Here is a 56,528-nt window from a genome sequence, read left to right as displayed (position 1 = left end):
GGTCGGCGTATACATCGCGTTGGCGGCAGGGACCGACGATGTGACCCTGCAGGACTGGACCGCCCAGCATCCCACCGCGCCACCGCGGGTCGGCTACGCCATGGACGACGTGGTCGCCGTGGCGCCGACCGGCGGAACGACCGGTGCACCCAAGGGCGTCATGAATACGCACCGCAGTCTGTCGGCGATGGTGACCCACCAGATGATGGCGCTGGTCCATCCGGCGGGCGCACCCATCGTCAACCTGGCCGCGGCCCCGATGACGCACACGGCCGGGCTGTTCAGCCTGCAGGCCACCGCACGCGGGGGCGAAGTCGTCATCATCCCGCGCGCGACACCGGAGCGGGTCCTCGATGCCATCGAGCGGCACCGCGTCACGGATCTGTTCCTTCCGCCGACGGTGATCTACCGCTTGCTCGAGGTGCTGCGGCAGCGGACTGCCGACACCTCGTCCCTGCGCTACCTGACCTACGGCGCGGCGCCGATGTCGACCGAGAAACTCCGCGCCGGAATCGAGCGGCTCGGGCCGGTCTTTCTGGAAGGCTACGGGCAAATGGAAGCCCCCGCGGCGATCTCGTTCCTGCGGCCCGACGAGCACCTGATCGACGGACGGGTTGCGCCCGAGCACCGACTCGGTTCGTGCGGACGACCCTATCCGCTGGCCACGGTGGCGATTCTGGACGAGTCCGGGGCGGAGGTGGCCGCGGGTGTGACCGGCGAGATCTGTGTCCGGGGTGATCTCGTGATGAAGGGCTACTACAAGGATCCCGAACGCACCGCGGAGACCATTGTCGACGGATGGCTGCACACCGGCGACCTGGGGCATCGCGACGCGGAAGGCTACCTCCACATCACCGACCGGAAGAAGGACCTCATCATCTCTGGCGGTTTCAACGTCTTTCCCGGCGAGGTCGAGCAGGTGATCTGGAGCCACCCCGCCGTGCGGGATTGCGCGGTGGTCGGCGCCCCGCATCCCGACTGGGGTGAGGTCGTGACCGCTGTGGTCGAACTCGAGGCGGGGCAGACCGTTGGCGAGGCGGAGCTGATCGCCCGGTGCCGCGAGCGGCTCGGCCCGGTGCGGGCGCCCAAGGCGGTCGTCTTCGTCGACCAGCTCCCTCGCAGCGTCAATGGCAAGGTCTTGAAGAAGGAAGTGCGGGAGCGATTTTGGGCCGACCGCAGCACGAGGATCTGAGGGTCGTGCTCGTATTCCTCCAGGTTCCCAGCGCATGGAGCGTCGGTCGCTGTTGCCCGGGATCGCCGCCGGTCACCGATCCGTCGGTTCCACCGGCTTCCGCACCCCGTGCGCGTTGTCAGGGACGACCGTCTCGCGCCATCCCCCGATGAGCCGCATGGCGTGGTAGATCACCAGCGCGGCGACGGCGCCCAGCGTGATACCGCCGAAGTCGAGTTCGCCTACCACCCATGTGAAGTCGGCGATGCCGATGACCAGCGGGATGGCCGCGGTGAACTGGTTGATCGGCTTGCCGAAGTCCACCCGGTTGCTCACCCAGATGTGCACGCCGAGGATTCCGACCAAGCCGTAGAGTGCCGTCGTCACGCCACCGAGCACCCCGGCCGGGATGGCGGCGATCACGGCTCCCACCTTCGGTGAGAGGCTGAGCGCGATCGCCGCGGCGCCGGCCACCCAGTACGCGGCGGTGGAGTACACCTTCGTCGCGGCCATCACGCCGATGTTCTCCGCGTACGTGGTGGTCGCCGAACCGCCGCCGCTGCCTGCCAGTACGGTCGCCAGACCGTCGGCCGCCAGCGCGCGGCCCATGCGCCGGTCGTAGTCGATACCGGTCATCGTGGTGATCGACTTGACGTGCCCGATGTTCTCCACCACGAGTACCAGGACCACCGGCAGGAACATCGGGATCACCGAGAGGTGGAAGCTCGGTGCGTGGAAGTCTGGCAGCCCCACCCAGGAAGCCTTCCCGATCGCCGCGGTGTCGACCGCGCCGCGGGCGAGCGCGAGCAGATAGCCGAGCACGACACTGGTGACGATCGCCAGCCTGCCGAGCAACCCGCGAAAGAGCACCAGACACAGGATCAGCAGGACGAGCACGACCGTCGCGGTGATCGCGTCCTTCTCGAAATTCGTCTTGGCGGTCGGCGCCAGGTTCAGCCCGATCAGGGCGACGATGGTGCCGGTGACCACCGGCGGCATCAGCGCTTCGATCCAGTGGGTGCCTGCGAAGTGCACCACCGCGCCGATGACGATCAGCACGACGCCCACCACGACGATGCCGCCCAGCGCCGCACCCATTCCGGCGGAGGCGGTGGCCGCGAGGACCGGAGCGATGATCGCGAAACTCGAACCCAGATAGCTCGGCAGCCGGTTGCGGGTGATCACCAGGAACAGCAGGGTGCCGACCCCGGAGAACAGCAGCGTCGTCGACGGTGGGAACCCGGTGAGGACCGGCACCAGGAAGGTGGCGCCGAACATCGCCACCACATGCTGCAATCCGAAGCCGATCGTGCGCGGCCAGGTCAATCGCTCGCCGGGCGCGATCACCGCGCCGGTGGCTACCGGAGTCCACCGGAACATCGATCCGGTTCGCGATTCGGGCGTCGTCATGGGAGCAGTGTGCGGCATCGACGGCCGGCGCGCTGTGCCGGACTCCTCGGCCGAGATGTCGCGTGCTGTCGTGCCGTGTGTCGACCTCGTCCTGTGCCCCGTAGGCGTGGGCGCCGGACGGTGCCGAAGTCGCCCACGCCTTCGCGGTGTCGCCCGGCTGCACCAGCCAGGCGGGGTGCGGGCGTAACCGACGCCGGACGGCGTTCCGGTGGCCAGCAGATCGCCGGTGCCGAGACCGGCTTCGCGTACTCGACCTGGGCCCTGCACGAGCGTGTCTAAAAGGCCCGTCCGCCGTCGGAAGCGCCGGAGGTGCCGTTGCCCAGCACCGTGAATCCGGTGCGGGTCAGCAGGCGCTCGTCGAGAAGGTTTCTCGTGTCGACGATTACGGGTCGGTCGACATCGGTCGCGAGTTTCGCCCAGTCGAGCGAACGGAATTCGGGCCACTCGGTGAGGATCACCAGCGCGCCGGCGTCTTTCGCCACCAGGTAGGGGTCGTCCACCACGCGGATGCCGTCCAGACCCGGGGTGCCCGCCGGCACACACGGGTCGTAGGCGGTGACCACGGCGCTGTGCCGGGTCAGCTGCCGCGCGACCGCGACGGCGGGGGAGTCGCGCAGATCGCCGGTTCCGGCTTTGAACGCGAGGCCGAGCACGCCGATCCGGGTTCCGGCCAGCGAGCCGTCGACCGAATCGGTGACCGCGCGGCGGATCTTGCGCAGCACCATCGCCTGCTGACGGTCATTGGCTTGCAAGGCATTGCGAACCATGGCGAAGTCCACACCCCGAGCTTCCGCGGCACGCAGGAGCGCGCGCGTGTCCTTGGGCAGGCACGAGCCACCCCAGCCGGGGCCGGGAGCGAGAAAGGCGGGACCGATCCGGTCGTCCATCCCCATCGCGCCGGTGACCTTGGTGATGTCGGCGCCGACTCGTTCGCACAGTTCGGCCAGTGTGTTGACGAACGAGAGCTTCACCGCGAGAAACGCGTTGCTGGCGTACTTTGCCAGTTCGGCGCTGGCAGAGTCGGAACGCAGCACCGGTGCGCCCGTTCCGGCGTAGAGCGCCGCGACACGGTCGGCCGACTCCCGATCGTGCTCGGCCGCGCCGAGGAGAACCCGGTCGGGGCGCAGGAAATCCTCGACCGCGTGGCCCTCCCGGAGGAATTCGGGGTTGCTGACCACCGCCGTGCCCGCGAGACCGGACAGGGTGGGAATCCGCGCCGCCGTCCCCACCGGGACGGTGGATTTGGTGACGAGCACACAGTCCGGTGGCAGGACGGTGGCCAACGTCCTCAGCGCGTCCTCGAGCACGCCGAGGTCGGCCGTACCGCCGGTGCCCATGGGCGTGGGAAGGCACAACAGGACCACTTCGCATTCGTGCAGCGCCTGCGCGTCCGATGTGAAGACCAGCCGATTTTCCTCCAGTCCCTCTCGAACCAGTTCCGGCAACCCGGGCTCGACGATCGCGACCGCACCCGTACGCAGCGCCGCCACTTTGGCTTCGTCGTTGTCGACGCAGATCACGTGGTGTCCGAGGTGGGCGAGGCATGCGGCGCTGGTGAGCCCCACATAACCGGCGCCGACCACGCCGACGCGACTACCCATGGCGGACCCGCTGTCCGAGCAAGTCGGCCGCGACCGTGAGCACATGTTCGGGTCGCACCATGAGCAGGCCCGGATCCGGATAATCGGCGTGCGGGTCGCCGACCGTCCCGGCCCACAGCGCGATGTGGTGTTCCGCGTCCGGGGGCGGCCCCCACCGGTTCGGGGGCGTGGGCCCGAACAGCACTACCGACGGTGTGCCGAACGCGGTGGCGAGATGCCCGACGCCGGTGTCACCGCACACGACCAGAGCCGCGTCGGCAACCAGTGCGGCGAGTTCGGTCAGATCGGTGCGTCCCGCGTACACCGCCGAGGGCGGGAGCCCGGCCTTCTCGGCGACCGCGTTGGCCAAGCGCATTTCGTCTCTGCTCCCGGTGATCACCACTCGATGACCGTCGGCGACGAGTTCACGCGCCACTCGCGCGAAGCGTTCGGACGGCCAGCGCCGCGCGGGATACGCCGCGCCGGGATGGATCACGACCGCATTCGATTCGGGGGCGGGTCGCGGTGGGGCCGGCAGCAGCAGTTCGGTTGGATCTGCGTCGATCCCACCGTATTCCAGCAGGCGGCACCAGCGATCCACTTCGTGCACGTCGTCGCGCCACGCGGGGCCGGGCAGGTCGGGAAATTCCGGATTGTGGTGGGTCAGTAGCGCATCCGGGCCTGCCGTCAACAGATCGCGGATGCTCTCCGGTCCTTTGCCGTGCAGGTTGACCGCGAGCCTCGGTGGCGCCGTGGGCCATCGAAGCGCACCAAGTCCCGCCGTCGGCAGCAGTTCATCGACCGCGTCGATGAGGCCGACGAGGTCACGCAGCGCTGCCGGCGCCGCGAGCACCACCCGGTGGCCGGGGTGGGCGCTGCTGATCCCGCGCAAGGCGGGCACGATGGTCAGCAGGTCGCCGAGCCCGAGTGCCCGCAGCACCAGGATCGTGCGCGTCAGGGCCACGATCCCTCTTCCGAGGCGCACACGACCATCTCCCTGACCTCGCAGCCCGGCGGCTGCCGGAGCGCGAAGACCACCGCGTCGGCGACGTCCTGCGGTTGGTTGAGTTTCGCGTCGGGCGGCGGCTTGTACTGCTCGTCGCGGTCGTCGAAGAACGCCGTGTGCATCCCGCCCGGGATGAGCAGGGTCACCCCGACGCTGCCCGCCGTTTCGGCGGCGAGCGCCCTGGTGAAGCCCACGACGCCGAATTTCGAGGCGCAATAGGCGGTCGCGTGACCGACCGCCTTGATGCCCAGGGTGGAAGCACACGTCACGACCGTTCCCTTGCTCTCCCGCAGCGCCGGAAGGGCGGCACGAATCACGGCGGCGGTGCCGAACAGATTGACCTGGACCACGTATTCCCATTTCTTCGTTGGCACTTGGTCCAGTGGGCCGCAGGCGTCGGTCCCCGCCGCGGTGAACACGCCGTCGATCCGGCCCCCCGTGCGCTCGATGATCTCGTGCACGGCTTGTTCGGCGGCGACGGTGTCGGCGAGATCGGCACGCACGAAATCGACGGGTGCCTCGGGCTCCACCCGGTCGATCACATAGGGGCGGCCCCCGTTCGCGCGGACGGCGGCGGTGACCGCCGCGCCGAGCCCGGAAGCGCCACCGGTGATCAGGACATTGCCGAGGGTTCGCATCGCGCTCCTTACGTTCTCGGGTCAGCCGCCGACCTGGCTCGCGGTGACTAGTTGTGTAGTCGAGTAACCGGGAACAGTGGGGATCAGCGCGATCTCGCCGCCGTAACCGCGAACGACCGCGGCCTCGGGGAGATCCACGCCGGAGTAGTCGCCGCCCTTGACCCACACATCGGGGCGAAGGCGGTCCAGCAGTGCGCTCGGCGAGGATTCGTCGAACACGACGACGGCGTCGACCGAGGACAGTTCGACGAGCAGCCGGGCACGGTCACGTGCGGTGACGATCGGCCGGCGCGGCCCTTTCAGGCGCCGCACCGACGCATCGGAGTTGAGACAGACCACCAAGGCGTCACCCATGGCGCGAGCCTGGCGCAGCAGGCTCACATGGCCGGGATGCAGCAGATCGAAACAGCCACCGGTGGCGACGAGTCGGCCGCCACGCGCCCTGATTCGCGCCGCCACCTCGAACGCCGACTCATTCGTGTCGGTCGGCCCTGCCGTGGCCACGGCCGTGCTGTCGCACGTGGACAACGTGGCCGCGCCGCCCGCCGCGACGAACCTGGCCGCCGCGTCGACCGCGTGCGACACCGCGTCGGCGACCGTGGAGCCGCCGAACAGGGCGGCGGTCGCGGCCGAGGCGAATCGGTCACCCGCGCCGCAAGTGTCGGAACCGGAATGCCCGGCGAGACGGACGTCGGCAGGTACCGGAACCACAGTGAGCCGTTTCCCATTGGCCAGGACCGCTCCGCCCGGACCGGTGGTAACCGCGACGGAATCCGCTGCCCACTCGTCTCGCAGCACCTTCGCCAACTCGTCGGGTTCGACATATCCCGGCGCGAACTGGCGTGCCTCTTTCAGGTTCGGCGAGACCAGTTGTGCTCCCGGCGTCGGCGCGGGGCCGCGCGGGTGCGGATCCCACACCACCGGTACCGACCGAGCCAGGTCGGTGAGCAGGCTCCTGATCCGGGGATGCGCGGCGACACCCCGGCCGTAGTCCGCGACGAGGATCGCCCCGGCCGCCCGCAGTGTCCTGGTAACCGCGGCGCTCACCGAGCCGCCGTCCGCGGTGCCGTCGCCGGTGTCCATTCGCAACAGCGACTGTCCCGCGGCGCGGACGCGGGCCTTGCGAACCGTCTTGCCGCGCAGCGCGATCGGAACGACTCGAACGTGCTGGTCGAGGAGCCGGGTGAGGATGCGGCCGTCGTGGTCGTCGGCGGTCGCCGTGATGAGCGAGACCTCGGCGACCGACTGCGCGGCCAGCGCGGCGGCCAGCCCGGCACCGCCCGGGCGTATCCACTGGCGTTCCACGTCCACGACGGGCACGGGCGCTTCGGGCGACAACCGCTCCGCGACGCCTTCGATGTCGACGTCCAGAATGCTGTCGCCGACCACGACCAACGGCTTCATGTCGGTACCCCCAGTGCATCGTCGAGCGCCGAGCACAGAGCGTGCACCAAGACCAGATGCACTTCCTGCACAGTGGCCGTGGTGGGCGCGTCCACGGCGACGGCGTCATCGCACAGCGCCGCGAGCGGATTGGGCGCAGGCCCGGTCATGGCCCACGTGACGACGCCGATGTCGTGCGCCGCTTTCGCCGCGGCAACCACGTTGTGGCTGGTGCCGCTGGTGGACAACAAGACGAGGATGTCGTCGGGCCTGCCGTGCGCGCGGACCTGGCGGGCGAACAGTTCGGTCTCGCCGTAGTCGTTGATGATCGCGGTACCCGCCGAGGTGTCGGCGTGCAGCGCGATCGCCGAGAACGGACCGCGCTCGTTGCGGAAGCGGCCGACCAGCTCACCGGTCAGGTGCTGGGCTTCCGCGGCGCTGCCGCCGTTACCGCAGGCGAGCAACCGTCCACCGTTGGCGAGCACGACCGCGAGTTGCCTGCCCCATCTGCGGATATCGGGTGCGAAGCAACTGGTGCGGTCCAGCGCCGCGTGCAAAGCAGCGAAATGGTCTTCGATCACCCCGCACCTCCTGTCCGCAGGCGCGTGAGGCTGCCCGCACCGAGTTCTTCCGCCACCGTGACGACCTGCTCGGGGGTGATCGAGTCGAGGCACGGATGCCCCGCCACCGGGCAGACCCGGGCTCTGCTGCCGCGGCACGGCGCGCGTTGGTCACCGAGCATGGCCACCGGCACGCCGTAGGGGGCCCACCGCTCGGCGGGCACGACCGGTGCGAACAGCGAGACCACGGGTGTCCCGACGGCCGCGGCGAGATGCGCCGGGCCGGTGTTGGGCGCCACCACGACGCTCGCGTCGCGGAGCACGGCGGCGAGTTCGGGCAGGGTCGTGGCTCCACCGAGGTCGATGCCGTGTCTGCCCGCGACGGCGCCGGTGAGCGGCCGGTCGGCGGGAGCGCCGGTCACGATCACCCGGTGACCGGCGCTGGTCAGTGCGGCGACGATGGCCGCGGAACGGGACGACGACGGCTGCCGCGCCGGTACCGACGCGGCCGGATGCATGACCACGTAACCCGGTTCGCCGGTGAGCCCGCCGACCTTCGGCAACGGCTGCCGGACAGCGAGTTTGCCGTCGTCGCCGGGCGGCAGCCGGAAGCCGGCCGCCGCGGCGAGCGACAACGCCCGTTCGGCTTCGGGCGGATCGCCCTCGACGCGATGGCGCAGATCCAGCAACGAACCGGGGTAGTCCTCCGAGATCGCGCCGATCCAGGGAATACCGGCCATCCGAAGCAGCAGCGCCAGCGGCAGCGGCGACTGGTGGAAGGACGTGAGGATCAACGCGAGATCCACCTCGAGCGCGCGTATCCGCTCGACAAAGGCATCGATGCCCGCCGACGTGACCGCGGGTGGCTCCAGATCGATCCACGGCGCGCGCCACGTCACGACCTGCTCCACACCCGGCAGAAGATCCGCGGCGGCTCGGCCGCGCGGCCCGGCCAGCAGCGTCACCGAATCGACCTGCGCGGCCACCGCTCGGACGCACGGCCCCGCCAGCAGCACATCGCCGAAATTGTCCATGCGGGCCACCAGCGCCCGGCCGGTCACGGCACACCCGCCATCGCCAGCCGGACGGCCTCGGTCAGATCCCGCGCCACGGTCGCTTCGCGACGCGCGCGGTGCACCTCGCAGGGGAGGGTTCTCGCCGTCGGCACCAGGATCGCGCGTGCGCCCGCGGACTGCGCGGCGGCGACGTCGGCGCCGGTGTCGCCGATGACCACACACCTGCCGATGTCGATGCCGAGATCCGCGGCGGCCTGCCGGATCAGGCCCGGCTCCGGTTTGCGGCACCCGCAGCCGCCGCCTTCGCCGTGCACGCACACCTGCCAGGTCGCGAACGGTCCGAGCAGATCCTCGACTCGGGCGTTCACCGCGGCGAGCTGTTCGGGGCTGATCAATCCTCGCGCTACGCCGGACTGGTTGCTCACGATGCCGAGCTGGATGCCCGCCGCGCGCACTTTCCGCAGCGCGTCGGCGGCTCCTGGCACCGGCTGGACCTCGGTGGGGTCGGCGAGGTAGGGGACATCGATGATGAGGGTGTCGTCGCGGTCGAACAGCAACGCCAGCGGCGAGGCGTGGGTCGCGTTCCGGTGACGCAGCTCGCCGCGCAGTCGGTGCCAGCACGCGGCCGGTGGAATCAGCGCGCTGCTCAGCGTCATCCGGCCGATCTCGCCGGGTGTTCGGGGTCCGGGTGCGATCCGGCGCGCTGCGAATGCACCGGTCAGCGCCGTCCAGATGGCCGCGAAAACGAGGGCGGGCAGTTTGCGGCCCGCGACGCCGAGCGCCACGGCCACCGCGCCCGCGGCCGTAGTGAACGCGTGGCGGCGGAGAAGTCCGGCCTCTTCGCCGATCCGCTGCCGCCATCGAGCGCCGTATTTCCGCCGCAATAGGGCGTTGTCGGCGTTCCCGCGTTGTGCTCGGACACTGGCCATCGGTCCCGATTCGCGAAGCGGGTGGCGAGTGACGCGTTGTCCGGCCGCGATGACGTAACCCGCGAGGCAGACCCGGAGTGCCAGATCGGCGTCCTCGCGGAACGCCCGCGGGAACCGTTCGTCGAAGCCACCCACCGCGATCAGCGCGGACCGGCGATAGGCCATGTCCGCCGTGATCCACCGCGCCGTGGCCAGCCGTGCGATCCCGCGTTCGGCGTCGGTCGGCCTGCGGTGCTTCGGCAGTGGAACCTCGATGCGGGCCGTGGAAGCCGCCGCGTTGTCGTCGAGATCACGCAGGTCCTCGGCCAAGCGGGCGGGCCAATCCGGCGCGGTGAGGACATCGTCATCGAGGAAAGCGATCCAGGTTCCTTCGGCATGCCGCCACCCGGCGTTCCTGGCCGCGGCGGGTCCGCGTCCGCCCGAGCGGATGACCTGAACCGAAGACACCGTCGCGGGCAACGGTAGGTCCCCGGCTCGGGGCCGATCGTCCACCACGATGATCTCCCGTGGTTTCGGTCCCGACGCCGTGTCCAGCGACTCGAGCAGCGCGCGAAGACTTTCCCGGCCCATGGTCGGGATCACGATGCTGTAGTCCACGGTCGGGCCGTTCATGGGCGACGGACCACGAATGAGCCGATGGCGAGCAGATCGATGGGTGCCGAACCGAAGCATTCGAGGGCGTCGCGCGGTGAATCGACCATCGGCCTGCCCGCCGTGTTCAGGCTGGTGTTGATCACCACCGGCAGACCCGTGTGCCGCTCGAACTCCGCCAGCATGCGTGCCAAAACCGGCTTGTCGGCGGGATCTACGGTCTGCACCCGCGCGGTGCCGTCGACATGTGTCGCGGCGGGAATCCGCTCTCGCCACTCCGGCGCGACGTCGTGCACGAACAGCATGTACGGGCTCGGCAGCGGCCCGCGTCCGAAGATCTCGGACGCCCGGTCGGCGAGCACCATCGGTGCCAGCGGCCGGAACTGTTCGCGCCCCTTCACATCGTTGAGGCGTTCGAGATTCGCCGACCGGCCGGGGTGAGCGAGCAGCGAACGGTGGCCGAGTGCGCGCGGGCCGAATTCGGACCGGCCCTGGAACCAGGCCACCACCTGGTCTTCCGCGAGCGCTTGCGCCACGTCCGCCGCGATGTCGTTGGATTTCGTGTACCGGACCTTGGCCGTGCGGAGCACGGTTTCCAGCTCGGCGTCCGTCCATTCGCGGCCGAGGTCGGCGCCCCGCATCGGGGTGACCCGCTCCCCGAACTCGGCCGCCAATTGCAGCGCGGCGCCCAGTGCGGTGCCCGCGTCGCCCGCGGCAGGCTGGACCCAGATCCGCTCGTAGGGGCCTTCGGCGTGCAGACGGCTGTTGGCCACGCAGTTCAGCGCGATGCCGCCGGCCAGCGTGAGGGTTCGCTGCCGGGTCTGGCGATGCAGCCAAGAGGTCAACTCGAGCAACACGTCCTCGAGTCGTCGTTGGACGCTGGCGGCGAGGTCGGCGTGGTCTCGGCCGAACTCACCGCCGATGACCGTGGGGGCGAAGTCCGACCAGTTCACGGCCTCGGTACGGAAACCACCGTCCCGGGTGGAATACACGAGTTGGCGGAACCGATCGAGGAAGCGGGGGGTGCCGTAGGAGGCCAGTGCCATGACCTTGTACTCGTCGCTGGACCGGGTGAAGCCCAGATGCTCGGTGAGGTCCTCGTACATCAATCCGAGCGAGTGCGGCAGCCGCTGTGCCGCCAGCTCCACGAACTTGCCGTCTCGATATTCCCCGGCGAGATAGGACTGGCTCTCGCCGCGTCCGTCGGCCACCAGCACCGCCGAGTCGCCGGACGGGGCCGCGAGGGCCGCGGACGCGGCGTGCGCCAGGTGATGTCGCACGAAACGCACGATGGTGGGATCGAGGCCGGGCAACGCGGCCGCGAGGAAAGCGGGCGCTCGGAACGCGTAGTCCGTTCTGGTCGCCTCGCTTTTCCGATCGAGACCGCCGAGCGAATGATCGACCAGTGCCGGGTCGTAGGAGTAGCCCACCGCGTCGAGCTGGTCGGGGCGTAATCCCGCTCGCTCCAGACACCATGCGGCGGCTTGTTCGGGCAGTTCCCATGCGGAGAAGGGCACCGGGCGCTTGCCGTGCTTGCGGCGGGTGAACCGCTCTTCCTCGGCGGCCGCGACGATTTCGCCGTCCACGATCAGAGCCGCAGCAGGATCATGAAATACCGCGTTGATTCCGAGAATGCGCACGGGCCGCCTTTCTGTTCGAGACGCGGTTCGAGACGCGCGGGACCCGGTTCGCCCGCTGGCATACAAGGGGGGCGCTACCCGGTGAAGTCGCGACTAAACCGATCCGCCGTCGGGCGCCGCTCAGCGCACGGACTCTTCGGCCGACTCGGCCGTGCGCCCGGCGAACCAATCGATCGTGCGGCGCAGTCCTTCCTTCCTGCCGATCAACGGCCACCAGCCCAATTCGCGCCGGGCCAGCGAGATGTCCGGGCAGCGCCGTTTCGGATCATCGATCGCGCTGTCGACATACGTCACGATGGAACGGCTGCCGGTTGCCGCTCGGATCTCCTCGGCGAGGCCGCGGACGGATATCTCGTGCGGATTACCGATGTTGACCGGCCCCGGATGGTCGGTCGACGCCAACGCGAGCAGGCCGCGCACCGTGTCTTCGACATAACACAGCGAGCGGGTCTGCTCGCCGGTTCCCGCGATGGTGAGCGGTGCGTCCGCCAACGCCTGTGCGATGAAGGTGGGCACCATCCGGCCGTCGTCGGTACGCATGCGGGGACCGTAGGTGTTGAAGATCCGGGCGATCCCGGTGTTCGCGCCACGCTCCCGGCGAAATGCCATCGTGAAAGCCTCGGCATACCGCTTCGCCTCGTCATAGACGCTGCGCGGCCCGACCGGATTCACGTGACCCCAGTAATGCTCGGGTTGCGGGTGGACACCCGGGTCGCCGTAGACCTCGCTGGTCGATGCGAGCACGAAACGAGATCGATGCCGCTCGGCCGAATCGAGGGCGTTGGCGGTGCCGAGGGAGCCGGCTCGTAGTGTCTCGATCGGCAGTCGCAGGTAGTCCGGTGGCGACGCGGCCGACGCGAGGTGGAAGACGACATCGAAGAAGCCCATCGTCGGCAGCGGCTCGGTGACGTCGTGCTGGATGAGGTCGAATCCGGGACGGGCCAGCAGCCGGGCGACGTTGTCCGGTGTGGACGTGGCGAAGTTGTCGAGCGCGACCACGACGGTGCCCGCGTCGAGCAACTGCTCACAGAGGTGTGATCCGACGAAACCGCATCCGCCGGTGACCAACGCGCGTTCGCAGGGTTCGGACATGCTGTGGCCTACCCGCGGCCGCTCGCGCGAAGACCACGATCTGTCGACGGTGACTCGGGAGCAAGCTTGCCGCTGTCGCTGGTGCCGTCGAGCGAACGGCTGTCGGTGGGCCCATGTCCGTTGCGCGCGCCCGCGCGTGGGGTCACCCGGCGGTACGCGTGGAGGGTTTCGGTGGCGATCCGATCCCATGAATAGCGCGACTCGACACGCTCGCGCCCGGCGCGGCCGTAGCGCTCCCGGACCCCTGGTGTGGTCAGCAGCTCGCCGACCGCGTCGGCCAGTTCCGCGGGCTCCCGCGGTGGAACCAGCCTGCCGGTCACACCGTCGACGACGGTATCGATGAGGCCGCCGACCGCGGTGGCCACCACGGGAACGCCGCACGCCATCGCTTCGAGTGGCGTCATCCCGAAGGGCTCGTACCACGGCGTGCACACGGCCACGTCTGCCGATCTCAGGAGCGGAGCTATCCGGGTCCTCGGCACCCGGCCCAGCATGCGCAGCCGTTCTCGTACGCCGAGTTCGTCCGCCAGGGCCAGCAGCCGCCTGCCCTCCGGGTCGTCGGCGAGCTCGGCATCGTCCGGGCCGCCGACCAAGACCAACTCGGCGTTCCGCAGTCCGGTGAGCGCGGTGATCGCGGTGTCGAAACCTTTGCGGGGCACCAACCTGCCGACGCTGATCATCCGGTACTCGGCCGACTTCGGCTCTTTCGGTCCTTCGGGTGCGAACTGTTCGAGGTCCACGCCGCACGGGATCACCGAAGTCTTGGACCGGGGGACGCCAAGCCTGGCCAGTTCGAACACCTCGTCGGTGCAGGTGGCGATGATCCGGTCGGTTTGTCCGGCGATCAGCCGTTCGAGGCGTGTCCGGTCGGCCGGACTGGTGTCGTTCGCACCTTGGTGGCGGCGCTTCACCACGCCCAGCGCGTGAAAGGTCTGTACGACCGGAATGTCGGTGGGGCGTGCCCCCGACAGGGCGGCGAGTCCGGACATCCAGAAATGCGCGTGCACGACATCCGGCCGCAGGTCGCGCCAGTGCTCACGCAGGAAAATGCCGAATTCGACCATGTGCGGCAGCAATTCGTCCTTCGGCAGCGGACGAGCGGGACCGGCCGGGACGTGGACGACGCGGTAACCCTGTTCGGCGGTAACCATGTCGGGCGCGTCGGCCTCCTCGCGGCGCGTGTAGACGGTGACCTCGTGCCCCTGCCTGCACAGGGCAGCGGACAGCTCGGCGACATGAACGTTCTGCCCACCGGCATCGACGCCGCCCAGCACCGCGAGCGGACTGGCGTGTTCGGACACCATCGCGATCTTCATGATTCCGCCTTCTCTCTCCGGGACACTGCCTTCATTCGGCGACCTCGGCGAGCAGGGCATCCCACCGGCGCAGGAAGACCTCGAGGCCGTAGTGCTCGAGCGCGAACTGCCGTCCCGACTTGCCCGCCAGCGCCGCGAGATCGGGTTCGTGGAGAAACTCGTGGAACTTCGCGGTGAGCACCGCGACATCGGTGGAGACGGCGCCGGCTTCGGGGGGCACCGCCATGACGGCCTCGGTGGTGGCGAGGGCTACCACCGGCATGGCCAGGTGCATGGCTTCGAGAAGGGACAATCCGAGCGAGGTCCAGCGCGCGGTGTGCAGGTACACCCTTCTGCGCGCCATGTCCGGATGCAATGCCGACTGCCGCAAGTCGCCGATGCCGCGGATCGGGTGCCCGGTGGACCTGTTCGCCGTGTAGTCGCCGGCTCCGATCCCGTACACATCGATCGGTCCCGCCATCGCGAAGTCGGGCAGGAGATCACTCCCGGTGATCCTTCCGCGCCGCATCGGCTCGTTGATCAGCGCCACGCCATGAGACAGTTCACCGGTGTAGCGCGCGCCGGGGTCGACGATTCCGTGCGGCACCACCCGGGTGGGCGCGCGTCCGCTGTCCCACATCAAGTCGTTGAAATGCGTGACGTGCACGAGCGGGATGTCGGCGCGATCCGCCAGCGGATGCCTGCTGGTGGCAGCGCTGGGCCGCGGCGCGTTGTGCTCGACGAAGACCGCGGGAATATCGGCCCCGGGACGACGACCGAGCCATCGTTCGGTGAGCTCGATTTCCTCCGGGCGCTGGAGCACGACCACGTCCGGCTCGGTTTCGCGCAAGTGGTCAGCGGGCACCTCCGCGGCGGACGGCCAGTCGCGGCCGCACCGTCCACGGCCCCACGGCCCGCCGCCTTCCACCACGGGCAGCAGATAACGGTGCCGCCCTCGGACGAACGACGTCGTCCACGAGCCGTGCACGTGCCACAGCAGCACCGTGAGCCGCTCGATCTTTCCGGCCATGCCGGTAGCTCTTGCCTATTGCCGCCGGATCAAACCTGGTCGGCGCGGCCCGACAGCAAACTTGTGGCTATGTCGGTGTCCTGGGACTGCCGCGCGGCGGTACCGATGCGGCCGACGCGCGACCGGTTTGAACCATGGATGCCAGGCAATGGCCGCGATATGAGCGCACCCCATGCTGCCCCGTCGGCCACTGAACTACGCGCGACCGAAACAATCGAGATCTTCGATCCCGCCAGCGGCGCCACCGTCGGCAAGGTGCCCATGTCGGATACCGCCGAGATCGATCGGCAGGTTGATCTGGCGAATCGCGCGCAAACCAGCTGGGCGCGAACAACGGCGGCTGAGCGGGCCGTCGCGGTCCGCGCCGGTGCTGCTCTGCTCCGCGAGCATGCCGATGAACTGGCCGAACTCAATCGGCTCGAAACCGGACGTCCACGGTCGGAGAGCAAGGAGGGGGTGCTGGCCGGTGCCGCGACGCTCGAGCAATATGCCGAACTGGGACCGTTGCACCGAGGCCGAAGTCTGCAAGGAGCTTTCGAGGCGACCGACCTCATGGTCTGGGAGCCCCGCGGCGTCGTCGTCGCGCTGACGCCGTGGAACGATCCCGTCGCGGTGTCCTGCGGTTTGCTCGGCGCGGCGTTGGTCACGGGAAACACGGTCGTGTACAAGCCGAGCGAACGCGCACCGCACACCGGAGCTCTGCTCGGCGAGTTGCTCTCCCGAGCGCTTCCCGGCGGCGTTCTGCAGACGGTGCAAGGCGACGGCCGGGTCGGCGCGCTGCTCGCCGCACGTCTCGATGTGGACGTCATCGCGCATGTCGGCAGCACCGCCACGGGACGGTCGATCGCGCGCAGCGTCGCCGACACCGGTGCGAAGGCACTGCTGGAGAACGGTGGCAACGACGCGCTCGTCGTCGACGCCGGTGTGGATCCCGTCTGGGCGGCCGGGCAGGCGGCGCTCGGCGCGTTCGCGAACTCCGGCCAGATCTGCGTGTCCGTCGAGCGGATCTTCGTGCACGGGGACGTCGCGGAGGCCTTCCTGGCGGCGCTGGTGGCCGAAGCCGAGTCCTGGAACCCGGCGCCGCTGGTCGACCGTCATCATCGCGAGCAGGTCCACGCGCACGTCCGCGACGCGGTGGAGCGCGGCGCCGAACTGCTGACGGGCGGTGTGCTGCCGGACGGCGCCGGTGCGCACTATCCGGCCACCGTACTGGCACAGTGCGATCCGGCCATGCGGATCATGCGGGAGGAGACCTTCGGTCCGATCGCGCCGGTACGGGTGGTGGATACGTTCGAGCAGGGCATCGCCGAGGCCGCGACCGACGACTACGGGCTCGCGGCCACCGTGCTCACGCCGTCTATGGCCAACGCGCAGCACGCTTGGCGGGAACTGCCGGTGGGGACGGTGAAGATCAACTCGGTGTTCGGCGGGGCGCCCGGGGGAGCGGCGCACCCGCGGCGGGCCAGCGGGTCCGGTTTCGGTTACGGGCCGGAATTGCTGGACGAGATGACCCAGACGAAGGTCGTGCACGTGCGCCCGGCCCCGAGCTAGGACGCCGCACCCCGGTCTTCGCGGTCACCGAGCGGACAGGTCGCCGTCGCGGCTGATTGACCTGGAACGCAGCGGGTATGGGCAGAGACATGCGGGTACTTGTCACCGGGTGGCCCAGCTTCCTGCACGGGGAAGCGACGGCCGGGGACGTGTTGAGCATGAGCCGAGTGTGTGACGCGCTGGTCTCCGCCGCGATACCCCACGACACGGCGTGGAGCCCGGGGTTTCGTTCCGACGGGATGAATCTGGACGACGCGGACTCCGGGCGATATTCGCACCTGGTGTTCGTGTGCGGGCCCGCGCACGGTGAACAGGTCCGGTTCCTGCACGAACGGTACGCCAACTGCCGACGCATCGCGGTGGGCGTCTCCATCCTCGATCCGGCCGATGCCGCGGTCACCGGGTTCCACCGCATCTTGCCGCGCGACGGTCCGTCCATCGCGCGACCGGACATGGCGGTCGGGGCGTCCACGGTGAGCGTCCCCGTTGTGGGAGTCGTCTTCGCCCCTGGCCAGGCCGAGTACGGCGTGGCCAGGCGGCACCGGTCGGTGCATCGCGCGTTGCTGCGGTGGCTGCGCGAACTCGACTGCGCGCGACTACCGCTCGACACCAGATTGACGTCCGACGATTGGCGCCTGTGCCGCACACCCGACCAGCTCGCGTCGGTGTTCGCTCGCCTGGACGCGGTGATCACCACTCGACTGCACGGCTTGGTGCTGGGCCTGCGAGCCGGGATCCCGGTCCTCGCGGTGGATCCCATCGCGGGCGGAGGGAAGGTCACCGCGCAGGCGAGGGCGCTGGACTGGCCTGCGCTGGTGTCCGCCGAGCAGACCGCCGACGCGGGCGCGTTCGACCCGTGGTGGCGCTGGTGCCTGGCACCGGCGGGGCGCGAACGCGCGCGGCGGCGGGAGTTCCCCTCGGCCGACGCCTTGACCAGCGACCTGCTCGACGAACTGCTCGCGGGACGGCCTGCGTGAGCGCGCCGACGGTGGCGAAGACCACCGTCGTCATCGCCACCCGCAACCGCGCGGCCGAACTGGCCCGCACCTTGACCGAATTGCGCGCACTGCGCCCGGCTCCCGCGATCGTGGTACTGGACAACGCTTCGGTCGACGGCACGGTCGGCGCGGCGGAGGCATTCCCGGATGTGCGCGTCGTCCGGCTGCCCCGCAATCTCGGCGCGGCGGCGCGCAACCTCGGCGTCGCACTGGCCCGCACGCCCTACGTCGCGTTCAGCGACGACGACTCGTGGTGGGCCGAGGACGCGCTGCGCGAAGCCGAGCGGGTGCTTGATGCCCATCCGCGACTCGGCCTGATCGCCGGACGCACGCTTGTCGGCGCCGACAACCGTGACGATCCCGTCAACGAACTGATGGCGAGCAGCCCGCTCGGGCATCCCCCCGGTCTGCCGGGCCCGTTGGTTCTCGGCTTCCTCGCCTGCGCGGCGATCGTCCGGAGAGAGGCGTATCTGCAGGCCGCCGGGTTCAGCCCGCTGTTGCATTTCGGCGCCGAGGAACGCCTGCTGTCACTCGATATGGCGGCGTGCGGCTGGGATCTCTGTTACGTGGCGCGAGTGCGCGCCCATCACCACCCCTCGGCGCGGCGACCGCCGCACGCGTGGCGCAGACGGACCGAACAGCGCAACAACGCGTTGATCGCTTGGATGCGGCGGCCGTTGCGGCGGTCCGCTGCCGAGTCCGCGGGCCTGTTGCGCCGAGCGGCGCGGGACCCCCGAATGTTGCTGGCGTTCGCGGGGGTCGTTCGCCGCCTGCCGAGGGCGCTGGCGCAGCGGCGCACGCTGCCGCCGGAGGTCGAGCGCCGTGCCAGGACGCTGGAACTCGCCCATGGAAGGAAGTGACGGATGGTCACGGAACGAATGACGGTCGTCATCATGACCCGCAACCGGCGCGAACAATTGCTGCGCACCCTGGCGCACATGACCACGCTGCCCGATGCGGCGCCGATCATCCTCGTCGACAACGGGTCCACGGACGGCACCGCCGACGCGGTCGCCGCGGCGTTCCCCTCGGTAATACTCATCCGCTCGGCGGAGAACCTCGGCGCGATGGCCAGGAATATCGCGGTCGAGCGGACGGCAACGCCGTATGTCGCGTTCTGCGACGACGACACCCGATGGCAGCCGGGCGCCTTGACCCGCGCCGCCGATGTGCTCGACCGATACCCCGGCCTCGGCTCGGTGACCGGACGATGCCTGGTCGCACCCGATCTCCGAGAAGACCCGATCACGCCGGAACTGCGCGACTCACCGGTCGTCGGGCCCGACTGGCTGCCCGGCCCCGCTCTGCTCGGCGTGATGGCCGCGCTGTCCGCCTTCCGGGTCAGCGCGTTCCGGGAGGTCGGCGGCTTCTCCCGGCGTCTGTGGTTCGCGGGCGAAGAGGAACTGCTCGCCCTCGACCTCGCGGCGCACGGCTGGTGGATGTGCTGGATGGAGGACATCCTGATCCACCACGAGCCGTCCACCACCCGTGATCCGACGCACCGTCGCAGGCTCGGCATCCGGAACACGTTGTGGACGCTGTGGTTGCGCCGCCCGGCCCGCAGCGCCGCCCGGCGGACCGCCGTCGTACTCGGATCGGCTCCGGCCGACCTGACGACCGCCGCGGCCGTCCTGGACACACTGCGTGGGATGCCGTGGGTGCTGCGCGAACGAAAAGTCCTGCCTCCGCCAGTGGAGGCGGGCCTCGTGCTGCTGGAAGAATCGCAGCGCCGTTCCCCCGCGCGTCGCTATGTGGGCTGACGGTCGTCTCGGCGGGGAGGACCTACCCGGGCGTACTATCCCGCAGCGGCGCCGACACCCCGGCGTGCTTCCCGGGCGAAGGCACGGTCGCGTTGTTCCTCGAACCGGGGAATGCGCACTTCCGTGAGGTCGTCCAAGAAGGCGGCGAGTCGTTCGCGGGCTTGCTCGCCGCGTGGCCCGAAGTCGTCGCGGTCGAGGATGTTCCACTGCCGGATGACGGGTTGGAGCACTTCTTCCAGGTGCTGGCGCAGATCGTAGATGCCGTGTTTGGCCATGAGGACGCCGTTGCGCCGGAAGTTGGGCATGCCGGTGCCCGGCATCCGGAAGTTGCGCACGATCAGGTCGATCGCTTCGATGGCCTGATCGGGCACCAGATCCAAGGCGGCGCCGCACATGCCGCGGTAGAAGATCATGTGCAGGTTCTCGTCGGCGGCGATGCGTTGCAGCATGCGGTCGGCGACGGGGTCGTCACAGACCGCCGCCGTGTTGCGGTGGCTGATGCGGGTGGCCAACTCCTGGAAGGACACGTACGCCACCGAGTACAGGAACCCGCCGTCGAAGTCGGTGTCCGCTCGCTCCACCGGCGCGCCGAAGCCGGTGGACATGTGCGCCATACGGTCGTTCTCCAACGCGACCGGGTCGACGCCCCGTGTGACGACCAGGTAGTCACGCAGGGCGATGCTGTGGCGGGCCTCCTCGGCGGTCCATCGTCCCACCCACGACCCCCACGCGCCGTCTCGGGAAAAGCTGGCACTGATCTCGCGGTGATAGGACGGAAGGTTGTCCTCGGTGAGCAGATTCGTGATCAAGGCCGCCTTCGCCACCTCGGAGAGCCGTGATTGCCTTGGCTCCCAATCGATCCCGCCGAGCATCGCGAAGTTGCGTCCTTCGTCCCAGGGCACGTAGTCGTGGGGATGCCACTCCTTGACCATGGACAGGTGCCGGTTCAACGCGGCACCCGCGAAAGGTTCGAGCTCGGTGAGGATCTCCAGCTGTGTCAGATCACGCGCCAACGTCGTGTCCGCCTTTCTTTGCGCATTGCTACGGAAGGGAGAGATGATCGGTCGCGGCCCGGCCCGGTCGCGATCAGCGACGACCGAGGCCGGACGGATAACGCCGGGGAAGTGACGACTTTCAGGCGGTCGCCGTGTCGATGGCGCCGGTGCGGGGTGCGACGAGCGTCAGGCCGCCGTCGTAGCGGCGATACATCAGACGGCCGCGTCCCGACGGTGGGTCGGTGTAGAACAGGAACGGCAATCCGTATTCGCATACGCGTTCCACTGCTCGTGTTTCGGTGAGCGCCGGTGCCGGTCGGGGGTTGATGGTGAACAGTCCCGAACTGCCGACGATCGAGTGTGGCGTATGGACACTGTGCTGGCGCGCCATCCGCAGCCCGAACGGTCCGGCGCGGTAGATGACGGCGTCCTCCCCGGTCTCGGCATCGGTGAACAGATGCGCGTCGTAATCCATCGCGTCCAAGAGCGCCGTCGCCGCGGGCAGCGAGCCCGTTGTCAGCGCAACCGCCTTGCGGCGGACCAGTTCTCCCGGGCCGGGTGCGTCCAGCGGCCGACGGTCCGGATCCGGCCACGGCCGCGGCTCCCACGGCTTCTGCAACGCCTTGATCTGCCGTTGCAACCGGATCACCGTCGGCAACGCGTCACCACGACGATGTGCCAACGTCTGGATTCGCGCGCAGGTGTCACCGACGGACAGATTCACCTGGATGACCATCGGGCCGTCGTCGCTGTCCGGGGCCGTGATCCGCAGGCGGGCGGCGCCCGCGACAGGGAATCGCCGCAGCAGGCGGCCGACCGTACCGGCGAAGCGTTCCCGCTCGAGGGCCGGTACCCGGCCGGTGGCGAACACGGCGACTTCCGGGAACGACGTCGACGACCACACCTCCGACACCAGCGACATCCCATCCTCCACTGCTCTCGCCCCACCGACTCACCTGGCAAGACTGTGCCCGCAGCGTGGGTCGTGCCCGTAGGGCCGAAAGTCCGCTACGCCGATTACTTTCAGCATCGTGAAGTCCCTCGGCGCTCGGCCGTCCCGTCGCGTGGGATCGTGAAGGCCGCCGATGCGACGGCCGGCCACGCGTGCCGACCGGCGGCAGATCGAGGCGTCAGCGGAGCGTGAGGTGGCCCGCGGGCCTGCTCACTCGACGCGTCCGGCCGGTTCGCCGGAACGCGCACCGGCCGTACGGCGTGGCAGGCGCAGCGCCGTGGCCGGACGGTTGTAGGCCCATTGGGCGACGGCGATGACGGCCGAGCCCAGCGAAGTGATACCTGCGAGCAGAGCCCAGTGGGTGAGTCCCGCGGTGTTGTAGGAGACCTGTCGGACTCCCGGCGCGATCAGGCTGCCGTTGCCGAACGCCCAACTCGTCACCATGCCGACCTGCCCGCCGAAGTCCGTGGAGCGGGCGAGCATGGCGCGCAGCTCGGGAGCCTTGCTGTTGATGTAGAGCACGGTGAGCAGGACCAGCGCCGCGCTCGTCACCGCGCACACCGTCGCCGTGCGTGATAGGACCTCGGTGCGAAGCCGGAGATTCACCACCACCACGCAGACGGTGAAGACGATCGCGCCCGCGGACAGCAGTGCCAGGGCGCCGCTGATCCGCGCGGTGGGCGGCTGCGACGACGACCAGACGTTCAGGTAGGAAGTGGTCGCGGTGATCCGGCCGAAGGCATCGGCACTGGCTTTGCCGTCGGCGCCCACAGCCCTGAGCCACGGCTGGAACAGCAGGATCAGCGTGACGATACTGCCGGCCACGGCGCACAGGTAGCCCCAGTGGCCCCGCAACGCCGACAGGGATGCACGGAATTCGCCGTGCCGTCCCGGCGCCGCGCTCGGTTCTCGCTCGAGTCGAGTGTCCTTTGCTGACCACGGCGTTGGCTGCACTTCGCTCCGAACTCGAGGACAAGGGTTCGCCGTCGGGAACCCGGGTGGACAGGGCGGTCCCGACTGCGGTCGGCCTCACGCACGGTAGGCAGCAGGGTTATCCGGACGTTAAGAGCTGCCGAACGCTCGGAGAATGGTTGCGATCAGCGCGATTTTGAAATCTCGGTGGGGCGCCTGGGCGCAGGTGCGGAAATGGAGATCGGCTCACCCGGCCACCCCACCCTTCGCCCGGCACTTCGGCTTCCAGGTCTGTGTGAACATTCGAGCAGACGGACTACCGCGTTCGGGAAGAGTTCGGTGCATTCTGCCGACGTCGGACAGCGATCGGTGCGGCGCCGTTCGTCCGCATCGCAGGCGGCCGTCGAAAGATCTGTAGCACAGTCCGATTCGGTGCCGTTGCAATCTTTCCGGCAGCGGTTCCGGAATTGACCGGCGACTTACCTGGAGACCACGTGTCGCCCGAATCCGTTACTAAGTCGCAACTTTCGTCGATCCACGCATCGCAACGCCTCGGCGCGGTCGACGCGGAATCAGTCCACGATCTAGCCGCGAGCTGAAAAACCTTGCCGCACAAGATGAAACGGTGCATCCGGCGGTGCCGATCGGACGTGCCGAGTAGGGTTGCCGACGCCGCTCCGGCCGCCTGGCAAACGGCCGAAAGGTGATTCTGGAGCCGTAGGCGAGATACAGTACGGGCCGTGACAGAGCACCGATCGCCCATCGGCGGGGATCGCTCGCAGGATCTCGGAGTACCGCGTTCGCTGGACCTCCGCTCCGCCGACTGGTCGAGTTCCGATGAGACCCTTGCCCGGCTGTTCCAACGTGTCGAGGCGTACGCCATGGACGCGCGCGAGTGGTATTCGCGGGACGGTCTAACGAAGCGGCGGGCGAGCCTAGCCCTCACCGCGGCGATGATCGTGCTCGGCTTACTCGGAATCCTGGTGCCCCTGCTGACCACCGCCGGAGTCCACGCCATCGACCCGAGCTGGGGATACATCCTGCTCGCCTGCGCCGCCGGAAGCGCGGCATGCGACCGTTTCTTCGGTGTCTCGACGGCGTGGGCGCGCGACATCCGCAGCGCGCAGTCGATCAACGCGATGCTGTGCGACTTCCAACTCGAGTGGGCTTCGGTCTCCCGCGCGCCCGCCAATTCGAATGGGGAGATCGACCGCAGGATGGGACTGCTGCGGGATTTCTCCTACCGGGTCAACGAGGTGATCGCACACGAAACCGACAGCTGGACCGGGCAATTGCAGCTGTCGGCGCAACCGCGGATGAGCAGGCTGGATCGGAGGTAGCGCCGGCTGCCGGTGTCGTAGGCGCGTTCGTTACTGGTTCGTCGGCGCGACGGGCATCGACGAGCAGTCCAGCCGCTCCGATCGCGGCGCAGGCCACGGTGGTCGCGAGCAAGGCCGGGCTGGTGTGCCCGGTCAGAGCGTCGCCGAGCGCGACGACCGCGATCGTTCCTGGCAGCACGCCGACGACGGTGGCGACCAGGTAGGGCGCGAGCCGGACCGAGGACAGGCCGGCGCAATAGTTGATCAGCGCGAACGGCACCGGGCCGATCAGCCGCAGCGACCCCACCGCCAGCCAGCCGCGGCGGGCCAGGCGCCGGTCGACCGCGGCGACCGCAGGATGGGTCAGCAGCCGGGCCGCGACGGCTTCGCGGCCGACCACGCGCACGAGCTGGAACGCCACGACCGCGCTGACCGTGGTCGCGGCGATCGCGACGGCGACGCCGGTGACCGGACCGAACAGCAGTCCGGCGCTGAGAGTGAACGCGATCCGTGGCAGGACGATGGTCGCCGCGGCGTGCGCGGTGAAGAACGCCAGCGGCAGCCACGGACCGGTTTCTTGTGCCCAACTGCGGATCTGGTCGGCACCCAGGTGCGGAACGAGTACCGCGCCGGCCACGAACACGACCGGCGGCAGCACGACGGCGATCAGCCGCGGATCACGCCACCGCGGCCCGCGGTGACCATCGGTGGCCGCTACACCAGCGGCGAGCTTGTCGACCGGCATGAGTCGATGCTCTCAGCGTGCTGTCGGGCGGGGCGCGGGCTGAAACAGTTCGACAAAGTTGCCGGAGGGGTCCTCGAGGAGCACCTGTTGCCCGCCGGGGCCGTCGACGATGTCGTTGCGGAAGGTGACGCCCGCGGCTCGCAGCCGCGTGGCCTCGGCGGCGATATCGTCGACGACCAGCTGGAGACGATTCCAGCCGCCGGGTTCCGGGGTAGCGCCATCGGGCATCGGGCGTGCCGCCGAACTCTTCGGCCCCGCCAGCAGCAACTGCAGTGGGCCGCGCACCACTGCGGCGAAGGCCGGGGAGGCGTCGAAGTCGACGGTGAACCCGAGGTGGGTGGTGTAGAACTCGACCGCCGCGGCCACATCGTCGATGAGGTAGCGGACTCGGGCGAGTTCGATCGGTGCGGTCGTGGTCATGGCTGGATCTCCTAGTTGTTGTGTGCCGAGGACATGGCGGTGGGCATGGGTGGGAACCCGATGCGGGTGTCGAGTTCGGCGGCGAGACGACGGAACTCCGGATATGTGGCGCGGTCGGTGTCGCCGGTCGTGGCCGGATCGGGCAGGCTCCAATGCGTCGCGACGGCGCGGCCGTGGTCGCGGGGTACCTCGCGGATCTTGTCGCACAACGTGATCACGTAATCGAAGCGGCGGTCGGCGACCGCATCGAGCGCCTGCGGTCGCTGTGCACCCAGGTCGATCCCGTAGTCCTCCCGGAGCACCCGCGCCGCGTTCGGATGGATCCGCGGTTTGGGATGGCTGCCCGCGCTGGCGACCCGGACGCCGGTCACGCGGTGCCGCAGCAGTGCCTCGGCCATCGGCGACCGGGCACTGTTACCGGTGCACAGGAACAACACCGAACAGTCCTTCGGCCATGGGCGGCCGGACGGAGCCAGCGCCGGATGCAAAGCAACCGCGGCGTCACCGAATGCGGCCGCGCACCGGGACAGGTCCAGATGGTAGTAGCTGTCGCGGCCGTCGAAACTGCTGCGGCGCGCGTCGATCAACCCGGCCGACCGCAGCAGCCGTAGGTGATACGACACCAGATTCTGCGGCTCCCCGACCGCTTGCACCAGCTCCCGCACCCGGCGATCACTCGCCGCCAGCTCGGTCATCAACGCCCACCGCAGCGGATGTGCTGTCATGCGCATCAGCAGCGGAACCGGCGCTCGATCCGTGGTACCCACCTCGCCCACATTACATCAAACCAATTTGATGTATATACCGATCTCTGCTCGTTCCGTAATTCGGCTTCATTGAACCAAATAGTGTGATAAGCAGTACTGTCAAGATGACTTATTTGAACTAGTCAGTTAACTTTGTGTCATGAAATATGTTGTGGTCGTTGGTGGTACCGATGGGATCGGCCGGGCTGTCGCCCTGAAGCGGCTTGCCGTTGGAGACGCCGTCGTGGTCGTCGGGCGAGACGCCGAGAAAGGCAAGAGCCTTCTCGCGGCAGCCGAGGAACTCGGGGCGGGCGACCGTGCGCATTTCGTGCCCGCGGATCTCAGTTCGATCGGTGCGACCCGCACCGCCGTCGACGCCATCCGAACCCGTTTCACCACGGTGGATGCCCTGGTGCTCTGTGCCAGGCACTACCGGTCCGATCGGCTGGTGACCGCGGAAGGGTTCGAATACACCTTCGCGCTGTTCTACCTGAGCCGATTCGTGCTCAGCTACGAACTGATCGACCTGCTGAACACCGCCCCGAACCCGGTCATCGTCAATGTGGCCGGTCCGGGCAGCGGAACCGGCGAGATCCGCTGGGACGACCTGGGTCTCGAGCGCGATTACCACGGCCTGCACGCGCTCGCGCAGGGCGGTCAGCTCAACGATCTGCTCGGCATCGAGTTCGCGCGCAGGCCGGTGTCGGCGCGAGTGCGATACGTGCTGGTGCATCCGGGGGTGGTGAATACCGCCCTGTCCGGCGACTACGACGCCGAGATGGCGGCCAGGATCGAAACGATGCGCCGCACCGCACGACCGATCGACGAGGCCATCCGCCCGATCCTCGCGGTACTGGATGATCCGCCGGTCGAGGCGCTGACCGCGATCGCGCAGGGACAGCCGTTGGACGTGCACGGACCCGAGTTCGATGCCGCCGCGGCCGCGCGGCTGTACGGCGAGACGACGAAGCTGCTCGGACGGTTGCAGTCGGCGGCGTCGGGCATTTCCCCGGCCAGGTTGCGGCAGGTCCTCGACTCGCCCGTATTCGGTGTCGTTGCCACGATCCAGCCCGACGGCAGCACACATCAATCGGTGGTGTGGATACTGCGAGACGGGGACGATGTCCTCTTCGTCGTGGGGGAGGGCAGTCGCAAAGAGCGCAACCTGCGCCGTGACGCCCGAGTCGGCGTGCTGGTCAACCCACCCGAGCAGCCCTACACCTACGCCGCGATCCACGGTACCGCGACCCTGTCCACCGAAGGCGGTCTCGAAATACGGGATCGTTTGGCGCTGAAGTACACCGGCAAGACCTATCGCGAGCACAATCCGGAAGCCGCGGCCACCTACGGGGATACTCCGATGGTCGTCGTCCGGGTCACGCCCGAACGAATCGTCGGCCGACTCTGAGCCGCGATCATTTCTGAGCCCGGGGAGCAAGCACTGCCACGGCGCGCGCATGGCGTGGCCGGGTGTGTTTCCGAGCGGGTTGTGCGGAAAATATCAGCGGCACTGCGCAACTCGCTGTTACCGACGGCCCGCGCCCGCTCGAGTACGTAGACTTTCGGCGTGACCGATCTCGCGGACTTCGCCCGGCTGATCGCCGGTGACCACGGACTTTGCGTCGTCTCCACCCTTCGAGCCGACAACACGATCCAGTCGTCGCTGGTCAACGCCGGCGTATTGCGACACCCGGCGACCGGTGCCGACGTGGTCGGCATGGTGGTACGCGGCGGCGTGCGCAAACTGGACAACCTGCGGGCCCGGGCGCGTGCCACGATCGTGGTCCGTGTCGGTTGGCAATGGTGCGCCGCCGAGGGGCCGGTGTGGATCGCCGGTCCGGACGACCCGGCCCCCGGGGTCGATGCCGAGCGGTTGCGGTTGCTGCTGCGTGAGGTGTTCACCGCGGCCGGTGGCGTGCACGAGGATTGGGACGAGTACGACAGAGTGATGGCCGCCGAGCGCCGGGCGGTGGTGTTGATCTCGCCGGATCGCGTCTACGGCAACGGCTGAGCTTCGCCGCGCCCCGGAAGAACCGGAAATAGACGCGGGGCAGCGCGTAGTTCCGATCATGTCGAGCGGGATCGGTTACCGGGATCGACAGGCTTGTTAGCGTCAGCCTGGTGAATTTCGATCTGGATGGAAAACGCGCGATCGTGACCGGCGGCAGCCGAGGGATCGGATTGGCTGTCGCTCGCGGGCTCGCCAACGAAGGTGTGGATGTGGTGATCGCGGCGCGTGCGGCCGAACCGCTCGCGGCCGCTGCCCGGACATTGTCCGAGGAGACGGGCCGGCGAGTGGTCGCGATACCGACCGACACCGGCGACGACGGCCAGGTCGAGGCGCTGGTGGAGCGCACCGTCGCCGAATTGGGCGGCGTCGACATCCTGGTGAACTCCGCCGCCACGCCGTGGAGTGCGGGCGCGAGCGCCGACCTGGCGGCCACCAGCGACGATGTGGTGCGGCGTGAAGTGGAGATCAAGGTGCTCGGATATCTGCGCACCGCCCGCGCGGTCGCCCCTCATCTGGTCGAGCAGCGCTGGGGCCGGATCATCAACATCAGTGGACTCGGTGCGCGCCAGGCGAATTCCATCGCCCAGACGATTCGGAACATCAGCGTCTCGGCATTGACCAAGAATTTGGCGGACGAGCTCGGTCCGAAGGGCATCAATGTGACGGTCGTGCATCCGGGGCTGACCAGGACCGAACGCCTGACCCAGCGGTTGACCGCGCAAGCCGAGGAGTCGGGGAATACGGTCACCGAACTCGAAGCCGAGCTGGCGAAGAATACGCTGCGCCGGGTCATCGACGCCGCGGAAGTCGCCGACGTGGTGACCTTCCTCGCGTCACCCCGCAGTATCGCGATCACCGGCGACGCCATCGCGGTCGGCGGCGGCGTCCCGGGTCCGGTCTTCTACTGAGAGCGCCGCGCAGGGCGAACTTCGCCCGCGCGTAGCTCGCGCTCTGTCGCCTATCCGGCCGCCTGGAAGGGTTCCGCGACCATCCAGTGCTCGGCGATCCTGTCGTTGTGCACGCGGATCTCGAGGTGACCGAATTGATGACCCTCGTCCCCGCGACCGCAGACGCGGGCAACGGCGTGCCGACCATGCTCGCCGTCTGCTCACCCTGACCTTCGAGGGTCTGACGTCCGAGGGCTGAACGGGTCGCCGCCCAGGCCTCCTGATGCGGTGGGCGGCGATGGATAGTCGTCGACGGTCATAGCGTTGTAGACGCGTGTGCTTTTGGTGGCGAGGCGGAGGAAGGCGCGGCCGGGGCCTGCGGGCAGGGCGGATAACAGTCGGGTGGCCTGCACCAGTCCCGAGACACCGAGGCGGGATGTGGGGATCAGGGTCTTGGCTGCGCTGAGCGCGACGGCGTGGCCGCCGCGTATGTGTTCGGCCATCGCGTGTTCGTAGGCGGGGAAGGCGCGCTCGTGGTCGCCGCCCGCTCGTGCGAGTTCTCCGGCGAGGACGTACGCGCCGACGACGGCCAGCGTGGTGCTGCCGCCGACGGCCGGGCCGGGGCAGTAGCCCGCGTCGCCGACGAGCGTCACCCGGCCTCGGGACCAGGTGTCCATGCGGAGTTGGGTGATGGAGTCGAAGTAGAACGCCGGGGTGTGGTCGAGTTCGTCGAGCCAGCGGTCCACGTCGGTGTCGAAACCGTGGAATGCTTTACGCAGCAGCTCTTTCTGCCGTGACACGTCGTGGCGGTGGTAGTCGAGTTCGCGGTTGCTGCGGAACAGGAACAACGCACGCGCCTCGCCGAGGTGGCGTACACCGTAGATACCTGCGGTGCGGCCGACACCGACGTGGATGTGGAGTTCGCTGTCGCAGCCGTAGGCGCCGGGCAGGGTCATCACCCCGAGATAGGCCCCGGCGAAGGCGCTGAAGCGCGATTCCTCGCCGAAGACCAGGCGGCGCACAGTGGAGTGCAGCCCGTCCGCGCCGACGACGAGGTCGAAGCGGCGCTGCGCGGACTTCTCGAACCGTACCTCGCCCTCGGGTGAGATCGCGGTGATCGAGTCGCCGAAGAGATATTCGACGTCGTCGGAGGCGGCGTCATAGTAGATCTCGCTGAGGTCGTCGCGCATGATCTCGGCGTGTTGGTCGGAAGTGGCGCCGAAGATCTTGGCGAGATCCACGCTGGCGGGCCGCCGCGCGCCTTCGGGGTGGAGTGTCATCCGGTTCGTGCCGGTGGCCCGTTCCTGGATGCGCGCCAGCACGCCCATCTTCTGCGAGATGTCCATCGCGGGCCGGAACAGGTCGACCGCGTGGCCGCCGGTCTTGCGCAGGGTCGGCGCGCGTTCGACGACGGTGACGGAGAAGCCGTGCCTGGTGAGCCAGTACGCCAGCACCGGTCCGGCGATGCTTGCACCGGAGATGAGGATCCGCACGAGTATGCCTCCCTTTTTGCTGAAATCGCCGATCAGTTGGGCATCTTCGATCCGAAACTCCACTGCCACTTCGGATCTGGATCCGAACACCGACTCGACGCCGCAGCGGCGCTGGTCTCAGCCATTGGTTCTCCTTCGGACGGTCCGTACAGGGACTACCTTGCTGGGCGACCGAAGATTCGTCTTGAACAAATGTCAGCGTTCACGGTCGGCAGGAACCGCTCATACGATCGGCGTGCGGCCATGGGAAATCCGTGACGGCCCGGCGTGGCTACGTGCTGTTCCTATCCGGCCGTGACGGGTCGCCGTCGATCGGTTCCGCAGTTGGGCGCCTGCTTGAGCAGCGCGCGGCCTCCCGCCTCGGCCGACTCCAACAGGTGCCGCAGCCCGTCCCACGACCTGTCCAGGTAACCGCTCGGATCCGCACCGCTGTACAGATGGGCATGTCTCTGTTAGCAATAAGGGACGGGTCTGTCTTGAGGATGCAGGGTGGGCCGGTATCGAGCGCGCTAGGCGCGAAATGAATCGAGTGCCCTATGAGCACAGAATTGCACGGTCTCGGCGGCGCCGCCCACCCCTCGTCGGACGGGTGGAAAGACGCCCTCCTCGGACTGGACGCGACCATCGAACACCGCGGCAACGCGACCGTCGTCCACGTCCATGGTGAAGTCGATGCCTACACGCTGCCCGCGTGGCGGCGATTGCTATACGAGGCCGGAGCGACCACCGCGGCGCCGGGGTCGATCGTGATCGATGCGAGCGGTCTCGGCTTCATGTCCTGCCGTTCGCTGCTGATCTTGGCCGAAGAATCCGAGGCATGCCTGCGCCGGGGCATCCGGCTGCGAGTGGTCGGTGACCGGCTGGTAGTGGCCCGCGTCGTGGCCGTCCTCGACCTCGACGCCCTGCGGCCCGTTCACTCCTCTGTCGAGGACGCGCTGGCCGACTCGCTGCGGAGCGGGCGATTCCACGGCATCGGGCCACGTGCGGCGTGGCGCGGTCACGCCGGAACACCGGAGCCGCGACCTCTCTGACGCTGTCTTCTCGGCACCGGGGCTCCGCTCGAATGCCCTGGTGCCGGGGTCGGCGGATCGAGCCTTGACAGGCGACGTGTCAGCAATCACATCGAACGAATCCTCTTGTTCTACGACCGGCTGTTCGGCCCCGGCAAGGATCCCGCCGTCGATCACGGCACGATCCATGCCACACCCGGCGACTGGTGGACCGTGTTCGCTCAATCGCCGGACGTATTCCGGCACGCTGTGCGCGGTTTCGCCGTCTACCGCAACGCGATCCTCGATCCGGCCTCGCGCGAATTGGGTCAGAGCCGGGCCGGTCGTGGAAATCAGGGACCTGTCCGCGGATCTGTCCGGCGCCTGACCGAGTCGGCGCGGGGGTCTATGCCGGTTCGGCGGATCGGATCGCCGCCTCGAGTGTGCGCAGAGCCGCGGTGAGCACGGTGCGTTCGTCGGCGGCGAGTTGGTCGGTGAAGGCGGTTTCGTGCTCCAGTAGGGCGGGCACGACCTGTTCGATGTGGCGATGGCCGTCCGGCGTGAGCGAGACCAGGACGCCGCGCCGGGTGGTCGAGGTCGGTTCGCGGGTGATCAGCCCGGCCGCTTCCGCACGGGCGAGGCGCTGGGAGACGGCGCCCGCGGTGACGAGGCTGCGGGCGGCGATCTGGCGGGTGGTCAGCTGGTAGGGCGGACCGGATCGGCGCAGGGTGCTGAGCAGGTCGAGGGTCGATTCGTCGATGCCGAGCCGCTGGAGGGTGCGCTGTCGCTCGTCGGTGAGGAGTTTGGCGACTCGCCACAGCGGCGTGAGGATCTCGATCGACTCGACTCGCGCGCCGGGCAGTTCACGGCGCCATGCCGCGGCTATCCGGGCGGCCGACGGTATCTCGTCGTGTGCTTCGTGCGTCATTGCCGGAAGTCTCTCCCCTCGGTACATTTAGCGCTAAATATACCGAGAGGAGATGAGAATGCGCGGAACGGTCGTCGTCACCGGTGCGAGCGGGGGAATCGGACGCCGGGTGGCTCAGCGGTTCGCCGAAGGCGGGGCGGACGTGGTGATCACCGGGCGTTCGAAGGAACGGGTGGAGCGGGCGGCACAGGAACTCGGAGTGCGGGGAATCGTTTGTGATGCGGCGATTCCAACGGAAGTGGAGCGGTTCGCCGAATCGGTCGGGCCCGAAGTGGATGTGCTGGTGAACATGGCCGGGGGCAACACCGATCTCGTCGTCGGGAACGGCGCCGCGGTGTCGTTGGCGGAGTTGGCCGAGCAGTGGACGGCGAACCTGTCGACGAATCTCTTGAGTGCGGTCCTGACCACCTCGGCGCTGCGGGAGCGGCTGCGACCCGGTGGAGCGGTGATCAATGTCGGCTCGATCGGCGCGGAGTATGCCGCGGGGTCCTACGGCGCCGCGAAGGCGGCGCTGGCGGCGTGGTCGGCCGGCTTGTCGGCGCAACTGGCGCCGAAGGGTGTCACGGTGAACACGGTCGCGCCCGGTTACATCGAGAACACCGATTTCTTCCAAGGGCAATTGAGCGAGCAACGGCGTAGCTGGTTGATCGACTCCACGCACGACAAACGCGCGGGTGAGCCCGATGACGTCGCCGGGCTGATCGAGTTCCTGGCCTCCCCGCACGCCCGGCACATCACGGGCCAGACGATTCACGTCAACGGCGGTGCGCACACGACCAGATGAATGCTCCGTGAGCGGCGATTGGGTTCGGGCTGATCGCAATTCTGTTCGCGCACGGGCGCGTGCGGTTGAATCCGGTATCACCTCCGTTCGTCGTCCGGAGCGGTGTCGCACGTCTCGGCTCGAATCGTGGGGACTGCATGCACCGAACCGGGGCGGACACGGCTTCAGACGAGGAGCACCACATGACAGCGCAGGCCGCCGCGGCAACTCCGACCGACGCCTTCGTCGCCGACTGGCAGGACTGGCACCGCGGACAAGAGGCGCGACTGGCCGACCCGCACGGATTCCTGGCCATCACCGATCTGCACTGGCTGGCCGAGACGCCGCAGCGATTCTCCGACGCGCCGGGTGCCTGGTCCACCGGCGCCGACGGGGTGACGGTGGTGCTCGACGACGGTGAGGAGCTGGTGGTCGACGGGACACCCGTGCGCGGCAGGCATGTGTTCGGGGTCATCCCCGAACGCGGCGGCGTGAACGCTGTCTGGGGTGACGCGGTGATCGAGGTCGCCAAGCGCGGCGGGCACGACATCGTTCGGCCACGGCACCCGGACAACCCGCTGCGCACGGCATTTCGCGGCACGCCCGCCTACGCGCCGCACCCGAAGTGGGTGGTCGCCGGGCGATATGTCGCCTTCCCGGAGCCGCAGCCGACCACGGTCGGCGCCGCTGTCGAAGGACTGGAACACGTCTACGACGCGCCGGGGCAGGTCGAGTTCGAGTTGGACGGACGGCCGCTGCGCCTGACCGCTTTCCCCGGCAAGGACCCCGGCGCCCTGACCGTGCTCTTCACCGACGAAACCTCCGGGGTCACCACATACGCCGCCAACCGGGTGCTGCAGCTGTCGCCGCCGGATGCCGACGGTTCGGTGGAGCTGGACTTCAATCGGGCCGCGAATCTGCCATGCGCCTACACCGACCTGGCGACCTGCCCGTTGCCGCCCGCGGAGAACCGGCTCCCGGTCGCGATCGAAGCCGGTGAGAAGCTGCCGTACGAGCGCGGCTGAACCGATGAGCGACACGACACCTCGGACCAGGACGTTGTCGTTCCTGACGCCGGGCAACTATCCCGACGACGATCCGTACTCCGGGCTCGAGGACACGCTACGGCTGTTCGAGTACGGCGAAAGCCTCGGTTTCGACGGTGCGTGGATCCGGCAGCGTCATCTCGAGCACGGCGTCGGGTCGGCAGCGGTGTTCCTGGCCGCCGCCGGTCAGCGCACCAGTCGAATCCAATTGGGCACGGCCGTGATTCCCATCGGCTACGAAAGCCCGTTCCGGCTGGCCGAGGATCTGTCGCTGGCGGATGTGCTGTCGCGGGGCCGGTTGCAAGCCGGTTTCAGTGCGGGCACGCCGCCGCATGCCGACTTGCTCGGCGGCCTGGTCTTCGACGGGGACTGGCGCACCTACGACCTTTCCTACGGACGGATCGCCCGGCTGATCGAGAACCTGCGGGGCGACTATCTCGGTGACGCCGACACGGTGATCCACTCCCCGGGCAACACCCAGCGGCCGCGGTTACAGCCGCACAATCCCGGTTTGATCGACCGGCTGTGGTACGGCGGGGCCAGCACCCGTTCGGTGCGCTGGGCAGGGGAGAACGGGCTGAACCTCCTGACGGGGAACATCGTGTTCGGCGAGCACAGCGACGATTTCACCACCACCCAGTCGAGCCTGATCGGCGAGTACCGCGGACTGGTGGATCCGGCTCGGCCAGCCCGGGTCGCGGTGGGACGGGTGATCGTTCCGTTCGACAGCGCCGACCGCGCGACTCGCGAGCGGTACTGGCAGTACGCGGAGAGCAGGCGCGAGCGCCCCCTCGGGCCGCAGGGGCCGCGGCGCGTCCTGTTCGCCCCGGACCTGGTCGGGCCCGCCGAGGAGATCATCGATCGGCTGCGGGCCGATCCGGTGCTCGCGCAGACTTCGGAACTGCGACTGGAGCTTCCGTACGAGTTCCACCGCGCCGACTACGAGCAGATCCTGCACGACACCGTGGAGTTGATCGCGCCGGCGCTGGGTCGTCGGACCGCGACCGGTACAGAGCACCAGACCGGTGAGGTGGCCGCCCCCGCGTGATCCTTGATGCCCGATCGACTGCCCGATCGATTCCGGGTGCCGGTCGACGTGTCAGTGGTTCGTGATCCAGGTATCGGTGAATTCCGCTTCCGCGGCGAGCATGTCGACCAGCCGTGCGACGACGGCCGCTTCGATCTTCTTGCCGAACAACGGGATCCCCACCTCGGCCGCGCCGTCCACGACCGCCACCGCGGCGGCATCCTGCTCGGTGAGCCGGACGGTGCCGCTCACCCGCGCGGGCACACCCTCGACGTCGGCGTCGAAACTGCCGCCCTCCTGGGTGTAGGTCTCGGTGCGGGTGACGACCAGACCCTCGGGGCGCACCGCGGTGACGGCGCCGGGCAACTCGGCCGCCGCTATGGTCTGCACCATTCGCACGTGCAAACGGTCCTCGGCGGCATCGAACTCCACGAGAACTCCGCCGACTTCCTCGACGCGGTCTTTCCAGTACCGCTCGTCGGCCAGCGCCGCGCGAAGCGCGTCGGCCGGATGGGAGTAGGTGGCCGTGTACGCCAAGGGGGTCGCCATATCGGCACACGCTACCTGCCGCGCCGCCTGCCCGAGCCGGTGAATCGCCGAGCCGTGCCGCCGGATCCGCTGAATCACCTTGGCAAGCACCAGCTTCGACACCTGCATACCCAGTCCGGTATGCCTTCCGGTGCGGTGCGGCGTGCCTTGCCCCCGGCGGGGAGTGGCCGTCTCAGACCGGGCAACCGCCCGTCGAGCCCGGGGGCGGCGCGAAGGAGTCCAGCGCGTACTTGCGGTGATAGCGGACGAGCTTCTCGTATCGCAGGCGGTTGTAGGCCAGCGGGAGCAGCAGCAACCGATCCGGCAGCAGACGCCATGCCGCTTGCAGCACACGGACGTACACGGCGAACTCGAGGTGGTGGCGCCGCTTCAGCTCGAACCCGACCATGCGGCGGACGCCGGGGTGCATGACCTCGGCCGAGCACACCTGGATCACGTGACCGGTGAAAGGGCGTAGCAGCAGCCACAACGGCATGAGCACGGTGCGAACGAGCTGCGGCAGCCCGAGGGTGGGCAACGGGAGCCGGGTCAGGCCCGCGAACTGCTCGACCAGGAACGGGTTCGAGGACAGCTCCCGCTCCACCATCGCGTCGTAGTATTCGGTCGCCGACGCCAGGTCCGGGGGTAGCTTGCCCGACCGCGCCGCCAACTCCAGCCCGGAAAACCCCTCGCGCAGCATCTGATAGGCGGCTTCCTTCTCCTCCGGGCGCAGCACCGTCCCGGTGCAGTAGGTGAAGGTGTTCAGCGCGACGAACATCCCGCTCACCCCCACCCAGATCCATGTCTGCGGATCGAGGGCGCTGTAGCGGACGTCGTGATAGTCGCCGCGACCCCGGCCGTGCACGTCACGGTGGCGCTGTTTGAGCCACTCGGCCTCGGCCAGCCGGTCGGCAGGGTCGCCCCACATCGCCAGCAGGGCCGAGAAACTCGAACGTACGCCACGATCGGCGAAGTTCGCGGCGAAGCGGCCGGTACGGTCGACGGCGGCGGCGACGGGGACGAGCGCGACCTGGTCGAAGGCGGCGCCGGCGAAGACGCCCGACAGCACGCTGCCGGTATGCCTGCGGAACTCGGCGAGGACCTCGGGGCGAACCCGATCGAAGGGCGCCGCGCCGACGCCGGGCTCTGAAACAACGGGCAGCTCTGCGTTCGTCGTCATGGGTCACCTCTGAACTACGGGTGATAGTGATATGGCTTCAAGACTATCATTTGTGGACGTGGTGAACGGGTCCCCGCATGCGGGGACGCGGAAGAGCCGACGGTGGTGGTGAGGCGCCGCACGGGACGGGCGGTAGGCTCACGCCGATGAGGGCGCAGCGAAACGATTCGAGCAAGCCCGAGACGAGCACCAGGCGGAACAAGACCGCGGGTGACGTGGGCCCGGCCGAACCGCATTCCGCCACGCGCCCGCAGGGACGCGGCGGTGACCAGACCGTCCCGGAGTTTCTGGCCGCGGTGGGCGATGTATGGGCCGATCTCGTCGCGCTGGACGCCCGATCTCGCCGCATCGTCGAGGCCGCCCGCGACTGCTTCGCCGAGGTGGGTTTCGAGGAGACGACCATGGTCCGCATCGCCGAGCAGGCCGGTGTCGGCGTCGCCACGGTCTATCGCCGTTTCGGCACCAAGTCCGCGCTGGTCCGCTACGCCCTCATGGCCGAGTCGCAACGGGTCGGGATCATCGTGGCCGAGGCGGTGCAGCGCTCGGCGGGTCCGGTCAGCGCGCTGGCGGAGATGTTCTCGGCGTTCGTGAGCGAGGCGAAGGCCCCCCGGTTGCTGACGCGCAGCCTTCGCGTCTCGTCCGCGGCAGGGGAACTCACCCGTTTCCTCACCGGTGACGAATTCATCGAGCAGGGACGGGCATTGGTGGCGCGCTTCATCGTGCACTGGCAGAAGCGGGGCGAGCTGGGCGTCTTCGACGCCGAGGTGGTCGCCGAGCTGTTCGTCCGCCTGACGATGTCGTTCATCTCGAATCCGCGCGGCGCGCTCCCGCTCGCCGACGCCGCGGCGGCGAAGGAGTTCGCCCGGCGTTTTCTCGCACCGTTGTTGTTCCCGCATCCCGGCGGGGTTAGCCGCTCCCGATAGCGGCTACTGTTCGGCCGCACGCGATAAGCCGGGGATCTCAGTTCTCGCTGACGATCGACAGCGCCGCAGTGGTTTTCGACCGGTGCACGTGCCCAGAGCTTGTCGGTGCCATGTCCTACTGTCCGAGAGATGCGCAACAGGATTGCTGGATTCGCCTACGATCGCGTGACGGTCGGCGATATCGGTCTCCACGTAGCCATGGCCGGAGCAGGCGCCCCGATCGTGCTCTTACACGGCTTTCCGCAGACCCATTTCGCTTGGCGGCACGTCGCGACGGACCTCGCTCGCGACCATCTGGTGATCTGCCCTGATCTGCGCGGCTACGGCGACAGCGACAAGCCCGTCGGCGAGCCGGATGGCAGCACCTACGCGAAACGGACGATGGCCGCCGACATCATCGGGCTCATGCGGGCGCTGGGCCATGAGCGATTCGCGCTCGCCGGCCACGATCGAGGAGGATTGGTCGCGTTCCGTGCAGGTTTGGACCACCCGGACGCGATCAGCCATCTCGCGATTCTGGACGTGCTGCCCGCCGCGGACATGTGGTCCACCCTGCACGGGACATCCGGCATCTTCGCCTTCCATCTGTACCTGCTCGCACAACCTTCCGACGTGGCCGAGCGCATGATCGGAGCCGACCCCGATCTGTTCTTCGGGCACTTCCTCGACGACTGGTGCCGGATACCCGGCGCGATTCCCGGGGAAGCCCGCGCCGCATACCTCGCGGCTGCCCGCGCGCCCGGCGCCGTTCGCGCGGTGTGCGCCGACTATCGGGCCAGCGCCTCCATCGACAACGTCCACGACGAAGCCGATCGTCGTGCGGGCCGCCGGTTGACCATGCCCGTCGCCGCGCTCTGGCAGGATCCGGGCGAGGTCGTGCTTCCGTTCGATCCCCTATCGATCTGGTCGGGATGGGCGAACGATCTTCGCGCCGGGACCGTGCGGTGCGGACACTTCCTGCCGGAGGAGATGCCCGGCCCCGTCATCGAAGCCATACGAAACCTGATCGACCGACCCGCGGCGACGGCCGTCAGGGCAGATGCATGAGTTGCCGGGAGAGGGTGAACAGGCGGCGGGCGAGTTTGGTGACCGGCAGACCGAGGGGAAGCAGGATCACCGTCACGCATAGGATCGCGCCGACGAGCCACAGCACGGCCGCGACCAGCCCCAGTACCGTGCCGAGCACGGCCGTGAGGATCCCCAGCACGACGCCGAGCAGGCCCTGTAGCGCTCGCATGATGACCTTCCGGTGTCCATTCTGCGCTTCTTCGGCGCGACGCGCATGTGCCGATCGCGATCGGCGCTTTCACCGCGTCCGGCCCCGCGACGACTCCGTGTACGGGCACGGGATCGGCCGGTAGCGTCCCAGGTATGAGCCGAGCGATCGTGGAGCTGTCGCATCCGGTCTCGGACGGCATGCTCACCTATCCGGGCCTGCCCGCACCACGCGTCACCACGGCCGTGGCGCGCGACCGATCGCCGCTGATCGACATGGCCTACGACATCGCACGCGTGGATATGGTCGGCCACACCGGGACCTACATCGACGCGCCTTACCATTTCCACGCCGAAGGCGCCGACATCGCCGAGTTGCCGTTGGAACGGCTGTTCAACGTGCCGATCGTCCTTATCCGCGCGCGGGGACTGCGCGCGGTGGGCCCCGACCTGCTCGGTGATCCCGCGCTCCTGTGGGGCAAGGCGGTGCTGGTGCACACCGGTTGGTCGGTCGAGTGGGGTTCGGCCGCGTACCGGGAGCCCGGGCATCCGTTCCTGATCGGTGAGGTCGCCGATGCGCTGGTCGCCGCCAATGTGGCGTTGGTGGGCATCGACTCGCTCGACGTCGACGACACGTCGTTGCCGACACGTCCGTGCCATCACACGCTGCTGGGCGCGGGAATCCCGATCATCGAGCAGATGACGAACCTGGACGCGCTCCCCGGCACCGGCGCCAGACTCGTCGCACTGCCTGCGCCGGTGCGCGGGATGGGCTCGTTTCCGCTGCGCGTCGTGGCGTGGTGGTGACATAGACGCTTTCGATCCCACGATCGGGGGCTCTTGCTCTGCCGAAGTTCCTCTCGCCGGCGGGGTTACGGTCGAGCGGTCCCGCCGGCGAGATCGGGCCCCTGGACCGACGAGGTGTAGTCGAGTGATTGCCGAAGACAGTGATCCGAACGGCGAGAAGCCGGAACCCCGCAGGAAGACGATCAGCAGTCCTTACATTCATCGGCTGCAACGTCGGCACTTCCTGCTATTCGATATTCTGCCGATTCTCGGCACGGCTTTTGCGTTCGCCTTTCTCCGGGTGCATCCGTTCGGCCTGACCGAATTCCTGCTGTTGTTCTCGATGTGGCTGGCCACCGGCCTCGGCGTGACCGTCGGCTACCACCGGCTGTTCACCCATCGCACGTTCACGGCGGCGCCGTGGGTCGCCGCGGTGCTGGCGGTGCTCGGCTCGATGGCCGGACAGGGCGGCGTGGTGTCCTGGGTGGCCCTGCATCGGCGGCATCACGAATACAGCGATCGCGAAGGAGATCCGCACTCGCCGAACCTTTCCGGCGGTGGTCTACGCGGAACGCTGCGCGGCCTGGCGCATTCGCATTTCCTGTGGATGCGTCGCCACGAGCACTCATCACCATCGCGGCCACGGACGTCTTCTCGGTCCGCGACGAGGACGAAACATTGTGCGCCACGGCACTTGTCACCATGCGCAACGTGAAACTGGTCAACTCGTGAACCAGGAGGAGTGGCCGTGACCACCGACAGCTTCGTGTTCGATCCGTTCGCCGCGGGCTTCGCCGAGAATCCCTATCCGCACTACGACCGGCTGCGGGCCGCCGCACCCGTGCACGAGCACCCGCTCGGATTCTGGATCGTGTCGAAGTACGAGGATGCCGCCGCGCTGCAGCGGTCGGCGCAGTCGGTCGACGAACAGGATCTGACCCGTCTGCCGACCTGGAAAAGCGACAGCGGCGAGCTCGGCAAGGAAAACCGCATGATGCGCGGACTGTCCATGCTGGACCGGAATCCGCCCGATCACACCCGCCTGCGCCGCCTCGTCGCCAAGGCGTTCACACCCCGCGCGATCGAGGCGTTGCGGCCCAGGGCCGAGGCACTCGTCGATGCCGCCCTGGACCGCATCGCCGAGGCGGGCACCGCGGATGTGGTCGCGGGACTGGCGTTCCCGGTGCCCTTCGCGATCATCTCCGAGATGCTGGGCGTCCCGGTGGTCGAGCACACCAGGCTGCGCGAACTCACCGCGATACTCGTGCTGGCGCTGGAACCACTGCCCGATCCCGCCTTGCAGGCCAAGGTCCGGTCCGCCAACCAGGAACTGTTCGCCATGGTCGGCGACCTGGTCCGCTGGAAACGCGCCGCACCCGGCGACGACCTGCTGAGCAGGCTCATCACCGCCGAACACGATGGCGATGTGCTGAGCGAGGACGAGCTGGTCGCCCAGGTCATGCTGCTCTACATCGCTGGTCACGAGACTACCGTGAACCACCTCGCGAACGGCGTCCTCGCCCTGCTGCGCCACCCCGGCCAGGCACGACGACTCCGGGAAGACCCCGCACTCGCCGAGAACGCCGTCGCCGAACTGCTCCGATACGACACCCCCGTGCAACTGATGCGCCGGATCACCGTGGAGTCCATGCCGATCGGCGGCTCGGTGATTCCGCCGGGCAGCCTGGTGCTCGCCTGCGTCGGCGCCGCCAATCGCGATCCCGAGTTCTGGGGCGTCGACGGCGACGAGCTGCGCCTCGACCGGCCGAACGCGCAGCAGCACCTTTCGTTCGGCGCGGGCATCCATCACTGCCTGGGCGCGGCGCTGGTCCGGCTAGAGGCCCGGGCCGTCTTCACTCGCTTCGTGCGGCGGTTCCCCGAGGCGACCATCGACGAATTGCGCTGGAACGGACGGATCAACGTGCGTGGACCCGCGGAACTGTCCATTTCGGTGTAGCGCGATTTTTCGGAGCAGGACGAACTCATGCCCACGATAACGGTCGATGGCGTGCGTGCCGATCGCCTATGCCGACACCGGAACGCCGCGCGACCGCCCGGAGGCGGCCACCGTGGTGTTCGGTCACGGACTGCTGTTCGGCGGCTGGATGTTCCAGCCGCAAATCGAGGTGCTGCGCGAGCACTATCGCTGCGTCGCGATCGACTGGCGAGGCCAGGGCGCGACCCCGGCGACGGCTCACGGCTACGACATGGACACCCTCGCCGGTGACGCCGTCGCGGTGATCCGGCGACTCGGGATCGCTCCGGTGCACTGGGTCGGTCTGTCCATGGGCGGCTTCGTCGGGCAGCGGATCGCGGCGCGGCACGGCACGCTGCTGCGCTCACTGACGTTGCTGGACAGCAGCGCCGAGCCGGAGGACCCCGGCAAGATCGGGGAGTACAAGCGGCTCGCGCTCGCGTTGCGCCTGTTCGGCGCGAAACCGGTGCTGGACAGCATCGAACCGCACCTTTTCGGTCCGAGTTTCCGCGCCGACCCCGCGAATCGGCCCGTCATCGATGCGTGGGCCGCACGCCTGCGGCGCTGTGATCGTGCCGCCGTTCGCAGGGCAGTCCTCGGCGTGGCCGACCGGGCTTCGGTGGAACACGAGATCGCGGCCATCACGATGCCGACGCTCGTCGCTGTCGGCGCCGACGACAGCGCGACGCCGCCCGCGCGATCCGAGCGCATCGCCGCGTCGATCCCGGGCGCGCGCCTGCACACCATCGCGGATTGCGGTCACACCAGCAGCTTGGAACAACCCGCGGCGATCACCGCGTTGCTGCGGGAGTTCCTCGCCACCGTCGACGGATCCTGACGCACCGACAGGTCGGTGATCAGCGCCGAGAGACTCACGGCCGGAACGGCGGGACCGCGAGATCGTCGCCGAAAAGGTCCGGGAGGTCGCGATCGACGCTGTCGGGGAAGCGCGCGGGGCGCTTCTCCAGGAAGGCGGTCACGCCTTCCCTGGCGTCGGCGCTCGCGCCTCGGTGGTAGATGCCGCGGGACTCGATGCGGTGCGCGATCATCGGATGCTCGGCGCCCAGGTTGCGCCACAGCATCTGCCGGGACAGGGCTACCGAGACCGGCGCGGAATGCTCGGTGACGCGGCGCGCGAGCGCACGCGCCTCGTCGAGCAGGGTGTCCGCCGGATGCAGCGCGGAGAACAATCCCGCTTCGCGGGCCTCGCTCGCGTCGACGAGGCGGCCCGAGTACACCCAGTCCAGTGCGGTCTGCATGGGGACCAGCCGGGGCAGGAACCAGCTGGAGCAGGACTCGGGAACGATGCCACGTCGATTGAAGACGAACCCGATGCGGGCGGTGTCGACGGCGATGCGGAAGTCCGCGGCGAGCGTCATGGTGATGCCGACGCCGACGGCGGGGCCGTTGACGGCGGCGATGATGGGCTTGCGAGATTCGAACATGCGCAGGACGACCTCGCCGCCGCTGTCGCGGAAGGACTCCGCGGCGTCCTGGTCGCCCGCGACGAAGGTCTCCGCACCCGCTGACAGGTCCGCGCCCGCGCAGAAGGCGCGTCCGGCGCCCGTGATGATCACGGCGCGAATTCGATCGTCCCGGTCGCAGGTATCGAAGGCATCGATCAGCTCCGCGCCCATCGCGGTGGTGAACGCGTTGAGCTGCCGCGGGCGGTCGAGTGTGATGGTGGCGATGGCGTCGGAGACGTCCAGGCGAATATCGGCCATAACCAACAGCTTGCCATCACGACGATTTCCGCGCTCTTGCAGGGGGTTCGGGTGACATTGGACGACCGGCGTATCGATTCGAAGGAGAATGACTGTTTACTTAGCGCTGCCCGTACGGTTAGCCTGTCGCCGTGTCTCGATTGGTCACGGCGCCTGGCTCCCCGTGTCGGGGTGACAGCGCGGACCAGTCGGACGGCGTTTCGCGCTGTCGTTCGACAACCCGGAGAAGAGGAGTGGGATGGAGATCAGCAACTCGGTCGCGGCCGTGACCGGTGGTGCGTCGGGACTGGGCTTGGCGACCGTGCGGGAGCTGCACGGTAAGGGAGCGAAGGTCGTGATCATCGACCTGCCGTCGTCCTCCGGCGAGGCCGTCGCCAAAGAACTCGGCGACGGCGTGGTCTTCGCGGCGGCGGACGTCACGAACGAGGAGCAGGTCACAGCGGCCCTCGACGCCGCGCAGGAGCTGGGCGATCTGCGGATCGCGGTCAACTGCGCGGGTATCGGCAATGCCATCAAGACCGTGGGCAAGAACGGGGCGTTCCCGCTGGCGGACTTCACCAAGGTCGTCAACGTCAACCTGATCGGCACCTTCAACGTGATCCGGCTGGCCGCCGAACGGATCGCGAAGACCGATCCGGTGGGTGAGGAGCGCGGTGTCATCATCAACACCGCGTCCGTGGCGGCCTTCGACGGCCAGATCGGGCAAGCGGCGTACTCGGCGTCCAAAGGTGGAATCGTCGGCCTGACCCTGCCGGTGGCGCGTGACCTCGCGGCCATCGAGATCCGGGTCGTGACCATCGCGCCAGGGTTGTTCCACACTCCGCTGTTCGCCACGCTGCCGGACGAGGCCATCGCGTCCCTCGGCGCTCAGGTCCCGCACCCCTCGCGCCTGGGCGACCCCAGCGAATACGCCGCGCTCGCGCGCCACATCGTGGAGAACCCGATGCTCAACGGCGAGACCATCCGTCTCGACGGCGCCATCCGGATGGCGCCCCGCTGAGGTGTGCCGGAGGGACTCCGAGTAGTGAGGACGGTGCGGGTGCCGGTTGTTTCGGCACCCGCACCATCCTTGCGCGGATCGGAGATCTAACGGGTTCGTCTGGGGCCGGGTGCGAGGCGGATACCGACGACGGTGATGACGGTGACCACCAGCACTGTCATCAGCCTCATGAGGTTCCAGACGGCCGGGTCGGGGGCCGGTTCGGCGGGTTGGATGTCCCGTCCGCGTGTCCGGTTCTGTGGGGCAGGGCGCGGCTCGGGTAGGGGACGTTCGGCCTGCGGCGGTATCGGTGTAGGGGCAGCTGCGGGAGCCGGAACGATAGGGAGTTCCGGGGCAGGCGGACCGAGTTGGAGGGGGCTCATGGGCGGGGGCGGGGTGGTGGGAAGCAGCAGAAGACACGTCAGCACTGCGCTGCCGGTAGCGGCACTGCCTGCGGCGGCGCTGCCCACGCCCGATCCACTCGATCCGGGGCCTATGAGACCAGGTACGAGGGAGCCGAAACCGCTGCCGGTCACGAGCCCGAGCAGGAGCAACGCGCTGCCCGTCACGGCGCTGCCGGTGCACGCCAGCTGGACGCTGCCGGTGTCGACTCCCGGCGTCGCGGCCGGTTGTTCCGCCGTGACGTCCGAGTGGGGCGCCGGGCGTGCTGCGCCGCCGGTTTCCGCATCGCCGGTGGCGAGCGGACCGCCGCGAGCGCCGGCGGTCCCGGCGCTGCCGGTGGCGACGAGGCCGGCGCTGCCGGAAGGCAGCCGAATCGGGCCGAGACTCAGGGACCCACCGGACGTCTCACCTTCGGCAGCGGCGCTACCGGACGATGTGGCGGGGCGGTCGCTGGAACCACCGCCCGCGAAGGCGCCCACCGGCTCGGATCCGGTCCCCGCACTCCCGGTGGCGAGGTCGCCGAACGGCGGCCACGGCGGTGCCTCCGCCGAGGCTTCCAGCGGCTGGGCCACGAGTGCCGCTATGGTCAGGGGCAGCATCGCAGCGGCCAATCCCTTGGCCATTCTCGGTGTTCGAGATGTGTTTCGCTCGCGTCGCATGTGCAGTCGCCTCGTCGTAGTCGGAACCGGCCGGAAGATCACGTCGTGTGCTGGTACCGGGACAGTGCGAGTTCGAAGGCCTCCTTCGGGACCACGTTCCCACCGGAGAACGGCTCGTCGAGGTTGTAGATCGCCCGGATCACCACGCCGACGATGGCGCCGAGCAGCGCGGTTGTCACGACGGTGCGCTTGGTGACCTGGACGCCGGAGAGGACCACGCTGAACAGCAGCAGGACCGTGCAGATCCACATGGCCAGGTAGAGGAAGCCGGGAACGCGGTAACCGGCGTCCAGCGCGCGATCGGCACGTGCCTGCGCCACCGCGTCGAGGCTGGTCAGCGCACTGGTGCGAAGTGTGTCGACCTCGGGATCGGCCGGATTCACCGCGGCAACGGCGTCGCGCAGGGTATCGAGGGTGTCCTGGGTGGATTGACTGAGATGACCGTCGTCGGCCATCACGGCCCATTCCGCGGTGAGAACCTGCTCGGTGTAATCGCGCACCAGTCCTTGGATGCGCGTGTGGTCGGGTTCGGGCATCCCGTGCGCGGCCCAGTAGGTGTCGATGAGCGATTTGGCTTCGGCGATGGTGTGATTGCGCGCGTTGTCGTACTGCTGCCAGGCGATCACGACGATGAACGCCACCACCGCCATGAAGATCGTGTTGATCAAGTTGAGCACCAGCGCGCCGACGGTGTCGTCGTCGGTGTGCCGCCATGCCTTCGGATGTAGGCGATCCCCCGCCACGAAGACGACCACCGCGACCAGTGCGGTGAGAGCGGGCACGAGAAACTCGAAGGCCATGCGGGGACTCCATTCTGTCTGAGTGGTTCTCGCGACCGCCGCGTCGGCGACGTACCGCAGCGCTTGTCGCACTACGGATTCGATGAATTCCGGGCATCGCCGTGTCCGAGGTCGATCGATGCGCCTGCGCTCAGCGGTACTGCGGCGACCTGGTCATCCCGAGCGAATCATGCTCGGATCGGAAAGCTCTCAGCGCTGCCGACGAGACATCACGCGATCCCGCGAGCCGGTCGAGACGCTCAGCGGGTCGCGGCTACCAGGCGAGCCGGAATTGTCGCGGACAGGCGTTTCGATGGTCATGCGTGGCCCTCACCCCCGAGATGGATACCGAGACGATCGACGAGCACGCTGTCGATGGTCTGCGTCTGTTCGGATCTGATCAGTGGTGCACAGCAAAGCGATAACACGACACGACGCCGATACGGACCAGGCGCCGTCGAATTGTCCTATCCAGCAAATCGGTTCGGACGACACCGATGGTAGACCGCGAATACGCCTGCGCGTGGGAAATTTTCGGAATGCCTCGCCGCAATTCGTCCAGGACGCGGCGCGGACTGCTGCGGTCGGTCGCCCCGGACTACGGTGACCGGTGCCGACCCCGGGGCAGCGTTGTGCGAGGAAGTTGCTGCTGCGCAGCCGAAGGGTGCGTGATCCGCGACTTTGCCGATCACCGAACGATGCCGGCAAGCACCCCGTATCGGCTGCACGCCTGCTGGAGTCAGCGCAATAGTGACCGCTGTGCCGGGTCTGGTGGGCGTTGGGTTCGTCCGGTGCTTTTGTCGCGGTAGTCGCCGCCGTTCGGGGCTCGCATCGAAGCATGGGGTTAAGCCATTGGCACACAACAGGTCCCGGTCCGTAGTGGCTGGCCGACTCGGCCACCGCAGCACCTGCCGCGACGGCGGAACGGCTTCGGAAACGTTCATCCGCTGGTCGATAGCGTGGGAACATCAGGGGGTGCGGGATTCCGGCGTGTCCGTGTACGCTTGCACAGCTACCGATCGGCGTAACGGGAATGCTCCCGGGTCGCGGATCGCGCGTCCAGACAACAGAAGAGCCACAGATGACCAGATACGCGCATTATGTCGGCAGCCTGCCTGCCGAGCTGATGACGGGTGATCGTGCCGTCATGCAATGGTTTGCCGACCACAGCGAGGGACGGCCGGTGACCGCCGTGCCTTGCGATCTCGATCCGGACTGGATTCTCGACTATCTGCGCACGCGCAAGCAGCATGCCGACGTCTTCGAGATCGTCCGCCCCGGCGAGTACGCCGACTACAGCGACTTCCCCAGTTACGGCCTGAGATCCGGGCGCACGTTGGAGCCGCGGCACGTCTCGATGGACCGGGTCGAGCGGATCGGCCAGGTCGTGGACACGTTCGAATCGCTGCGGAGCGACCGTCCGGAGCTGGCCGGAACGAAAGTCCAGATCAGCCAACCCAGTCCGCTGGATCTGGCGATGTTCGTCTTCGCAGGCGCCGCGGTCTCCGGTGGGCTTCCCGTCTGGCCCGCCGTGCGGCGCTCCGGGCTCGTGGTCGGCGCGCTTCGGCAGCTGCCGGTGTTCACCGAAGCGGTGATTCAGGAGATGACCGAGGTCGTCGAACGGTACGGTGACCGCGTGGTCTGGCAGCTGGAGTCGCCGATCGCACTGCTGAGCATGGTCAAGGCCGAACGACTACGTTCGCAGTGGGTCCTGGCACCGCTCGTCGCGCGGCAACTCGCTGGTTTCCTCGGCCGGATGCACCGAATCGGCGCGGAAGCGATCGTGCACCTGTGCTACGGCGACTATCAGCACAAGAGCCTGCTCACCCCGCGCACCCTCACTCCGGCGGTGAAGCTGCTCGGCCGCACGGCACGGCTGCTGCGTGAACAGGGCACACCACTGCCGCCGGTGCACATCCCGTGCGCCTACGGCGCCGAGCCGGCGCCGCTGGACCCGCGGTTCTACGCACCACTGCGCAAACTCGATCCCGACTGGAAAGTGATCGCCGGTGTCGTCTCCCCGGACTCCGAAGAGGACAGCGCCCGCGCGCTCGCTCTCTTCGAGCAAGCCGCCGGACGCGAGGCCTACGGTGTCGCCACTGCCTGCGGACTCGGCCGATGCACGGTCGACGACGCGCGGCAGGCGGCCGCGACGACGGTTGGCCTGGCCGGCGGTGGGGGACCCGAACAGTGATCTGCCGTGCGGTAGCCGACCGCGCGTGACCGCAGGGGAGCGGCGACGCCCCCCAGGTGCGGAACACGACCCGGAGCCGATGCGCGGCGACCGGATCGTGCGCTCCCGACCAGCGCCTACAGCATGCTTTCGTGCCGACATTCGGCGAATTGCCTTGTCCCGACGTGCCTCTCGGCCGTATGTCGGCGCCGCCTTCGTCAGCGGAGGGATCGGAGCGTTGCTATGTTGCTAGCGTATGCGGGTCGCCGAGCTCTGGACGACAGGTCCCGGCAGGCACGTGTACCCGCTCACAGATCACTTTCGTCGAATTGCAGTTCCATTACCTGGAGTCACGTTCTTGACCACACCACAGTCCCCGATGGCCGCGCCGCACACCACTGGAACCGGAGCGTGCCCCGTCCAGCACGGACCCTTGACGGAAGCGGACGCCCCGCGCGTCCAGATGTATACGAAAGAGTTCGTCACTGACCCGCACCATGCCTACCGCGAGATGCGGAGCAAGCACGGCTCGCTGGTTCCGATCGAGCTGGCGCCCGGCGTTCCTGCCACCCTGGTGATCGGCTACCAGACCGCGGTGCGCATCCTCAGCGATCCCGACCATTTCCCGGCCGATCCGCGCACCTGGCAGAAGACCATTCCCGACGATTCTCCGGTGCGGCCGATGATGGAGTGGTATCCGGCGGCACGGTACAACACCGGACTCGCCCATGATCGCTACCGGCATGCTTCCGTCGACGCCATCGACGGGATCGATTTGTTCGACGTGCCTACCACGGTCGAACAGATCGCCGTCCCGTTGATCAATGCGTTCTGCGCGGACGGATCCGCCGATCTGGTCACCCAGTACGCGTTTCCGCTGGTCCTGGAAGTCCTCAACCAGATGGTCGGCTGCCCGGCCGAGATCGGCGAGCGAGTCGCCACCGGTATGGCCGCGCGCTTCGACACGGTGCGGGGGCCCGAGGGCATGAAGATGCTCAAGGATGCGCTGATGCAGCTGATCCGGCTCAAGCGCCAACATCCCGGCGACGACGTCACCTCGCGGCTGGCGCACCACTCGACCGAACTCGACGACATCGAGATCTTCGCCCAGCTGATGAGCTTCTACGGGGCCGGATTCGAGGCGCAGCGCAATCTGATCACCAACGCCGTGCTGCTGATGATCACCGACGACCGGTTCCGCTTCGGTGACGTCCTCGGACGGAACCTGTCCACCACCGACGCGCTCGACGAGGTCTTGTTCAACGATCCGCCGATGGCGAACTTCTGCACGACATACCCGCGGCAGCCGATCATGGTCGACGGGGTCTGGTTGCCCGCGGACCAGCCGGTGGTCATCAGCCTCGCCGGGTGCAACAACGATCCTCAGATCCGTGGGACCGACGAGCCAGGTGGCAGTCGTATCGGCAATCGTTCCCATCTGGCGTGGAGTGCGGGTCCGCACGCGTGCCCGGCGAAATCCGTCGCCTACATGACGGTGCAGAACGCCATCGACCAGCTGTTCGACGCTCTGCCGGAAATCCAGTTGGGCAAGGCCGAACTGCAATGGCGGCCGGGACCGTTCCACCGGGCACTGATGGCCTTGCCGGTCGTCTTCCCGAAATCCGCGCCGGTCCGCGTCATATAGGCCCGGCCGATAACGAATGTGTCTTCACCGGCTCGGGTCCATACTGGTGCTCGCCGGTGAAAGCGGCTGACATGCCCGGCGATATCGCCGGCGCGACAGGCGCAGCCATCGGTATACGGATGTTCGTCGGCACAGGGGCGGGACGGTACGCCAGCGGTGGTCAGCGGAATGAGCGGCGGCGAGTTGTACGCTCGCGTCCGGGGCGAGGAGACCGCGTCGCTGCGGTCGGCGGCTGGAAACGCCGTTCGATTCGTGGCGGCCGTGGCGGCTGTTGTCGTGGTCTGGGCTCGCGGGCCGCAGCTGCTGGCGGCCTGGGTGCCCGCGGTGGACCTGTCGACGTGGCGGCAGCTGGTGCTGTTTCCGCTGGCCGTGCTGGGGGTGGGGGCGTTCGCCGCCGGTGCGGAGGCCGTCACCGACGCATCGCAGGGGTTGCGGGCGCGATCGCTGCGGCGACGCGTGGACCGTGATCCCGATCAGATCGCCATGCTGGTGCCGCCGCTGGACACGCACATGGCCACGGTGCAGGAGGTCCGAAGTCACGGCGCGGCCGCGAGCCGACGGTTGCTCTGGGGCGTGGTGCCGGTCGCGCTGTTCGTCTTGGTCCTGGTCTACGGGGTGACCGTGGAGGAACCCGACGGAACGCAACGTCCGGCGCCGGAACTGGAGCCTGCCGTCCTCGGCCTGATGGTCCTGTCGGCGGCGGTATTGCTGGCATCGGTCGCGCTGCGGTGGCGGCGTTGGAATGCGAGCCGGACGGTCGAGAAGTGGTCGAAAGACCCCGCCTACAGCGCCAGGATCAGCCCGATCGGCCCGGACCCGACTTGGTCTCGCGCGAGCGAGATTCCGGCGCTCACCGTGCGGTTCACCACCCCGCCGCGGGGCGGGGGAGACCTTCGCGAGGTTTCGCCGCGGTCGAATGTGATCGGCGCGAAGCCGGTACAGATCGCCTATCTGCGCCTGTTCGACAATCGGGCGCGCGCCCGGGAATTCCTGCGCGGCGCGTGGCGCGAGTTCGGGTATGTGCATCTCCTGCGCAGCGCCGCGTCGGTGAGTCCGGAGGAGGTGCGAGACGTGCGCAGGCGCAATGCCTTCCGCACCATGTTCGTGGCGTCGCCGCGCATGTTGCGCGAAGAACTGGCGAAACACTCGGACGTACCGTTTCCACCCGGACGCAGGCGGCTGCTCGGGGTGACCGATCTGGCGGTCAAGGTCCGCGACCCCGCGGGCAGCTATCCCGTTCGCTCGATCCTCTGCCACGTCAGCTTCTGGCAGGCGGCGGTGGACACACTGCTGTCCCGGGTCGACTACGTCGTGCTCGACCTCGCCGGATACGTGCCGGCGAACGCGGGAACACGATTCGAGTTGCAACGTGTGATCGACCGCTTTCCCATTGCCGAAGTCATCTTCCTCTGCGACAAGCGGAGTGACCGGGCGTTCCTGAAAGCGCAAGTGCTCTATCACTGGTCGCGAATGGACAGCCGCTCACCGAATTCCGGCACCACCCCGCGGACGGCCCGGATCGCCGTGACCGACGGTCATCGGGCCGCCACCCGGTATCTGATGGCGGATCTGCAAGTCCGTGGTTGATGTCGCGAATGCGTGGTCGGGAATGGCGATCGGCGATGGTCTACTCGTAATTCTAAAGCAGCGCAAAAGGATTCGATACGGACCTGTCGCCTGTTACGCTTCGGCCATGTCGGTTCGAACGCGTCCCGCGGCCCGTGCGGCAGGCTGACGACTACCCCGGGCTGTTCCAGTCCGCGGACACGGCGTCGCTGTACGGCCAGAAGTTCTATCTTCGCGCCTACGGAGCTCGGCTTTGGCTGGCCGTGGTGGCGGCGGCGTGCGCGGCATTCACCATACGCGTCGGCGCTTCGGGCACCGATATCGCGGCCATCCTCACGGCGATGGCCTTCGTCGGAATCCTCGCGGTCGATGTGGGCGTTCTGCGCGGACGTCCGGGTAAGTCCTGGTACGAGGGTCGCGCGCTCGCCGAATCGGTGAAGACCTTGACCTGGAAGTACGCGGTACAGGGTGCGCCGTTCGTCGGGACGCTGTCTCCGGGCGAGGCCGATCGGATGTTGATCGAGCGACTCATGCTGCTGCGTCAGGATATCTCGGCGCTGGCGTTGCGGCCGACCACCGCCCCGGCCATCACCGATCGCATGCGGCGGCTGCGCTCCGCACCGTTCGACGAACGGCGCCGCGTCTACTTGAACGACCGCATCCGGGAACAGCAACGGTGGTACGCGGGAAAATCCGGATACCACCAGCGCAGGTCTCAGTTGTTCGGCACGCTGGCACTCGTTTTCGAGGTCGCGGGTGTCGCGGGAGCGCTGGCGAAGGCGTTCAACGCGGTGAACTTCGATCTCGCAGGCATTTTCGCGGCGGGGGTGGCGGGCTTGGCCGCCTGGTCGTCGGCCCGTCAGCACAGTACCGGCGCCGCCGCCTATGCCGTCGCCTCGAATGAATTGAGCATCGTCGCCGAGGTCTTGGAACAGAACGACACCGAAGCCGCTTGGGCCGACGCCGTATCCGATGCCGAGGAAGCGATCAGCCGCGAACACACGCTCTGGCGAGCCTCGCACGGCGAATGACCTGCGTGCACGACGGTGCCGCATCGATCGGACATCGGATGATCCGGCGTGGCTGCCGGATATGCCAGGCGTGGGCGCTTACCATGATCAAGCTGTGTGACGTGGCGGCGTCGCATGGCGAACGGGGAAGCGGCCCGTCCGGCGTGTTTCGTAGCGCCGGGCGGGCCGTTTGCGTTCGGCCCGGCCTGCCTTCGGCCCGTGTGATCCGTCGCAGCGGCGACGGGCGCGGGGCTCGGATGTACCGCCCGCGTTTGCCGCCGAGCGGCGCGGGTAGGCAACGACGAATGGCATAGGTCTGGAGGTCGGAATATGGCATCGAACAATGGGGTCGGACAGTTGCGCAGCGTCGTGCTGGATTGCCCTCAGCCGCGCAAACTCGCCAGGTTCTATCAAGAGTTGCTCGGGGGAGATCTGCTCGAGGACGATGACGACGACTGGGTGGTGCTGGTCGAGGCATCAGGTCGGCGCATCGCGTTCCAAACGGCGCCCGCCTACCAGCCCCCGCGCTTCCCGGATCCCGAGGGGTCACAGCAAGTACATTTCGACGTCCTGGTGGACGATATCGAGCAAGCCGAGCCCGCTGTGCTCGCGTTGGGCGCGACACTCGTGCAGGACGAAACCGATGGAGCCTTCCGTGTTTATGCCGACCCGGTGGGGCATACGTTCTGCCTGGTGTTGCTCCCGGACGAGTAAAACTCCATCCGCGCCCGGTCCTGCCGCGCCGGAAGCGATCGCGCCATATGCGGCGGATGTCTTATCCGGGTGGCGGGCCGGGCCACGGCGGTACCGATCAGGCGGGCATGCTCCAGTTCATTCGGGCGGGGCCGGGTGCCGGATGTCATCGGCCACCGAACCGCCCGCTACATCGGCCGCCACACCGATTTCCTCCTCGTAGCGGTGCGCGGCGAGTACCTGGTCGCGGTCGTCGGTGATGTCCTGGAGCTTTCGGTCGTCCTCGGTGCCGGTGGCCTGGGTCTCCAGGACTCCGGCATCGGTGTCGGGCTCCTCTTCGGCGAGCCGGTCGCCGAGCGGTCGAGGATGAGATTGCTCCCACTGCGTCACGCCGTACTTCGTGACGCCGCTCCAGTGCTCCGGTGGGTCCATTCCGGCCTCGAGCGGGTCGGAACGTAGCCGATCCTCGTCCAGATCCTCGGCGCTGCTGAGGGCCGCCGCATCGGTCTCGACCGCGTCGGGCGCGCCGGTGTCCTGCGGCGGGTCGTATGTCTCGTTCGGTTCGGTCATCGCTGCCTCCTCTCCTGCATTCAGCGACTTCCCGCAACGGTGGTCGGCAAACCCCCGGGAAACGGATGGACGGCGTCCGCGACCGGCTGCGGGCCGTGCGCCGGAGCCCGGGGTCGCGGTCGGGGTGGGCGCGACCGTCACCGTCGGGTGAACACGCCGAGGTGTTCGGTGTCGTAGTACTCGAGGGTGAGTTTGTCGCCGTCGAACCTCGCCTGGGAGACCGATCCGTGCGGGGCGTTCTCGCCGGGAGGCGTGAAGACGAAAGTGTCGCCGTTCCAGTGCTTCAAGGGGAAGGTCATGTTGTTCGGGCCCAGGGTGAGCGTGAGGAATTGATCGGTGGCGCTGATCGTCGCCGGTCCGTAGTAGGCGTTGTCGTAGGTACCCGCGTATGCCGCCGCCGGTCGCGCGGGTGCGGGGTCGGGGGGCGGCTGTTTGCCCGCCAGCGTCCCGGCCGGTGCTCCGAGCGGCTGGAACGCCGTTCGATACAGAGTGCGCCAGTCCTGCTGGACCTCCCCGAACTGCACCAGGTCGGCGAACTCCGCGTTCAGCGTCTCCGGCACGCCGATCGGGGCCGCGTTGGTGAGCGTCACGATGCCGACGTCGGCCGAGGGGATCAGGGTGAACGCGGTGGCCGCGCCGAGGCCGAACGCTCCCGAGTGACCGAGCACGACGCGGCCCGCGGCGGAATCACTCACATTGAAGCCGAATCCGTAGAACCCGGCCCGCGCGTCCGGCGTTTTCGGTGGCGCCGACACGGCTTGCGGAGAGATTGCGGGCAGCAGATCCTCCGATGGCACCAGGACCGAGCCTCCGGCGGAGCCGTCGGCGAGCACCATCGTCATCCATTTGGCCATGTCGGTCACCGAGGAGCTGACGCCTCCCGCCGGGGACTGCGCGTCCGGTTGGCGCTGTGGGTTCGCCGGCTCGTACTTCCCCTCGATCAGCACGTGCCCCTCCGCGCGGTTCGCGCGGGACACGAAGTCGGTGTAGCGGGAACTGGTCGAATTCATGCCGAGGGGACTGTAGATGGTCTGTGCGGACAACGTCTCCCAATCGGTTCCCGCCGCGGTGGCCACGGCGACGGCGGCCGCGGTCAGCCCGAAATTGGTGTACTCGTAGGAATCGCGGAACGTGCCCAGCGGCAACAGCCGAAGCCGGTCGAGAATTTGACCGCGGTCGTAGCCGAGATCCTCCAGCAGGTCGCCCGCGTGATCGGGCAGTCCGGAGCGATGCGCGTACAGATCCCCGATCGTGACGTGCTCGGTGACGTAGGGATCGGCGAGGGCGAAGGACGGTAGCAGCCGGTGCACCGGAGTGTCCCATTCGACGCCTCCCGCGGCGATCCGGCGGGCGACGACCGTGGCCCCGACCGGCTTGGACAACGACGCCAGCTGGAAGACCGTATCCGGGTCGACCTTCTCGTCGGTGACGACGTTGCGGACGCCGAATCCCTTGCTGTACACGACCTTTCCGCCGTGAACGACGGCGACCGCCATGCCGGGAACCCCGGAGGAGGCGAACAGGTCTTCCGCGAGCCGGTCCAGCTCGCCCAGGGCATCGTCGATCCGGCCGTCCGGTATCGGCACACCGGCGATCCGGTTGGGCAGCACCGCGGAACTGGACGGTGCTCCCGCTCGCGTGGAGTCCGCTCCGTCGCCGCCGCACCCTGCTATCGCGAGGATGAGGACCGTCGCCATCGCCACGGGGCCGAGCAACATGCGCCGCAGTGTGCTCACGGATCGCCTCCTGGCTGTCGCAGCGACAAAAGACCAGATAAAGGCTAGTTGAGGCGAGATTGCTGCGCGGTCGGTTCGGGTTTTCGCGGCGACGGGCCCCGCACTCGCCCGCCGCCGTCGAATTCCGGCAGATCAGACCGGCGGCGGAGCTATCCGGCGGCGGGCGTCTCCCGGATCTCCACGATCGGAAGCACCAGCGCCGCGGGCGAAGTCGCCGGAACCGCCGGATTCACCGGTGCGATGGGAGCGATACGCCGGTATCCCGTGCCCACCGGTGGGCGGGCGTCCACCTGGCCCTTGTTCGGCCAGTACGCCGCCGCCCGCTCGGCCTGCGCGGTGATCGTCAGCGACGGGTTGACGCCCAGGTTCGCCGAGACCGCCGCCCCGTCGACGACGCTGAGCGTCGGGTAGCCGTACACGCGGTGGTAGCCGTCGATCACACCGTGCTCGGCATCGGCCCCGATCGCCGCGCCGCCCAGGAAATGGGCCGTGAGCGGGATGTTGAAGATTTCCCCCCAGCTACCGCCCGCGATGCCGCCGATCTTCTCCGCGACCCGCCTGGTGACGTCGTTGCCCACCGGAATCCAGGTCGGATTGGGTTCGCCGTGGCCCTGTTTGCTGGTCAGCTTGCGGCCGAACAGGCCGCGTTTGGTGTAGGTGGTGATCGAATTGTCCAAGTGCTGCATGACCAGCGAGATGATGGTCCGCTCACTCCAGTTCTTCGTGCTCAAGAAGCTGAGCAGGTTCATCGGGTGCCGCAGCACCAGGCCGAGGAAGCGCAGCCAGCGCGGGATCCGGCCACCGCCGTCGACCATGAGCGTCTGCAGCAGCCCCATCGAGTTGGAGCCCTTGCCGTAGCGGACCGGCTCGATGTGCGTGTCGGGAGTGGGATGAATGGACGAGGTGATCGCGACGCCCTTGGTGAAGTCGGTGCCGGGGCGCACCTGCTTGGTCGCGGCGCCGACGATCGACTCCGAGTTGGTGCGCGTGAGCACGCCGAGCCGATCGGACAGGTCCGGCAGCACACCCTTGTCGCGCATGGCGAACAGCAATTTCTGGGTACCGCGCGTGCCCGCCGCGAGCACGACGTGCGCGGCGGTGA

General features: G+C 68.4%; 54 protein-coding genes and 1 pseudogene (2 of these 55 running past the window's edge). 26 read left to right on the top strand and 29 right to left on the bottom strand.

Translation table 11 applies throughout. From position 1 onward, the window contains the following. Nucleotides 1-1,192 carry the 3' portion of an AMP-binding protein gene (locus AB0L97_RS08955; RefSeq protein ID WP_364426735.1) on the top strand. 362 nt of this gene lie to the left of the window's left edge, so 1,192 of the gene's 1,554 nt are visible here — the last part of the coding sequence; its start codon lies off the left edge, out of view; it ends in the stop codon at nucleotides 1,190-1,192. A 72-nt stretch (nucleotides 1,193-1,264) separates the two neighbouring features. Here the strand turns inward: AB0L97_RS08955 and AB0L97_RS08950 are convergent, their stop codons facing one another. From AB0L97_RS08950 to AB0L97_RS08895, 12 genes are all read right to left on the bottom strand, one after another. After that, a complete protein-coding gene (locus AB0L97_RS08950; protein WP_364426732.1) occupies nucleotides 1,265-2,581 on the bottom strand; it encodes a solute carrier family 23 protein in 1,317 nt (438 codons plus the stop codon). Between the two features lie 275 nt (nucleotides 2,582-2,856). Beyond that, a complete protein-coding gene (locus tag AB0L97_RS08945; protein ID WP_364426729.1) occupies nucleotides 2,857-4,182 on the bottom strand; it encodes a UDP-glucose/GDP-mannose dehydrogenase family protein in 1,326 nt (441 codons plus the stop codon). Further along, complete coding sequence (locus tag AB0L97_RS08940) at nucleotides 4,175-5,125, bottom strand: glycosyltransferase family 9 protein (RefSeq protein WP_364426726.1); 951 nt, start codon at nucleotides 5,123-5,125, stop codon at nucleotides 4,175-4,177. Before AB0L97_RS08940 ends, AB0L97_RS08945 begins: the two co-directional genes overlap by 8 nt. Next, the gene (locus tag AB0L97_RS08935; RefSeq protein WP_356969335.1) at nucleotides 5,116-5,805 is read right to left on the bottom strand and encodes an SDR family oxidoreductase; all 690 of its coding nucleotides are present in this window, start codon (nucleotides 5,803-5,805) and stop codon (nucleotides 5,116-5,118) included. Before AB0L97_RS08935 ends, AB0L97_RS08940 begins: the two co-directional genes overlap by 10 nt. Nucleotides 5,806-5,826: 21 nt before the next feature. Next, the gene (locus AB0L97_RS08930; RefSeq protein ID WP_364426722.1) at nucleotides 5,827-7,209 is read right to left on the bottom strand and encodes a PfkB family carbohydrate kinase; all 1,383 of its coding nucleotides are present in this window, start codon (nucleotides 7,207-7,209) and stop codon (nucleotides 5,827-5,829) included. After that, entirely contained in the window at nucleotides 7,206-7,769 is a 564-nt protein-coding gene (locus AB0L97_RS08925; protein WP_364426719.1) for an SIS domain-containing protein, read from the bottom strand. The genes AB0L97_RS08930 and AB0L97_RS08925 overlap by 4 nt, the downstream gene beginning before the upstream one ends. Next, nucleotides 7,766-8,809, bottom strand: coding sequence for a glycosyltransferase family 9 protein (locus tag AB0L97_RS08920; protein ID WP_364426716.1), 1,044 nt, complete (start codon nucleotides 8,807-8,809; stop codon nucleotides 7,766-7,768). Before AB0L97_RS08920 ends, AB0L97_RS08925 begins: the two co-directional genes overlap by 4 nt. Beyond that, complete coding sequence (locus tag AB0L97_RS08915) at nucleotides 8,806-10,305, bottom strand: HAD-IIIA family hydrolase (protein WP_364426713.1); 1,500 nt, start codon at nucleotides 10,303-10,305, stop codon at nucleotides 8,806-8,808. Before AB0L97_RS08915 ends, AB0L97_RS08920 begins: the two co-directional genes overlap by 4 nt. After that, nucleotides 10,302-11,924 (bottom strand): carbamoyltransferase C-terminal domain-containing protein, encoded by a 1,623-nt coding sequence (locus AB0L97_RS08910; protein ID WP_355074199.1) that lies wholly within the window; start codon nucleotides 11,922-11,924, stop codon nucleotides 10,302-10,304. The genes AB0L97_RS08915 and AB0L97_RS08910 overlap by 4 nt, the downstream gene beginning before the upstream one ends. Nucleotides 11,925-12,044: 120 nt before the next feature. After that, nucleotides 12,045-13,016 carry an NAD-dependent epimerase/dehydratase family protein gene (locus tag AB0L97_RS08905; protein ID WP_364426708.1) on the bottom strand — a complete coding sequence of 324 codons (972 nt, stop codon included), beginning with the start codon at nucleotides 13,014-13,016 and terminating at the stop codon, nucleotides 12,045-12,047. 8 nt (nucleotides 13,017-13,024) lie between these two features. Continuing rightward, complete coding sequence (locus AB0L97_RS08900) at nucleotides 13,025-14,332, bottom strand: glycosyltransferase (RefSeq protein ID WP_364426705.1); 1,308 nt, start codon at nucleotides 14,330-14,332, stop codon at nucleotides 13,025-13,027. A 31-nt stretch (nucleotides 14,333-14,363) separates the two neighbouring features. Continuing rightward, complete coding sequence (locus AB0L97_RS08895; RefSeq protein ID WP_364426702.1) at nucleotides 14,364-15,341, bottom strand: glycosyltransferase family 1 protein; 978 nt, start codon at nucleotides 15,339-15,341, stop codon at nucleotides 14,364-14,366. A 159-nt stretch (nucleotides 15,342-15,500) separates the two neighbouring features. Between AB0L97_RS08895 and AB0L97_RS08890 the strand changes: the two genes are divergently transcribed. The 4 genes from AB0L97_RS08890 to AB0L97_RS08875 all read left to right on the top strand — a co-directional run bounded on the left by AB0L97_RS08890 (nucleotide 15,501) and on the right by AB0L97_RS08875 (nucleotide 19,650). Further along, on the top strand, nucleotides 15,501-16,892 hold the full coding sequence (locus AB0L97_RS08890) for an aldehyde dehydrogenase family protein (protein ID WP_364426699.1): 1,392 nt from the start codon (nucleotides 15,501-15,503) through the stop codon (nucleotides 16,890-16,892). Nucleotides 16,893-16,981: 89 nt separating this feature from the next. Further along, on the top strand, nucleotides 16,982-17,869 hold the full coding sequence (locus AB0L97_RS08885) for a polysaccharide pyruvyl transferase family protein (protein ID WP_355074192.1): 888 nt from the start codon (nucleotides 16,982-16,984) through the stop codon (nucleotides 17,867-17,869). Then, complete coding sequence (locus tag AB0L97_RS08880; protein WP_364426695.1) at nucleotides 17,866-18,750, top strand: glycosyltransferase family 2 protein; 885 nt, start codon at nucleotides 17,866-17,868, stop codon at nucleotides 18,748-18,750. The genes AB0L97_RS08885 and AB0L97_RS08880 overlap by 4 nt, the downstream gene beginning before the upstream one ends. A gap of 3 nt (nucleotides 18,751-18,753) precedes the next feature. Continuing rightward, a complete protein-coding gene (locus AB0L97_RS08875) occupies nucleotides 18,754-19,650 on the top strand; it encodes a glycosyltransferase (protein ID WP_364426692.1) in 897 nt (298 codons plus the stop codon). A gap of 35 nt (nucleotides 19,651-19,685) precedes the next feature. On the opposite strand, the gene AB0L97_RS08870 is transcribed toward AB0L97_RS08875, so the two are convergent. From AB0L97_RS08870 to AB0L97_RS08860, 3 genes are all read right to left on the bottom strand, one after another. Continuing rightward, nucleotides 19,686-20,663 carry an acyl-ACP desaturase gene (locus tag AB0L97_RS08870; RefSeq protein WP_364426689.1) on the bottom strand — a complete coding sequence of 326 codons (978 nt, stop codon included), beginning with the start codon at nucleotides 20,661-20,663 and terminating at the stop codon, nucleotides 19,686-19,688. 121 nt (nucleotides 20,664-20,784) lie between these two features. After that, a complete protein-coding gene (locus AB0L97_RS08865) occupies nucleotides 20,785-21,567 on the bottom strand; it encodes a sigma 54 modulation/S30EA ribosomal C-terminal domain-containing protein (RefSeq protein ID WP_364426686.1) in 783 nt (260 codons plus the stop codon). Nucleotides 21,568-21,807: 240 nt separating this feature from the next. Next, nucleotides 21,808-22,422, bottom strand: coding sequence for a hypothetical protein (locus tag AB0L97_RS08860; protein ID WP_364426683.1), 615 nt, complete (start codon nucleotides 22,420-22,422; stop codon nucleotides 21,808-21,810). Between the two features lie 827 nt (nucleotides 22,423-23,249). On the opposite strand from AB0L97_RS08860, the gene AB0L97_RS08855 reads away from it, so the two are divergent. Continuing rightward, nucleotides 23,250-23,849, top strand: a complete 600-nt coding sequence (locus AB0L97_RS08855; protein ID WP_355074183.1) for an SLATT domain-containing protein — start codon at nucleotides 23,250-23,252, stop codon at nucleotides 23,847-23,849. Here the strand turns inward: AB0L97_RS08855 and AB0L97_RS08850 are convergent. From AB0L97_RS08850 to AB0L97_RS08840, 3 genes are read right to left on the bottom strand one after another with little or no spacing between them, the layout of a single operon-like run. Then, a complete protein-coding gene (locus AB0L97_RS08850; protein ID WP_364426678.1) occupies nucleotides 23,758-24,573 on the bottom strand; it encodes a TVP38/TMEM64 family protein in 816 nt (271 codons plus the stop codon). The two genes, AB0L97_RS08855 and AB0L97_RS08850, sit on opposite strands and share 92 nt — an antisense overlap. 12 nt (nucleotides 24,574-24,585) lie before the next feature. Further along, nucleotides 24,586-24,993, bottom strand: coding sequence for a VOC family protein (locus tag AB0L97_RS08845; protein ID WP_355074179.1), 408 nt, complete (start codon nucleotides 24,991-24,993; stop codon nucleotides 24,586-24,588). Between the two features lie 11 nt (nucleotides 24,994-25,004). Further along, complete coding sequence (locus AB0L97_RS08840; protein ID WP_364426674.1) at nucleotides 25,005-25,760, bottom strand: ArsR family transcriptional regulator; 756 nt, start codon at nucleotides 25,758-25,760, stop codon at nucleotides 25,005-25,007. Nucleotides 25,761-25,899: 139 nt separating this feature from the next. Here AB0L97_RS08840 and AB0L97_RS08835 point away from each other — a divergent pair, with 139 nt between their 5' ends. The 3 genes from AB0L97_RS08835 (at nucleotide 25,900) to AB0L97_RS08825 (ending at nucleotide 28,658) form a co-directional block, all read left to right on the top strand. Further along, nucleotides 25,900-27,147 carry a TIGR03618 family F420-dependent PPOX class oxidoreductase gene (locus AB0L97_RS08835; RefSeq protein WP_364426671.1) on the top strand — a complete coding sequence of 416 codons (1,248 nt, stop codon included), beginning with the start codon at nucleotides 25,900-25,902 and terminating at the stop codon, nucleotides 27,145-27,147. Between the two features lie 159 nt (nucleotides 27,148-27,306). Next, on the top strand, nucleotides 27,307-27,750 hold the full coding sequence (locus tag AB0L97_RS08830; RefSeq protein ID WP_355074173.1) for a pyridoxamine 5'-phosphate oxidase: 444 nt from the start codon (nucleotides 27,307-27,309) through the stop codon (nucleotides 27,748-27,750). 110 nt (nucleotides 27,751-27,860) lie between these two features. Beyond that, complete coding sequence (locus AB0L97_RS08825) at nucleotides 27,861-28,658, top strand: SDR family oxidoreductase (RefSeq protein ID WP_364426666.1); 798 nt, start codon at nucleotides 27,861-27,863, stop codon at nucleotides 28,656-28,658. A 200-nt stretch (nucleotides 28,659-28,858) separates the two neighbouring features. On the opposite strand, the gene AB0L97_RS08820 is transcribed toward AB0L97_RS08825, so the two are convergent. Beyond that, nucleotides 28,859-30,130 carry an FAD-dependent monooxygenase gene (locus AB0L97_RS08820; protein ID WP_364426663.1) on the bottom strand — a complete coding sequence of 424 codons (1,272 nt, stop codon included), beginning with the start codon at nucleotides 30,128-30,130 and terminating at the stop codon, nucleotides 28,859-28,861. A gap of 536 nt (nucleotides 30,131-30,666) precedes the next feature. On the opposite strand from AB0L97_RS08820, the gene AB0L97_RS08815 reads away from it, so the two are divergent. Continuing rightward, nucleotides 30,667-31,161 (top strand): anti-sigma factor antagonist, encoded by a 495-nt coding sequence (locus AB0L97_RS08815; protein ID WP_364426660.1) that lies wholly within the window; start codon nucleotides 30,667-30,669, stop codon nucleotides 31,159-31,161. Nucleotides 31,162-31,251: 90 nt separating this feature from the next. After that, nucleotides 31,252-31,464 (top strand): annotated as a pseudogene (locus AB0L97_RS08810) (carboxymuconolactone decarboxylase family protein); the annotation flags it as partial. Nucleotides 31,465-31,525: 61 nt separating this feature from the next. Here AB0L97_RS08810 and AB0L97_RS08805 read toward each other — a convergent pair. Next, nucleotides 31,526-32,047: a MarR family transcriptional regulator gene (locus AB0L97_RS08805; protein WP_364426657.1), complete on the bottom strand. Its 522-nt coding sequence runs from the start codon at nucleotides 32,045-32,047 to the stop codon at nucleotides 31,526-31,528. A gap of 58 nt (nucleotides 32,048-32,105) precedes the next feature. Here AB0L97_RS08805 and AB0L97_RS08800 point away from each other — a divergent pair, with 58 nt between their 5' ends. From AB0L97_RS08800 to AB0L97_RS08790, 3 genes are all read left to right on the top strand, one after another. Continuing rightward, entirely contained in the window at nucleotides 32,106-32,831 is a 726-nt protein-coding gene (locus AB0L97_RS08800) for an SDR family oxidoreductase (RefSeq protein WP_364426654.1), read from the top strand. A gap of 182 nt (nucleotides 32,832-33,013) precedes the next feature. Continuing rightward, nucleotides 33,014-33,835, top strand: a complete 822-nt coding sequence (locus AB0L97_RS08795) for a DUF1684 domain-containing protein (protein ID WP_364426651.1) — start codon at nucleotides 33,014-33,016, stop codon at nucleotides 33,833-33,835. Between the two features lie 4 nt (nucleotides 33,836-33,839). Then, on the top strand, nucleotides 33,840-34,904 hold the full coding sequence (locus tag AB0L97_RS08790; protein ID WP_364426648.1) for an LLM class flavin-dependent oxidoreductase: 1,065 nt from the start codon (nucleotides 33,840-33,842) through the stop codon (nucleotides 34,902-34,904). A 51-nt stretch (nucleotides 34,905-34,955) separates the two neighbouring features. On the opposite strand, the gene AB0L97_RS08785 is transcribed toward AB0L97_RS08790, so the two are convergent. Together AB0L97_RS08785 and AB0L97_RS08780 are read right to left on the bottom strand one after the other, a co-directional pair. Next, nucleotides 34,956-35,540: a DUF2505 domain-containing protein gene (locus AB0L97_RS08785; RefSeq protein WP_364426645.1), complete on the bottom strand. Its 585-nt coding sequence runs from the start codon at nucleotides 35,538-35,540 to the stop codon at nucleotides 34,956-34,958. A 64-nt stretch (nucleotides 35,541-35,604) separates the two neighbouring features. After that, on the bottom strand, nucleotides 35,605-36,591 hold the full coding sequence (locus tag AB0L97_RS08780; RefSeq protein WP_364426642.1) for an oxygenase MpaB family protein: 987 nt from the start codon (nucleotides 36,589-36,591) through the stop codon (nucleotides 35,605-35,607). A 146-nt stretch (nucleotides 36,592-36,737) separates the two neighbouring features. Between AB0L97_RS08780 and AB0L97_RS08775 the strand changes: the two genes are divergently transcribed. Then, nucleotides 36,738-37,514, top strand: coding sequence for a TetR/AcrR family transcriptional regulator (locus AB0L97_RS08775; protein WP_364426639.1), 777 nt, complete (start codon nucleotides 36,738-36,740; stop codon nucleotides 37,512-37,514). Nucleotides 37,515-37,643: 129 nt separating this feature from the next. Beyond that, a complete protein-coding gene (locus tag AB0L97_RS08770; RefSeq protein WP_364426636.1) occupies nucleotides 37,644-38,561 on the top strand; it encodes an alpha/beta hydrolase in 918 nt (305 codons plus the stop codon). Here the strand turns inward: AB0L97_RS08770 and AB0L97_RS08765 are convergent. Further along, entirely contained in the window at nucleotides 38,545-38,751 is a 207-nt protein-coding gene (locus AB0L97_RS08765; RefSeq protein WP_355074149.1) for a hypothetical protein, read from the bottom strand. The two genes, AB0L97_RS08770 and AB0L97_RS08765, sit on opposite strands and share 17 nt — an antisense overlap. 134 nt (nucleotides 38,752-38,885) lie before the next feature. Here AB0L97_RS08765 and AB0L97_RS08760 point away from each other — a divergent pair, with 134 nt between their 5' ends. From AB0L97_RS08760 to AB0L97_RS08745, 4 genes are all read left to right on the top strand, one after another. Beyond that, nucleotides 38,886-39,536, top strand: a complete 651-nt coding sequence (locus AB0L97_RS08760) for a cyclase family protein (protein WP_364426632.1) — start codon at nucleotides 38,886-38,888, stop codon at nucleotides 39,534-39,536. A 124-nt stretch (nucleotides 39,537-39,660) separates the two neighbouring features. Further along, nucleotides 39,661-40,230 (top strand): fatty acid desaturase, encoded by a 570-nt coding sequence (locus tag AB0L97_RS08755; protein WP_364426629.1) that lies wholly within the window; start codon nucleotides 39,661-39,663, stop codon nucleotides 40,228-40,230. A gap of 33 nt (nucleotides 40,231-40,263) precedes the next feature. After that, nucleotides 40,264-41,472: a cytochrome P450 gene (locus tag AB0L97_RS08750; RefSeq protein WP_364426626.1), complete on the top strand. Its 1,209-nt coding sequence runs from the start codon at nucleotides 40,264-40,266 to the stop codon at nucleotides 41,470-41,472. A 46-nt stretch (nucleotides 41,473-41,518) separates the two neighbouring features. Continuing rightward, nucleotides 41,519-42,328: an alpha/beta fold hydrolase gene (locus tag AB0L97_RS08745; RefSeq protein WP_364426623.1), complete on the top strand. Its 810-nt coding sequence runs from the start codon at nucleotides 41,519-41,521 to the stop codon at nucleotides 42,326-42,328. A gap of 34 nt (nucleotides 42,329-42,362) precedes the next feature. Here AB0L97_RS08745 and AB0L97_RS08740 read toward each other — a convergent pair whose 3' ends face one another. Continuing rightward, on the bottom strand, nucleotides 42,363-43,214 hold the full coding sequence (locus AB0L97_RS08740; RefSeq protein ID WP_364426620.1) for a crotonase/enoyl-CoA hydratase family protein: 852 nt from the start codon (nucleotides 43,212-43,214) through the stop codon (nucleotides 42,363-42,365). Between the two features lie 238 nt (nucleotides 43,215-43,452). Here AB0L97_RS08740 and AB0L97_RS08735 point away from each other — a divergent pair, with 238 nt between their 5' ends. Continuing rightward, entirely contained in the window at nucleotides 43,453-44,214 is a 762-nt protein-coding gene (locus tag AB0L97_RS08735) for a 3-hydroxyacyl-CoA dehydrogenase (RefSeq protein ID WP_364426617.1), read from the top strand. 86 nt (nucleotides 44,215-44,300) lie between these two features. On the opposite strand, the gene AB0L97_RS08730 is transcribed toward AB0L97_RS08735, so the two are convergent. Next, nucleotides 44,301-45,194 (bottom strand): hypothetical protein, encoded by an 894-nt coding sequence (locus AB0L97_RS08730; protein ID WP_364426614.1) that lies wholly within the window; start codon nucleotides 45,192-45,194, stop codon nucleotides 44,301-44,303. Nucleotides 45,195-45,292: 98 nt separating this feature from the next. Continuing rightward, the gene (locus AB0L97_RS08725; protein WP_355074127.1) at nucleotides 45,293-46,054 is read right to left on the bottom strand and encodes a DUF4239 domain-containing protein; all 762 of its coding nucleotides are present in this window, start codon (nucleotides 46,052-46,054) and stop codon (nucleotides 45,293-45,295) included. 1,060 nt (nucleotides 46,055-47,114) lie between these two features. Here AB0L97_RS08725 and AB0L97_RS08720 point away from each other — a divergent pair. From AB0L97_RS08720 to AB0L97_RS08700, 5 genes are all read left to right on the top strand, one after another. Beyond that, the gene (locus AB0L97_RS08720) at nucleotides 47,115-48,227 is read left to right on the top strand and encodes a hypothetical protein (protein WP_355074125.1); all 1,113 of its coding nucleotides are present in this window, start codon (nucleotides 47,115-47,117) and stop codon (nucleotides 48,225-48,227) included. A gap of 358 nt (nucleotides 48,228-48,585) precedes the next feature. After that, nucleotides 48,586-49,851 (top strand): cytochrome P450, encoded by a 1,266-nt coding sequence (locus AB0L97_RS08715; RefSeq protein WP_355074441.1) that lies wholly within the window; start codon nucleotides 48,586-48,588, stop codon nucleotides 49,849-49,851. Between the two features lie 168 nt (nucleotides 49,852-50,019). Next, nucleotides 50,020-51,438: a hypothetical protein gene (locus tag AB0L97_RS08710; protein WP_364426609.1), complete on the top strand. Its 1,419-nt coding sequence runs from the start codon at nucleotides 50,020-50,022 to the stop codon at nucleotides 51,436-51,438. A 134-nt stretch (nucleotides 51,439-51,572) separates the two neighbouring features. Further along, nucleotides 51,573-52,448 (top strand): DUF4231 domain-containing protein, encoded by an 876-nt coding sequence (locus AB0L97_RS08705; RefSeq protein WP_364426605.1) that lies wholly within the window; start codon nucleotides 51,573-51,575, stop codon nucleotides 52,446-52,448. Nucleotides 52,449-52,757: 309 nt separating this feature from the next. Then, nucleotides 52,758-53,141, top strand: coding sequence for a VOC family protein (locus tag AB0L97_RS08700; RefSeq protein WP_364426602.1), 384 nt, complete (start codon nucleotides 52,758-52,760; stop codon nucleotides 53,139-53,141). Between the two features lie 117 nt (nucleotides 53,142-53,258). Here the strand turns inward: AB0L97_RS08700 and AB0L97_RS08695 are convergent, their stop codons facing one another. From AB0L97_RS08695 to AB0L97_RS08685, 3 genes are all read right to left on the bottom strand, one after another. Next, nucleotides 53,259-53,690: a hypothetical protein gene (locus AB0L97_RS08695; protein WP_364426599.1), complete on the bottom strand. Its 432-nt coding sequence runs from the start codon at nucleotides 53,688-53,690 to the stop codon at nucleotides 53,259-53,261. 137 nt (nucleotides 53,691-53,827) lie between these two features. Continuing rightward, a complete protein-coding gene (locus AB0L97_RS08690) occupies nucleotides 53,828-55,426 on the bottom strand; it encodes a serine hydrolase (protein WP_364426596.1) in 1,599 nt (532 codons plus the stop codon). Nucleotides 55,427-55,575: 149 nt separating this feature from the next. After that, nucleotides 55,576-56,528 carry the 3' portion of a GMC family oxidoreductase gene (locus tag AB0L97_RS08685; RefSeq protein WP_364426593.1) on the bottom strand. The gene runs 769 nt beyond the window's last position, so 953 of the gene's 1,722 nt are visible here — the last part of the coding sequence; its start codon lies beyond the right edge, outside the window — the gene reads right to left on this strand; it ends in the stop codon at nucleotides 55,576-55,578.

It is taken from the genome of Nocardia sp. NPDC051911 (assembly GCF_040681035.1).
Taxonomy (GTDB): Bacteria; Actinomycetota; Actinomycetes; order Mycobacteriales; family Mycobacteriaceae; genus Nocardia; species Nocardia sichangensis.
Note: the sequence above shows the minus strand (reverse complement) of the source record. Positions and strands in the feature narration are given on the sequence as shown.

Bases quoted from the DNA above. Each gene is read 5' to 3' on its own strand.
- AB0L97_RS08950 (WP_364426732.1), bottom strand. From the start codon at position 2,581: ATGACGACGCCCGAATCGCGAACCGGATCGATGTTCCGGTGGACTCCG.
- AB0L97_RS08945 (WP_364426729.1), bottom strand. From the start codon at position 4,182: ATGGGTAGTCGCGTCGGCGTGGTCGGCGCCGGTTATGTGGGGCTCACC.
- AB0L97_RS08935 (WP_356969335.1), bottom strand. From the start codon at position 5,805: ATGCGAACCCTCGGCAATGTCCTGATCACCGGTGGCGCTTCCGGGCTC.
- AB0L97_RS08930 (WP_364426722.1), bottom strand. From the start codon at position 7,209: ATGAAGCCGTTGGTCGTGGTCGGCGACAGCATTCTGGACGTCGACATC.
- AB0L97_RS08915 (WP_364426713.1), bottom strand. From the start codon at position 10,305: ATGAACGGCCCGACCGTGGACTACAGCATCGTGATCCCGACCATGGGC.
- AB0L97_RS08905 (WP_364426708.1), bottom strand. From the start codon at position 13,016: ATGTCCGAACCCTGCGAACGCGCGTTGGTCACCGGCGGATGCGGTTTC.
- AB0L97_RS08900 (WP_364426705.1), bottom strand. From the start codon at position 14,332: ATGAAGATCGCGATGGTGTCCGAACACGCCAGTCCGCTCGCGGTGCTG.
- AB0L97_RS08895 (WP_364426702.1), bottom strand. From the start codon at position 15,341: ATGGCCGGAAAGATCGAGCGGCTCACGGTGCTGCTGTGGCACGTGCAC.
- AB0L97_RS08890 (WP_364426699.1), top strand. From the start codon at position 15,501: ATGAGCGCACCCCATGCTGCCCCGTCGGCCACTGAACTACGCGCGACC.
- AB0L97_RS08885 (WP_355074192.1), top strand. From the start codon at position 16,982: ATGCGGGTACTTGTCACCGGGTGGCCCAGCTTCCTGCACGGGGAAGCG.
- AB0L97_RS08875 (WP_364426692.1), top strand. From the start codon at position 18,754: ATGGTCACGGAACGAATGACGGTCGTCATCATGACCCGCAACCGGCGC.
- AB0L97_RS08865 (WP_364426686.1), bottom strand. From the start codon at position 21,567: ATGTCGCTGGTGTCGGAGGTGTGGTCGTCGACGTCGTTCCCGGAAGTC.
- AB0L97_RS08850 (WP_364426678.1), bottom strand. From the start codon at position 24,573: ATGCCGGTCGACAAGCTCGCCGCTGGTGTAGCGGCCACCGATGGTCAC.
- AB0L97_RS08845 (WP_355074179.1), bottom strand. From the start codon at position 24,993: ATGACCACGACCGCACCGATCGAACTCGCCCGAGTCCGCTACCTCATC.
- AB0L97_RS08835 (WP_364426671.1), top strand. From the start codon at position 25,900: ATGAAATATGTTGTGGTCGTTGGTGGTACCGATGGGATCGGCCGGGCT.
- AB0L97_RS08815 (WP_364426660.1), top strand. From the start codon at position 30,667: ATGAGCACAGAATTGCACGGTCTCGGCGGCGCCGCCCACCCCTCGTCG.
- AB0L97_RS08805 (WP_364426657.1), bottom strand. From the start codon at position 32,047: ATGACGCACGAAGCACACGACGAGATACCGTCGGCCGCCCGGATAGCC.
- AB0L97_RS08800 (WP_364426654.1), top strand. From the start codon at position 32,106: ATGCGCGGAACGGTCGTCGTCACCGGTGCGAGCGGGGGAATCGGACGC.
- AB0L97_RS08795 (WP_364426651.1), top strand. From the start codon at position 33,014: ATGACAGCGCAGGCCGCCGCGGCAACTCCGACCGACGCCTTCGTCGCC.
- AB0L97_RS08790 (WP_364426648.1), top strand. From the start codon at position 33,840: ATGAGCGACACGACACCTCGGACCAGGACGTTGTCGTTCCTGACGCCG.
- AB0L97_RS08785 (WP_364426645.1), bottom strand. From the start codon at position 35,540: ATGCAGGTGTCGAAGCTGGTGCTTGCCAAGGTGATTCAGCGGATCCGG.
- AB0L97_RS08780 (WP_364426642.1), bottom strand. From the start codon at position 36,591: ATGACGACGAACGCAGAGCTGCCCGTTGTTTCAGAGCCCGGCGTCGGC.
- AB0L97_RS08775 (WP_364426639.1), top strand. From the start codon at position 36,738: ATGAGGGCGCAGCGAAACGATTCGAGCAAGCCCGAGACGAGCACCAGG.
- AB0L97_RS08770 (WP_364426636.1), top strand. From the start codon at position 37,644: ATGCGCAACAGGATTGCTGGATTCGCCTACGATCGCGTGACGGTCGGC.
- AB0L97_RS08765 (WP_355074149.1), bottom strand. From the start codon at position 38,751: ATGCGAGCGCTACAGGGCCTGCTCGGCGTCGTGCTGGGGATCCTCACG.
- AB0L97_RS08760 (WP_364426632.1), top strand. From the start codon at position 38,886: ATGAGCCGAGCGATCGTGGAGCTGTCGCATCCGGTCTCGGACGGCATG.
- AB0L97_RS08745 (WP_364426623.1), top strand. From the start codon at position 41,519: ATGGCGTGCGTGCCGATCGCCTATGCCGACACCGGAACGCCGCGCGAC.
- AB0L97_RS08740 (WP_364426620.1), bottom strand. From the start codon at position 43,214: ATGGCCGATATTCGCCTGGACGTCTCCGACGCCATCGCCACCATCACA.
- AB0L97_RS08735 (WP_364426617.1), top strand. From the start codon at position 43,453: ATGGAGATCAGCAACTCGGTCGCGGCCGTGACCGGTGGTGCGTCGGGA.
- AB0L97_RS08730 (WP_364426614.1), bottom strand. From the start codon at position 45,194: ATGCTGCCCCTGACCATAGCGGCACTCGTGGCCCAGCCGCTGGAAGCC.
- AB0L97_RS08725 (WP_355074127.1), bottom strand. From the start codon at position 46,054: ATGGCCTTCGAGTTTCTCGTGCCCGCTCTCACCGCACTGGTCGCGGTG.
- AB0L97_RS08720 (WP_355074125.1), top strand. From the start codon at position 47,115: ATGACCAGATACGCGCATTATGTCGGCAGCCTGCCTGCCGAGCTGATG.
- AB0L97_RS08715 (WP_355074441.1), top strand. From the start codon at position 48,586: ATGGCCGCGCCGCACACCACTGGAACCGGAGCGTGCCCCGTCCAGCAC.
- AB0L97_RS08710 (WP_364426609.1), top strand. From the start codon at position 50,020: ATGAGCGGCGGCGAGTTGTACGCTCGCGTCCGGGGCGAGGAGACCGCG.
- AB0L97_RS08700 (WP_364426602.1), top strand. From the start codon at position 52,758: ATGGCATCGAACAATGGGGTCGGACAGTTGCGCAGCGTCGTGCTGGAT.
- AB0L97_RS08695 (WP_364426599.1), bottom strand. From the start codon at position 53,690: ATGACCGAACCGAACGAGACATACGACCCGCCGCAGGACACCGGCGCG.